The organism is Kribbella sp. NPDC056345 (genome assembly GCF_042262745.1).
In the GTDB taxonomy this organism is placed as follows: Bacteria; Actinomycetota; Actinomycetes; order Propionibacteriales; family Kribbellaceae; genus Kribbella.
Window position 1 is genome coordinate 57,672 of record NZ_JBHJQQ010000021.1, and the last position, 52,625, is coordinate 110,296.

The 52,625-nt window shown below is 67.6% G+C and carries 44 protein-coding genes (1 of these 44 only partly in view); 21 read left to right on the forward strand and 23 right to left on the reverse strand.

Going from position 1 to position 52,625, the window contains the following annotated elements; all coding sequences use genetic code 11:
- On the forward strand, nucleotides 1–433 hold the 3' portion of the coding sequence (gene rsmI / locus ACFCV3_RS40015; RefSeq protein WP_376039988.1) for a 16S rRNA (cytidine(1402)-2'-O)-methyltransferase. The gene continues 422 nt to the left of window position 1, outside the view; the window shows 433 of its 855 coding nt (coding positions 423–855); its start codon lies off the left edge, out of view; the stop codon is at nucleotides 431–433.
- 28 nt (nucleotides 434–461) lie between these two features.
- Nucleotides 462–2,027, forward strand: a complete 1,566-nt coding sequence (metG, locus tag ACFCV3_RS40020) for a methionine--tRNA ligase (protein ID WP_376039990.1) — start codon at nucleotides 462–464, stop codon at nucleotides 2,025–2,027.
- Here the strand turns inward: metG (ACFCV3_RS40020) and ACFCV3_RS40025 are convergent.
- From ACFCV3_RS40025 to ACFCV3_RS40035, 3 genes are all read right to left on the reverse strand, one after another.
- Nucleotides 2,024–3,217, reverse strand: a complete 1,194-nt coding sequence (locus tag ACFCV3_RS40025) for an NAD(P)/FAD-dependent oxidoreductase (RefSeq protein ID WP_376039992.1) — start codon at nucleotides 3,215–3,217, stop codon at nucleotides 2,024–2,026. The two genes, metG (ACFCV3_RS40020) and ACFCV3_RS40025, sit on opposite strands and share 4 nt — an antisense overlap.
- 92 nt (nucleotides 3,218–3,309) lie before the next feature.
- Nucleotides 3,310–4,254: an RNA polymerase sigma-70 factor gene (locus ACFCV3_RS40030; protein WP_376039994.1), complete on the reverse strand. Its 945-nt coding sequence runs from the start codon at nucleotides 4,252–4,254 to the stop codon at nucleotides 3,310–3,312.
- 22 nt (nucleotides 4,255–4,276) lie between these two features.
- Nucleotides 4,277–5,518: a LuxR C-terminal-related transcriptional regulator gene (locus ACFCV3_RS40035; protein ID WP_376039997.1), complete on the reverse strand. Its 1,242-nt coding sequence runs from the start codon at nucleotides 5,516–5,518 to the stop codon at nucleotides 4,277–4,279.
- A gap of 144 nt (nucleotides 5,519–5,662) precedes the next feature.
- On the opposite strand from ACFCV3_RS40035, the gene ACFCV3_RS40040 reads away from it, so the two are divergent.
- The 9 genes from ACFCV3_RS40040 to ACFCV3_RS40080 all read left to right on the forward strand — a co-directional run bounded on the left by ACFCV3_RS40040 (nucleotide 5,663) and on the right by ACFCV3_RS40080 (nucleotide 15,822).
- A complete protein-coding gene (locus ACFCV3_RS40040; RefSeq protein ID WP_376039999.1) occupies nucleotides 5,663–6,574 on the forward strand; it encodes an NADP-dependent oxidoreductase in 912 nt (303 codons plus the stop codon).
- A 42-nt stretch (nucleotides 6,575–6,616) separates the two neighbouring features.
- On the forward strand, nucleotides 6,617–8,371 hold the full coding sequence (gene metG, locus ACFCV3_RS40045; protein ID WP_376040001.1) for a methionine--tRNA ligase: 1,755 nt from the start codon (nucleotides 6,617–6,619) through the stop codon (nucleotides 8,369–8,371).
- Between the two features lie 24 nt (nucleotides 8,372–8,395).
- Nucleotides 8,396–8,827, forward strand: coding sequence for an SRPBCC domain-containing protein (locus ACFCV3_RS40050; protein WP_376040003.1), 432 nt, complete (start codon nucleotides 8,396–8,398; stop codon nucleotides 8,825–8,827).
- A gap of 116 nt (nucleotides 8,828–8,943) precedes the next feature.
- Nucleotides 8,944–9,858: a TatD family hydrolase gene (locus ACFCV3_RS40055; RefSeq protein WP_376040005.1), complete on the forward strand. Its 915-nt coding sequence runs from the start codon at nucleotides 8,944–8,946 to the stop codon at nucleotides 9,856–9,858.
- On the forward strand, nucleotides 9,859–10,473 hold the full coding sequence (locus ACFCV3_RS40060; RefSeq protein WP_376040007.1) for a nitroreductase family protein: 615 nt from the start codon (nucleotides 9,859–9,861) through the stop codon (nucleotides 10,471–10,473).
- A gap of 216 nt (nucleotides 10,474–10,689) precedes the next feature.
- Nucleotides 10,690–11,799: a ubiquitin-like domain-containing protein gene (locus ACFCV3_RS40065; RefSeq protein WP_376040009.1), complete on the forward strand. Its 1,110-nt coding sequence runs from the start codon at nucleotides 10,690–10,692 to the stop codon at nucleotides 11,797–11,799.
- An 80-nt stretch (nucleotides 11,800–11,879) separates the two neighbouring features.
- A complete protein-coding gene (gene rsmA, locus ACFCV3_RS40070) occupies nucleotides 11,880–12,713 on the forward strand; it encodes a 16S rRNA (adenine(1518)-N(6)/adenine(1519)-N(6))-dimethyltransferase RsmA (protein ID WP_376040010.1) in 834 nt (277 codons plus the stop codon).
- An 11-nt stretch (nucleotides 12,714–12,724) separates the two neighbouring features.
- Complete coding sequence (locus ACFCV3_RS40075) at nucleotides 12,725–13,663, forward strand: 4-(cytidine 5'-diphospho)-2-C-methyl-D-erythritol kinase (RefSeq protein ID WP_376040013.1); 939 nt, start codon at nucleotides 12,725–12,727, stop codon at nucleotides 13,661–13,663.
- Between the two features lie 368 nt (nucleotides 13,664–14,031).
- Nucleotides 14,032–15,822, forward strand: a complete 1,791-nt coding sequence (locus ACFCV3_RS40080) for an ABC-F family ATP-binding cassette domain-containing protein (protein ID WP_376040015.1) — start codon at nucleotides 14,032–14,034, stop codon at nucleotides 15,820–15,822.
- Between the two features lie 372 nt (nucleotides 15,823–16,194).
- Here ACFCV3_RS40080 and ACFCV3_RS40085 read toward each other — a convergent pair whose 3' ends face one another.
- Entirely contained in the window at nucleotides 16,195–16,692 is a 498-nt protein-coding gene (locus ACFCV3_RS40085) for a MarR family winged helix-turn-helix transcriptional regulator (RefSeq protein ID WP_376040017.1), read from the reverse strand.
- Nucleotides 16,693–16,789: 97 nt separating this feature from the next.
- Here ACFCV3_RS40085 and ACFCV3_RS40090 point away from each other — a divergent pair, with 97 nt between their 5' ends.
- Nucleotides 16,790–17,572 (forward strand): methyltransferase domain-containing protein, encoded by a 783-nt coding sequence (locus tag ACFCV3_RS40090; RefSeq protein WP_376040019.1) that lies wholly within the window; start codon nucleotides 16,790–16,792, stop codon nucleotides 17,570–17,572.
- On the forward strand, nucleotides 17,569–17,916 hold the full coding sequence (locus tag ACFCV3_RS40095; RefSeq protein ID WP_376040022.1) for a VOC family protein: 348 nt from the start codon (nucleotides 17,569–17,571) through the stop codon (nucleotides 17,914–17,916). The genes ACFCV3_RS40090 and ACFCV3_RS40095 overlap by 4 nt, the downstream gene beginning before the upstream one ends.
- 46 nt (nucleotides 17,917–17,962) lie before the next feature.
- Here ACFCV3_RS40095 and ACFCV3_RS40100 read toward each other — a convergent pair whose 3' ends face one another.
- From ACFCV3_RS40100 to ACFCV3_RS40140, 9 genes are all read right to left on the reverse strand, one after another.
- Nucleotides 17,963–20,386, reverse strand: coding sequence for an ABC transporter permease (locus ACFCV3_RS40100; protein WP_376040025.1), 2,424 nt, complete (start codon nucleotides 20,384–20,386; stop codon nucleotides 17,963–17,965).
- Nucleotides 20,387–20,423: 37 nt separating this feature from the next.
- Nucleotides 20,424–21,152, reverse strand: a complete 729-nt coding sequence (locus tag ACFCV3_RS40105; RefSeq protein ID WP_376040094.1) for an ABC transporter ATP-binding protein — start codon at nucleotides 21,150–21,152, stop codon at nucleotides 20,424–20,426.
- Nucleotides 21,153–21,313: 161 nt separating this feature from the next.
- Nucleotides 21,314–21,985, reverse strand: a complete 672-nt coding sequence (locus tag ACFCV3_RS40110) for a response regulator transcription factor (RefSeq protein WP_376040027.1) — start codon at nucleotides 21,983–21,985, stop codon at nucleotides 21,314–21,316.
- Nucleotides 21,982–23,166 (reverse strand): sensor histidine kinase, encoded by a 1,185-nt coding sequence (locus ACFCV3_RS40115; RefSeq protein ID WP_376040029.1) that lies wholly within the window; start codon nucleotides 23,164–23,166, stop codon nucleotides 21,982–21,984. The genes ACFCV3_RS40110 and ACFCV3_RS40115 overlap by 4 nt, the downstream gene beginning before the upstream one ends.
- Nucleotides 23,167–23,337: 171 nt before the next feature.
- Nucleotides 23,338–23,979: a TetR/AcrR family transcriptional regulator gene (locus ACFCV3_RS40120; protein ID WP_376040032.1), complete on the reverse strand. Its 642-nt coding sequence runs from the start codon at nucleotides 23,977–23,979 to the stop codon at nucleotides 23,338–23,340.
- A 58-nt stretch (nucleotides 23,980–24,037) separates the two neighbouring features.
- Entirely contained in the window at nucleotides 24,038–25,039 is a 1,002-nt protein-coding gene (locus tag ACFCV3_RS40125) for an acyl-CoA desaturase (protein ID WP_376040035.1), read from the reverse strand.
- A gap of 206 nt (nucleotides 25,040–25,245) precedes the next feature.
- Nucleotides 25,246–25,584 carry a VOC family protein gene (locus ACFCV3_RS40130; RefSeq protein ID WP_376040038.1) on the reverse strand — a complete coding sequence of 113 codons (339 nt, stop codon included), beginning with the start codon at nucleotides 25,582–25,584 and terminating at the stop codon, nucleotides 25,246–25,248.
- Between the two features lie 23 nt (nucleotides 25,585–25,607).
- The gene (locus ACFCV3_RS40135) at nucleotides 25,608–26,078 is read right to left on the reverse strand and encodes an HIT family protein (protein WP_376040040.1); all 471 of its coding nucleotides are present in this window, start codon (nucleotides 26,076–26,078) and stop codon (nucleotides 25,608–25,610) included.
- Complete coding sequence (locus ACFCV3_RS40140) at nucleotides 26,065–26,595, reverse strand: GNAT family N-acetyltransferase (protein WP_376040043.1); 531 nt, start codon at nucleotides 26,593–26,595, stop codon at nucleotides 26,065–26,067. Before ACFCV3_RS40140 ends, ACFCV3_RS40135 begins: the two co-directional genes overlap by 14 nt.
- A gap of 211 nt (nucleotides 26,596–26,806) precedes the next feature.
- Between ACFCV3_RS40140 and ACFCV3_RS40145 the strand changes: the two genes are divergently transcribed.
- Together ACFCV3_RS40145 and ACFCV3_RS40150 are read left to right on the forward strand one after the other, a co-directional pair.
- Nucleotides 26,807–27,463 carry a class I SAM-dependent methyltransferase gene (locus ACFCV3_RS40145; RefSeq protein ID WP_376040046.1) on the forward strand — a complete coding sequence of 219 codons (657 nt, stop codon included), beginning with the start codon at nucleotides 26,807–26,809 and terminating at the stop codon, nucleotides 27,461–27,463.
- A gap of 19 nt (nucleotides 27,464–27,482) precedes the next feature.
- A complete protein-coding gene (locus tag ACFCV3_RS40150; protein ID WP_376040049.1) occupies nucleotides 27,483–28,904 on the forward strand; it encodes a serine hydrolase domain-containing protein in 1,422 nt (473 codons plus the stop codon).
- 9 nt (nucleotides 28,905–28,913) lie between these two features.
- Here the strand turns inward: ACFCV3_RS40150 and ACFCV3_RS40155 are convergent, their stop codons facing one another.
- From ACFCV3_RS40155 to ACFCV3_RS40170, 4 genes are all read right to left on the reverse strand, one after another.
- The gene (locus ACFCV3_RS40155) at nucleotides 28,914–29,147 is read right to left on the reverse strand and encodes a hypothetical protein (RefSeq protein ID WP_376040051.1); all 234 of its coding nucleotides are present in this window, start codon (nucleotides 29,145–29,147) and stop codon (nucleotides 28,914–28,916) included.
- Nucleotides 29,148–29,159: 12 nt separating this feature from the next.
- Nucleotides 29,160–29,549 (reverse strand): VOC family protein, encoded by a 390-nt coding sequence (locus tag ACFCV3_RS40160; RefSeq protein ID WP_376040053.1) that lies wholly within the window; start codon nucleotides 29,547–29,549, stop codon nucleotides 29,160–29,162.
- A gap of 116 nt (nucleotides 29,550–29,665) precedes the next feature.
- Nucleotides 29,666–30,460 carry an alpha/beta fold hydrolase gene (locus tag ACFCV3_RS40165; RefSeq protein WP_376040056.1) on the reverse strand — a complete coding sequence of 265 codons (795 nt, stop codon included), beginning with the start codon at nucleotides 30,458–30,460 and terminating at the stop codon, nucleotides 29,666–29,668.
- Between the two features lie 207 nt (nucleotides 30,461–30,667).
- Nucleotides 30,668–31,003, reverse strand: a complete 336-nt coding sequence (locus ACFCV3_RS40170) for a VOC family protein (protein WP_376040059.1) — start codon at nucleotides 31,001–31,003, stop codon at nucleotides 30,668–30,670.
- Between the two features lie 222 nt (nucleotides 31,004–31,225).
- Between ACFCV3_RS40170 and ACFCV3_RS40175 the strand changes: the two genes are divergently transcribed.
- The 5 genes from ACFCV3_RS40175 (at nucleotide 31,226) to ACFCV3_RS40195 (ending at nucleotide 47,428) form a co-directional block, all read left to right on the forward strand.
- On the forward strand, nucleotides 31,226–37,951 hold the full coding sequence (locus tag ACFCV3_RS40175; RefSeq protein ID WP_376040062.1) for a LamG domain-containing protein: 6,726 nt from the start codon (nucleotides 31,226–31,228) through the stop codon (nucleotides 37,949–37,951).
- A 20-nt stretch (nucleotides 37,952–37,971) separates the two neighbouring features.
- Complete coding sequence (locus tag ACFCV3_RS40180) at nucleotides 37,972–43,593, forward strand: phospholipase A2 (protein WP_376040065.1); 5,622 nt, start codon at nucleotides 37,972–37,974, stop codon at nucleotides 43,591–43,593.
- Between the two features lie 56 nt (nucleotides 43,594–43,649).
- Nucleotides 43,650–44,867: a hypothetical protein gene (locus ACFCV3_RS40185; protein ID WP_376040068.1), complete on the forward strand. Its 1,218-nt coding sequence runs from the start codon at nucleotides 43,650–43,652 to the stop codon at nucleotides 44,865–44,867.
- Nucleotides 44,868–44,982: 115 nt separating this feature from the next.
- Nucleotides 44,983–46,434 carry a bifunctional UDP-N-acetylglucosamine diphosphorylase/glucosamine-1-phosphate N-acetyltransferase GlmU gene (gene glmU, locus ACFCV3_RS40190; protein WP_376040071.1) on the forward strand — a complete coding sequence of 484 codons (1,452 nt, stop codon included), beginning with the start codon at nucleotides 44,983–44,985 and terminating at the stop codon, nucleotides 46,432–46,434.
- 13 nt (nucleotides 46,435–46,447) lie between these two features.
- On the forward strand, nucleotides 46,448–47,428 hold the full coding sequence (locus tag ACFCV3_RS40195; RefSeq protein WP_376040073.1) for a ribose-phosphate diphosphokinase: 981 nt from the start codon (nucleotides 46,448–46,450) through the stop codon (nucleotides 47,426–47,428).
- A 9-nt stretch (nucleotides 47,429–47,437) separates the two neighbouring features.
- On the opposite strand, the gene ACFCV3_RS40200 is transcribed toward ACFCV3_RS40195, so the two are convergent.
- A complete protein-coding gene (locus ACFCV3_RS40200) occupies nucleotides 47,438–48,457 on the reverse strand; it encodes a type IV toxin-antitoxin system AbiEi family antitoxin domain-containing protein (protein ID WP_376040076.1) in 1,020 nt (339 codons plus the stop codon).
- 355 nt (nucleotides 48,458–48,812) lie between these two features.
- Between ACFCV3_RS40200 and ACFCV3_RS40205 the strand changes: the two genes are divergently transcribed.
- A complete protein-coding gene (locus tag ACFCV3_RS40205; RefSeq protein ID WP_376040079.1) occupies nucleotides 48,813–49,364 on the forward strand; it encodes a DUF1932 domain-containing protein in 552 nt (183 codons plus the stop codon).
- On the opposite strand, the gene ACFCV3_RS40210 is transcribed toward ACFCV3_RS40205, so the two are convergent.
- Genes ACFCV3_RS40210 through ACFCV3_RS40230 form a run of 5 tightly spaced genes read right to left on the reverse strand, consistent with a single transcriptional unit; the run spans nucleotide 49,361 to nucleotide 52,516 of the window.
- Complete coding sequence (locus ACFCV3_RS40210; protein WP_376040082.1) at nucleotides 49,361–49,840, reverse strand: CAP domain-containing protein; 480 nt, start codon at nucleotides 49,838–49,840, stop codon at nucleotides 49,361–49,363. The two genes, ACFCV3_RS40205 and ACFCV3_RS40210, sit on opposite strands and share 4 nt — an antisense overlap.
- 53 nt (nucleotides 49,841–49,893) lie before the next feature.
- A complete protein-coding gene (locus tag ACFCV3_RS40215; RefSeq protein ID WP_376040085.1) occupies nucleotides 49,894–50,502 on the reverse strand; it encodes a hypothetical protein in 609 nt (202 codons plus the stop codon).
- Complete coding sequence (locus ACFCV3_RS40220; RefSeq protein ID WP_376040087.1) at nucleotides 50,499–51,095, reverse strand: DUF3137 domain-containing protein; 597 nt, start codon at nucleotides 51,093–51,095, stop codon at nucleotides 50,499–50,501. Before ACFCV3_RS40220 ends, ACFCV3_RS40215 begins: the two co-directional genes overlap by 4 nt.
- Nucleotides 51,096–51,133: 38 nt before the next feature.
- Entirely contained in the window at nucleotides 51,134–51,793 is a 660-nt protein-coding gene (locus ACFCV3_RS40225) for a hypothetical protein (protein ID WP_376040090.1), read from the reverse strand.
- A 9-nt stretch (nucleotides 51,794–51,802) separates the two neighbouring features.
- Complete coding sequence (locus ACFCV3_RS40230) at nucleotides 51,803–52,516, reverse strand: hypothetical protein (RefSeq protein ID WP_376040092.1); 714 nt, start codon at nucleotides 52,514–52,516, stop codon at nucleotides 51,803–51,805.
- Nucleotides 52,517–52,625 lie beyond the last annotated feature (109 nt).

Consider the following 52,625-nt stretch of genomic DNA (forward strand, 5'->3'; position numbering starts at 1 on the left):
CCTGCCGCGGAAGCCGGGGGAGCGGTTGCGGCGGCTGACCGAGCTGGCCGACGAGCCCCGGACGATGGTGTTCTTCGAGGCACCGCACCGGCTGACCCAGTCGCTGGAGGCGATGGCCGAGGCGTTCGGCGACGATCGCCGTACGGCGGTCTGCCGCGAGCTCACGAAGACGTACGAAGAGGTCAAGCGCGGCCCGGTCGCGGATCTGGTCGCCTGGTCGAAGGACGGTGTCCGGGGTGAGATCACCGTCGTCGTCTCCGGCGCCGACCCGAACAAAGTCCTGACCCCGGAGGACCTGGCCCGCGAGGTCGCCGTGGACGAAGAGGCCGGCACCCCCCGCAAACAAGCCATCTCCGACGTCGCCAAACGCTTCAACGTCCCCAAACGGACGGTGTACGACGCCGTACTGGCTGCGCGAGGCCCCGGTAAATAGCACTGGCTCGCGGCACTACCCTTGAGGCATGTCCGACAAGGCCTATTACGTCACGACCCCGATCTACTACGTCACGGCGCCGCCGCACATCGGTAGTGCCTACACGACCGTGGCCGGGGATGTTCTGACTCGCTGGCACGCGCAGCGTGGTGAGCGGAAGTGGTACCTGACGGGTACCGACGAGCACGGCGAGAAGGTGATGCGCAGCGCTGAGGCGCAGGGCATGTCGCCGCAGGCGTGGACGGACAAGCTGGTCGAGGAGGCCTGGAAGCCCGCGTGGGTGGACGTCGACATCGCGTACGACGACTTCATCCGGACGACCGAGCAGCGGCACACCGAGCGGGTCCGCGAGTTCTGGCAGAAGCTGTACGACAAGGGTGACGTCTACAAGGGTGAGTACGAGGGCCTGTACTGCGTCGGCTGCGAGGAGTTCAAGCTGCCGACCGACATCCGCACCGACGAGGACGGTACCCAGCGGTGCATGATCCACGGCACCGAGCTGGAGACGGTTTCGGAGACGAACTACTTCTTCCGGCTCTCGGCGTACGGCGACAAGCTGCTCGAGCTGTACGAATCGCAGCCTGACTTCGTGGCGCCGGCGAGTGCGCGCAACGAGGTGATCGCGTTCGTCAAGCAGGGGCTGCAGGACCTGTCGATCACCCGGTCGACCTTCGACTGGGGCATCCCGGTCCCGTGGGACGAGGACCACGTCCTCTATGTCTGGATCGACGCGCTGCTGAACTACGTGACGGCCGCGGGCTACGGCACCGACCCGGAGCGGTTCGAGGAGCTGTGGCCGGCGAGCGTGCACCTGGTCGGCAAGGACATCCTCCGGTTCCACGCGGTGATCTGGCCGGCCATGTTGATGGCTGCCGAGGTCGCGACCCCGAAGCAGGTGTTCGCGCACGGCTGGCTGCTGGTCGGCGGCGAGAAGATGAGTAAGTCGAAGCTGACCGCGATCGCCCCGCACGAGATCACCGACCACTTCGGTTCGGACGCCTTCCGCTACTACTTCCTGCGGACGATCCAGTTCGGCTCGGACGGCTCGTTCTCCTGGGAGCATCTGAGCGCGGTCTACACCTCGGAGCTCGCCAACGGCCTGGGCAACCTGGCCAGCCGGATCGCGGCCATGGTCGGCAAGTACTTCGACGGTGCGCTCCCCGAGGCCACTGAGCACGGACCGGCCGAGCAGGCGCTGGCCGACAAGCTCGCTCAGACGGTCGCCACGGCCGAGCAGGCGATCGAGTCCCTCGCCTTCCACGACGCCCTGGCTGCCATCAACGACCTGGTTGGTGCCGTCAACGGCTACGTCTCCGAGCAGGAGCCGTGGAAGGTGGCCAAGGACGAGTCCCAGCGGGACCGCCTGGCCACCATCCTTTACACGTCCGCCGAGGTGCTGCGGGCGGTCGCCGTACTGCACAACCCGACCATGCCGAAGACGTCCGAGAAGCTGTGGACCCTCCTCGGCGCCGAGGCCAAGCTGGGCCCGCTCGGGGACCAGCGCGTCCAGGACGCCGGCACTTGGGGTCAGCTCCCCGCGGGCTCGGTCCTGACGAAGGGCGACCCGCTCTTCCCCCGGCTGGAAGAGGCCTAAGCAACCGTCCGCAGCTGGCCGCGTCCCGCCGACGCGGCCGGCTGCTGGGCGATCCGCCGACGGCGGATCGGCATTCCGAGGGTCGGGTTGGCGACGGCGACGTACGCGCCCCAGCAGATGATCTCCTTGTAGAGAGCGGCTCCCCGGCCGCGCAGCGCGGACTTCTTGGTCCGGTCGTCCGCGGTGACGAACTGGATGAGCCCCTCCTTACGCCCCAGGCTGATGCACTGCTGGAAGTAGCGGATCGTCGTGTTCGGGAGCTTCCCGCCGGTCAGCCGTGCGGCGATCGCATCGGCCGCCTGGTACGCCGTGAAGGTTCCCGACGCGCACGACATCCGCAGCGGCTGCCCGCTGGAACCGTTGGCCTGGGCCGCGTCGCCGACCGCGTACACGTCCGGGTGCGAGACCGAGGCCATCATGTCGTCCACGACGATCTGGCCGTTCGCGAGCGTCTCGAGAGTCGTGGCCGCTGCGATCGGGTGGACCGCGAAGCCGGTGGTCCAGACCGTGACCGCCGACGGAATCGCCGTACCGTCAGCGGTGACGACGGCGTCGGCCTCGACCCGGGCGACCTTGGTGTGTTCGTGGACAGTGATGCCGAGATCGGCGAAGACCTTCCGCAGGTGGGCCTGTCCCTTCGCCGAGACCCAGTCGCCCAGACCACCGGCCGCGACCAGCGCGACGTTCAGGTCCGGACGCGCCTCGGCGATCTCGGTGACACCCTCGATCCCGGTCAGCCCACCGCCGACCACCGTGACGGTCTGCCCGGCTGCCAGACCGGCCAGCCGCTCCCGCAGCTTCAGCGCACCCGGCCGGCTGGCGATCTGCTCGGCGTACTCGCCGACGCCCGGTACGCCGTGGTCGTTCACGCGGCTGCCGAGGGCGTAGACGAGCGTGTCGTAGGCCAGTACGTCGGCGCTGTCGAGCGTGACGGTCTTGTCGTCGACGTCCACGGCGGTCACCTTGGCGAGCCGCAGGTCGATGCCGGTGCCCTTGAACACCTCGGCGAGCGGACGCGGCTTGAGGTTCCGGCCGGCGGCCAGCTCGTGCATCCGGACCCGCTCGACGAAGTCGGGCTCGGCGTTGACGACGGTGATCCGGACGTCGTCGGCGTGCAGCCGCTTGGCCAGCCGGCCGGCGGCGACGGCTCCGGTGTAGCCGGCGCCGAGAACAACGATGCGGTGCGTCATATCCGTGCTCCTGTCTGCGTGGTTATGCCTCCTGAACCGGATGGCCCACGGATTCCTGACAGGAACCGGATGTGAAGCAGGTCACACGCCTGTCACCAGGCGCGGATCAGCGGCTCCCCGTGCTCGGTGGCGTTCCACCGGGCGGTCGCTCGTTCGAGTTTGTCGGGGTTGACGGCGGAGCGGATGGCGGTGATGCCTTCGGGGGTGAGTTCGAGGTGGATGATGCCGACCACCCGGTTGTCGACGACGATCACGATCGAGGGCTCGCCGTTCGCGACATCGGCGTACACGTCGGGGCTGCCGCCGATGTAGGACCGCTTGATCTCGGCGGGTTTGAACAGGCCGCGCAGGAACGTCGCCACGGCCTTGGCGCCGACGAAGGCGCTGGCGCGGGCCGGGACCTTGCCGCCACCGTCGCCGAGGGCGATCGCGTCGCTGGTCAGGAGCTTGACCAGGGGCTCGGTGTGGCCGCTGGTGGCCGCGGCGAGGAACTCCTCGACGATCCGGCGGGCGGTGGCCTGGTCGACCTCGGTGCGGGACTTGCCGTCGGCGACGTGCTGTTTGGCCCGGTGGAAGATCTGCTGACAGGCGGTCTCGGTCATGTCGAGGATCGCGGCGATCTCGCGATGCGAATAGCTGAACGCTTCCCGCAGTACATAGACCGCGCGCTCGTTCGGCGTCAGGCGCTCCATCAGGACCAGCACCGCGATCGAGACGGAGTCACGCTGTTCGGCGGTTTCGAGTGGGCCGAGCATCGGGTCGCCGGCTAGCAACGGTTCCGGGAGCCATTGGCCGACGTACGTCTCGCGTCGAGCTCGGGCGGAGGTGAGCTGGTTGAGGCAGAGGTTGGTGAGCGCCTTGGTCAGCCAGGCCTCGGGGACCTCGATGCGGTCCCGGTCGGCGGCCTGCCAGCGCAGGAACACCTCTTGTACGGCGTCCTCCGCCTCGGTGGCCGAGCCGAGCATGCGGTAGGCGATGGCACCCAGGCGCGACCTGGAGGCCTCGAAGCGGTCGACATCGCTGACTGTCAGGGACACCTGCACAAGACTATGCGCTGAGTCAGGCACCCGTCGTCGCGTGATAGAGCGCGGCCGCTTGGGTTCGGCTGGTGACGTCGAGTTTGGTCAGGATGTTGGCGACGTGGAACTTCACGGTGGACTCGCTGATATGAAGTTCGTCGGCGATGGACCGGTTGCGAGAGCCCTCGGCGATCCGTTCGAGGACCTCCAGTTCGCGGGTGCCCAAGGCGGCCAGCGGGTCCTCGACGGGGTGCGGTGTCGCGCCGGGTTTGAGCGTGATCCGGGCGGTCAGGCCCCAGCCGGGGACTGCTTCCAGGTCCAGTTGACCCTCGCCGAGGCGGAGCCGTTCGGACAGCTGCCCAAGAACCAGTACGCCGTTCAGCTCGCCAGGACCGTCGTCGCGGACAGTGGCGTGCAGATCGGTGCCGTCCCACTGCCAGCCGACGCGGATCCGGCGTACGGCGTCTTGCGTGAGCATCGCCAGGACTACCGAGCGGACTGCCACCCGCGCGGAGTGCGCGAGGTCGCCGGGGACGAGCTTGTCGTTTCCAGGAGGGTCGAGTTCGAGGTCGACGGTGGTGTGGCGGAGTAGGCCCCGGAGTGAATCCGCGAGCCGATCGAACGCCCTGCCGGCCGATTCCTCACCGTGGTACCGCTGATCCTGCCGAATGTCCGTCCGCAGCTCAGCCAACGCATTCAGCGCGAGCTCAACCGCGTTCGTCCGAGCGGTCGCGTCGTCGACCCGCTGGTTCCGCAGTACGCCGAGGAGGGTGGCGAGCGTGGCTGCGTGCGCCTCCCCCAGCTCCGCGGCCACCTCGAACCGCGCTCCGGCGACCGCTCGGGACTGCGCTGTCGCGCTTGACTCGCCCCTCTGCGTCAGCCGGTACATGTGGGTCGTGACGAGGTCCCACAACGGCTGGATGAACGCGTCCACCTCGGCCGGCGCGGCGTCGTACTGGAGGAAGAGCAGGAGGGATCCGCGGGGTGCACGGTCGCTGGCCACCGCCAGGGCGTGGTGCTCCGAACCGTTGATGGTCAGTACGCCGCGCCACGGGCGACCCGCGGTCACGGTTCCTAGGAGGCCGGCCAGCTCGGCTCCCGTGACTGCCCGGGCCAGCGACGGTTCGCCGTACGTGTAGACCGGTGTGGCCGCACACTGACTGGCCAGTTGGGCGACCGCCCGGTGCGGAATCACGTCGGCGAGCGCGGCCGACAGCTTGTGCAGCAGCTCCTCCGGCGGCCCGTCGAGGATCTGCGCCGCGGCCGTGAGTACCTCGTGCATGTCCTTCAGCGTACGTCGGTTGATGTGTCCACCCGACCCCGTCCTTCGACCAGTGCACAACTGTCCGTTCGGCCAGTCGGGAATAGCCGGCACTGGTAGAGCATTCAATTGAAGCATCAAGCAAATCTTCTGGAGGCATGAATCATGCAAGCGGTGGTGTTCGAGGAGTTCGGCGGTCCCGAGGTACTGACGGTGCGCGACGTACCGGAGCCGCACGCAGGCGCCGGCCAGGTTCGGGTCAAGGTCCGGGCGGCCGGGGTGAACCCGATGGACTACAAGATCCGCCGGGGTTACATGCAGGGGATGTTCGACGTGACCTTCCCGGCGACGCCGGGTGTGGAGGTCGCGGGTGTGGTCGACGAGGCCGGCGAGGGCGCTGCCTTCGCGGTCGGCGACGAGGTGACCGGGTGGTCCGCCTCCGGTGCTTACGCCGAATATGCGCTCGTGGGCAACGCGGCGCGGAAGCCCGAGGGTGTGAGCTGGGAGCAGGCTGTCAGCCTGCCGGTGGCAGGCGAGACCGCGCAGCGCGTGCTCGACCTGCTCGGCGTGAAGTCCGGCGAGACCATCCTGATCCACGGCGCGGCGGGGGCTGTCGGCTCGATCGCCGTACAGCTTGCCGTTGCTGCCGGTCTGACGGTGGTCGGCACGGCCTCGCCGCGCAACCATGACTTCCTGCGGGAGCTCGGCGCGACGCCGGTCGAGTACGGCGACGGTCTGGTCGACCGTGTTCGTGCCGCGGCACCGCAGGGTGTCGACGCAGCCTTCGACACGGCCGGGAAGGGTGGCCTGCCGGAGTCGATCGAGCTCACCGGAGGGACCGAGCGCGTCATCACCATCGCCGACTTCAGCGCCGGCGAGCTCGGTGTCCAGGCCTCTGCCGGCGGCACGGGGACCCCGGAGGAGGTGCGTGCCGGTCTCGACGCGCAGCTCGCGGCGGCCGCGGCCGGCAAGCTCACGGTGCGCGTCGCGGAGACCTTCGGGCTCGCGGACGCGGCGAAGGCCCAGGAGATCAGCGAGGGCGGCCACGCCCAGGGCAAGCTTGTCGTCCTGCCGTAATTCTGTGGTCCCGCGGCTGACTGTGTCCCTACAGTCAGCCGCATGACCAATGTTCTGTCTGCTGTTGCCTGGCCGTATGCCAACGGCCCCCGGCATATCGGCCATGTCTCCGGGTTCGGTGTGCCCTCCGACGTGTTCAGCCGGTACTCGCGGATGGCCGGTCACGACGTGCTGATGGTGTCCGGAACCGACGAGCACGGTACGCCGATCCTGGTGCAGGCCGAACAGGAAGGCGTGAGCCCGCGGTCCCTTGCGGATCGCTACAACCGAGTGATCGTCGAGGACCTGCAGGGGCTGGGTTTGTCGTACGACCTGTTCACCCGGACGACCACCCGGAACCATTACGCCGTCGCCCAGGAACTCTTCAAAGTCGTTCACCGTAACGGATATCTCGTCCCGCGGACCACGCAGGGCGCCATCTCGCCGTCCACCGGACGCACCCTGCCGGACCGTTATATCGAGGGCACCTGCCCGATCTGTGGGTACGCCGGTGCCCGGGGCGATCAGTGCGACAACTGCGGTAACCAGCTGGACGCGATCGACCTCCGCAATCCGCGCAGCCGGATCAACGGTGAGACTCCGCTGTTCGTCGAGACCGAGCACCTCTTCCTCGACCTGCCCGCACTCGCCGACCAGCTCGGCGGCTGGCTGCAGACCCGGGCCGGCTGGCGGCCGAACGTGCTCAAGTTCGCCGTCAATCTGCTGGACGACGTGAAGCCGCGCGCGATGACCCGCGACATCGACTGGGGTATCCCGGTGCCGCTACCGGGCTGGGACGGCAAGCGTCTGTACGTCTGGTTCGACGCGGTCATCGGGTATCTGTCGGCCAGCATCGAGTGGGCCCGCCGTACCGGCGACCCGGACGCGTGGCGGCGCTGGTGGTGCGATCCTTCCGCCGAGTCGTACTACTTCATGGGCAAGGACAACATCACCTTCCACGCCCAGATCTGGCCGGCCGAGCTGCTCGCGCACAACGCGGCCCCGGGCCCGTACGGCGTACTGAACCTGCCGACCGAGGTGGTCAGCAGCGAGTTCCTCACGCAGGAGGGGCGGAAGTTCTCGTCGTCGCGGTCGGTGGTGATCTACGTCCGCGACGTGCTGGCGCGGTACGGACCGGACCCGCTGCGCTACTTCCTGTCGGTCGCCGGGCCCGAGACGCAGGACACCGACTTCACCTGGTCCGAGTTCGTCCGCCGCAACAACGACGAGCTGGTCGGGACCTGGGGAAACCTGGTGAACCGGACGGCCTCGATGATCAACCGCACCTTCGGCGCGATCCCGGTCGCGGGTTCGTTGACGGTCGCCGACCAGGATTTGCTTGCCAAGAGCAACCAAGCGTTCGGTGCGGTTGGTGAGCTGCTCCGGCAGCATCGCGTGAAGCAGGCACTGGGCACGGCGATGGGTAACGCCGCCGACGCGAATCAATACCTCTCCCAGCAGGCGCCCTGGAAGGAATCGGACCTGGATCGCCGCGGCACGATCCTGCACGTCGCGGCACAGGTGGTGGCCGATACGAACCGCCTTCTCGCGCCCTTCCTTCCGCACTCGACCCAGCAGGTCCACTCTGCACTCGGGGGTACCGGCACCTTCGCACCCAGCCCCGAGATCCGGGAGGTCGACGACCTCGACGGCGGACCGGCGTACCCGATCATCACCGGCGACTACACCGACCAGCCCCGCTGGGCCTCGGTACCGATCACCCCCGGTACGCCGGTCGCCAAGCCGGCCCCGATCTTCACCAAACTCGGTCCGGAGGTCGTCGAGGAGGAATTGTCGCGTTTGTCCAAGCGCGACTGACGGATTCAGTCGTACGGTCGAGGTATGACTGACTATCTGGCACGAGCTGAGATCGACATCGAAGCGACTCCGGAGCAGGTCTGGGCAGTCCTGACCGATCCGGAGCAGCTGAAGGAGCTGTGGTTCGGGGCGGAGGTCGAGACGGACTGGGTGGTCGGCAGCCCGATCACCTGGACCGGCGAGTGGGAAGGGAAGCCGTTCCAGGACAAGGGACAGGTGCTCGAGGTCGACCCCGGCCGGCTGCTGCGGTTCACCCACTTCAGCCCACTGACCGGACAGGACGACGTACCGGAGAACTACCACACGCTGACCTGGGAGCTGAGTGCGGCGACGCATCTCGTGCTGACCCAGGACAACAACGCGAGTGCCGAGGAAGCCGAGCACGCGACCGGCATGTGGAACCAGCTCCTGGCCAAGGCCAAGGACGCGGCCGAACGTGTCGGGAAGGACACGTAGTAGTGGGCGGCGCGCGCAGCTCCCAGGCGTGAGCCAGGCCCGCCCGGGCGCCCGAGGTCGACTAGTACGTGTCCTAACCGACATCAGCATCCGCGGCGCTCAGTAATCTAGGCCGCATGGGTGCAGATGGTGTGGAGGTCGAACGGCCGACGCGGGAGCGCGCGGCGGTCAGTGAGGACGGGCGATCGCGGGACCGGACCAGGCCGGCGGTGCCGGATCCGCTGCCGATGAGCGTGGTCGACGCGCACTGCCATCTGGATATCGCCGATGGTGAGGACGGGGCCTGGCTGAGCCCGGCCGAGGCGATCAAGCTCGCGGCGTCGGTGGGGGTCACGCGGATCGTGCAGGTCGGTTGCGACCTGCCGGGCTCGGCATGGGCGGTCGAGGCGGCGACGCAGTACCCGAGTCTGATCGCCGGTGTCTCGCTGCATCCGAACGAGGCGCCGAAGCTGAAGGCGGCCGGTGAGCTCGACAGCGCGCTCGCCGAGATCGAACGGCTCGCCCAGAGCTCGCCGAAGGTCCGGGTGATCGGTGAGACCGGTCTCGACTACTTCCGGACCGGCGAGGACGGTCGCGCCGCGCAGCACGAATCGTTTGCCGCGCACATCGACATGGCCAAGCGTCTCGACAAGACCTTGATGATCCACGACCGCGACGCGCACGACGACATCCTGAAGATCCTGGATCGCGAAGGTGTCCCGGATCGCCTTGTCATGCACTGTTTTTCGGGTGATACCGAGTTCGCACGCGAGTGTGTCAACCGCGGTGCGTTCCTGAGTTTCGCCGGGGTCGTCACCTTCAAGAACGCCAACTCGCTGCGCAACGCGCTCGCCGTGACGCCGCTCGACCGCGTGCTGGTCGAGACCGACGCGCCGTACCTGACGCCGTCTCCGCACCGCGGGCAGCCGAACGCGTCGTACCTGATCCCGCACACCGTCCGGAAGATGGCCGGCACCCTGAACATCTCGGTCGCCGAGTTGTGCGACGCACTCAGCAAGAACGCCGATCGGGCGTTCGGAGGGACCTGGTAGATGGAGTTCAGTGAGGTGGTCCGGCGGCGCCGGATGATACGGAACTACGACGCCGACCGGCCGGTCCCGGACGAGATCCGCGAGCGGATTCTGGAAAACGGTCTTCGGGCCCCTTCCGGCGGGTTCACGCAGGGCTGGGCGTTCCTGACTTTGGAGGGCGCGGACCGCGATCGGTACTGGAACATCACGGCCAAGGACCCGGATCCGAAGTATGTGGAATGGATCACAGGCCTGCGCCGGGCGCCGCTGCTGATTCTGGCCTTCGCGCACAAGGATGCGTACCTCGATCGGTACACCGAATCCGACAAGGGCTGGACCGACCGCGACGAGGCCCGCTGGACGGCGCCGTACTGGTACGTCGACACCGGGATGGCGTCGCTGCTGATGCTGCAGACAGTGGTCGACGAAGGCTTGGGAGCATGCTTTTTCGGGCCTCCGGCCGAGACGGTGCCGGCGTTGCTGGCCGAGTTCGGGGTGCCTGCCGGGTTCGACCTGATCGGCCTGATGTCGGTGGGATACCGGGCCCCGGACAAACGTTCGCCATCGCTCAAGAGAGGACGCCGCACGACGGCCGAAGTGGTGCATCGGGGGCAGTGGGGGAATCACGCGGTGTAATGGCGCCATTACACCTATTCGCGACTCGCCGACCAGAGGATTGGCTTTGTCGCGACATCTTCGTTATGGTCCCGTGATGTTGGCCGGGATCGGGGAAGATGCCGGACAGCACGCCCCTCGGCGTCGACCGTGGTAGCCGGACCTCCAGTCCGGACATCGCTGCCGGTGCCTGTGCTGTCCCACCTCGTGCCCGGGTAGCCCTACCTGGGAGCTTTAGTGCGTAAGTCCATCATCGCGGCAGTCGGCGCGACAGCAGCGTTCGCCGTTATCGGTGGCTCTGTCGCCTACGCCGCGAAGAGCAAGACGGTCACTCTCTCCATCGACGGTCAGGTGCAGAAGGTCCACACCTTCGGCTCCACCGTTTCCGACGCCCTGAAGGCCGAGAAAGTTCAGGTCGGTGACCACGACGTGGTTGCCCCGGCCCTGGATGCGAAGCTGCAGGACGGCCAGGAGATCGCGGTGCAGTACGGCCGCCAGCTGACCGTGAACGCCGACGGCGTCAAGAAGTCCTTCTGGACCACGGCCGACACCGTGACCGAGGCACTCGCCGATCTGGGTCTGCGGTACGACAGCTCGGCGTTCTTCTCCACCAGCCGCAGCGCGCCGATCGGGCGCGAGGGGCTGGACCTGGTCGTCAAGACCCCGAAGACCGTGTCGATCGTCCGGCAGGGCAAGGCAGCGACCTCGAAGCTGATGGCAACGACTGTCGGTGAGGCCCTGACCGCCGCGAAGATCGCGTGGGACAAGGACGACAAGATCACCCCCGCACCGGCCACGGTGCTCAAGTCGGGTGTGAACACGATCGGTTTCGTGAAGGTCGACCTCAAGCAGGTCACCAAGAACGAGAAGATCGCCTATGGCACGGACAAGACCGAGTCCGCCACGCTGACCGAAGGCACCAAGAAGGTCACCGCGCCGGGCAAGAGCGGTTCGAAGACCGTCACCTACCTGTACACGTACCTGGACGGCAAGCTCAGCGCCACCAAGGTCGTGACCAGCAAGGTGCTCACCGAGGCCGTCGACGAGCAGGTCACGGTCGGTACCAAGCCGAAGCCCGAGGCTCCGGAGCCGCCGGCCAGCGGTAACACCGGCGTCTGGGACCGGATCGCGGAGTGCGAGTCCGGTGGTAACTGGGCGTCGAACACCGGTAACGGGTACTACGGTGGTCTGCAGTTCAGCAGCGGCACCTGGGCCGCCTACGGTGGCCGGACGTACGCGCCCAACGCCCACCTGGCGAGCAAGACCCAGCAGATCGCCATCGCCGAGAAGGTTCGCGCGGCGCGCGGTAGCTACGCCGACTGGCCGGTCTGCGGCAAGAAGGCCTGACAACCTTCTGCGAGACTGACGAGGTGACCTCGTCTGATTCATCCACTTCCGCCGGACCGAGACTCCTCGGTCCGGCGGAAGTGCGTTCACTGGCCGCCGCGCTCGGCGTCCGCCCGACCAAGCAGCGCGGCCAGAACTTCGTCATCGACCCGAACACCGTCCGCCGGATCGTTCGGGCCGCAGAGCTGTCCGCCGACGGCGAGACCGTGCTGGAGGTCGGGCCGGGGCTCGGCTCGCTGACGCTGGCGTTACTTGCCGAGGGCCACCGGGTGACGGCGGTCGAGATCGACCCGGTGCTGGCAACCGCGTTGCCGTCGACCATCGCGACGTACGCGCCCGATCAAGCCGCTGCGTTCACCGTGGTCGAGGCGGACGCGATGACGGTCACCCCGGCCGAGATCGGTTCGCCGACGGCGTGCGTGGCCAACCTTCCGTACAACGTCGCCGTACCGGTCCTGCTGCATCTGCTGCGGGTTTCGCCGTCGCTGCGGCACGGGCTGGTGATGGTTCAGTCCGAGGTCGCCGACCGGCTCGCGGCCGGGCCCGGTTCGCGGACGTACGGCGTACCGTCCGCGAAGGCTGCCTGGTACGCCGAGGTGCGGCGTGCCGGTCCGGTCGGGCGGAACGTGTTCTGGCCGGCCCCGAACGTCGATTCCGGACTGGTTGCCTTCGAGCGCCGTGAGCCCCCATCGACGACCGCCTCGCGGGAGGAGGTGTTCGCGGTGATCGAGGGAGCCTTCTCGCAGCGCCGCAAGACGGTCCGCTCGGCGCTGGCCCGGTGGATGCCTGACCGCGCCCAGCTCGACGAGGTGTTCCGCATCACAGGCATCGACCCGGGACTGCGCGGCGAGATGCTCGGAATCGCCGAGTTCGCCGCACTGGCCGGCGCACGTCACTCCGTCTCTGCATCGTGATGCCCTAGCCTGTGCCCGTGCCACCTTCTGCTGAGGTCACGGTGCGAGCGCCGGCCAAGATCAACCTGGGTCTGTCGGTCGGTCCGCCGTTGCCGGACGGCTTCCACCCGGTGGCCACGGTCTACCAGGCTGTGGCGCTGTACGACGACGTGACCGCCGTACTGCGGGACGACGATCCGGCGATCTCGGTCGAGATCAGCGGTGACTTCGCGGACGAGGTACCGACCGACGACACCAACCTCGCGGTCCGGGCGGCCCGCCTGCTGCAGGCGGAGTACGACGTCGAAGAAGGCGTCGAACTGACCATCCGCAAGACCATCCCGGTCGCGGGCGGCATGGCCGGCGGCTCGACCGACGCCGCCGCGACCCTGGTGGCCTGCAACCGCCTGTGGGGCCTGCAGTTGTCGCAGACCGAGCTGCAGGGCCTCGCGGCCGAGCTGGGCAGCGACGTACCGTTCTGCCTCGTCGGCCACACCGCCCTCGGCCGCGGCCGCGGCGAACAGGTCACCGAAGTGATGTCCCGCGGCGTCTTCCACTGGGTCTTCGCGATCGCGGACGGCGGCCTGTCCACCCCCGCGGTCTACACCGAGCTCGACCGCCTCCGCCCGATCCGCCGCGTCGAACCACCCCACGTCCGCCCCGAACTCATGTCCGCCCTCCTCTCCGGCCGCCCCGAAGCCCTCGCCATTGCCCTCAGCAACGACCTCCAGGCTGCAGCCCTGTCACTACGCCCCGAACTCGGCGACACCCTCCAGTTCGGCCTCGACCAAGGCGCCCTGGCCGCCATGATCTCCGGCTCCGGCCCCACCTGCCTCTTCCTCGCCGCCGACTCCCGCTCCGCCGTGGACCTAGCCGTAGAACTCGCCGAATCCGGCCTCTGCCGCATGGTCCGCCAAGCCGAAGCCCCCGTCCCCGGCGCCCGAATCCTCCCCGCCTCGGTCACCCGCTAGCCGTTCTCCCGCCTCGAACCGATCCCCTTCCCAGCGGCTGGACCGAGGACCCGCCGTACCACGTCTTCACCGACTCGGCTTTCGTCCTTCGCCTGACCCTGAACCCGGCCGAGCCGCTGGACCAGGTCTGCACGAGCGGACTCCCAGGCCATCACAAATGACCAAGGCCGGGCTTCGTGAGCGTGAGCCGGCCGGTTGGGCCCCACATGTGATGGCCTGGAGGTCCGCGTCCCGGTAGTCGTGCCGTCTTGGTGATCGCGAGGTACTGCTGGTTGGTGACGAGGCCGGCGACGACTAGTACCCGTTCTTCTGTGCGGGGTGGGCGGTTGTGCGGGCGGGGTGGGGGCGTCGGATAGGGTGGGGCGGTTATGGCTGCCGCTAATTTGGTCAACCTGGAAGCTGTGTCCAAGGGCTTCGGGACTCGTGTGTTGCTGGATGCCGTGAGTCTGGGGGTGGGGCGGGGGGACCGGGTTGGTGTCGTGGGGCGCAACGGGGACGGGAAGTCGACGTTGTTGTCGGTGCTGGCGCGGCGTGAGGAGCCGGACAGTGGGCGGATCACGCATATGCGGGATCTGCGGCTGGGGTACCTGGGGCAGACCGATGAGCTGAACCCGGACGAGACCGTGCTGCATGCGGTGCTGGGGGATGTGGAGACCTATACGTGGGCCGCGGATCCGCGGGCACGGTCGGTGATGGAGCACTTGCTGGGTGAGGTCGACCTTGAGGCGAAGGTGGGCACGCTGAGTGGTGGGGAGCGGCGGCGGGCCTCGTTGGCCAGGTTGCTGATGACCGAGGTCGACCTGCTGGTGCTGGACGAGCCGACGAACCACCTGGACATCGAGGCGGTCAACTGGCTGGCGCAGCATGTGGTTGATCGGGCCGGGGCGTTGATCGTGGTGACCCACGACCGGTGGTTCCTGGACGCGGTGTGCACCAACACGTGGGAGGTGCAGGGCGGCAACATCTCGTCGTACGACGGTGGGTACGCCGCTTATGTCCTGGCGAAGGCCGAGCGCTCGAGGAGCGCACAGGTCAGTGAGGTCAAGCGGCAGAACCTGCTGAAGAAGGAGCTGGCCTGGCTGCGGCGGGGTGCGCCGGCCCGGACGAGTAAGCCGAAGTTCCGGATCGATGCGGCGAACGCCCTGATCGAGAACGAGCCGGAGCCGCGGGACAAGCTGGCACTGTCGAAGCTCGCGACGGCGCGGCTGGGCAAGGACGTGTTCGACGCCGAGGACGTGAGCCTGAAGTTCGGTGATCGGGTGATGCTCGATCACGTGACGTTCCGGCTCGGGCCGGCGGACCGGATCGGACTGCTCGGGCCGAACGGGGCCGGCAAGACGACGTTCCTGAAGGTGCTGACCGGCTTGCTGCCGCCGGACCACGGCAAGGTCAAGCAGGGCAAGACGGTTCGCGTCGCCAACCTGTCGCAGCACCTCGAGGAGGTCGACGGGACGGTGACCGTCCTCGACCACATCACCGCCATCAAGCGTACGGCGGCGCTCGCCGGCCACGGTGGTGAGATGACGAGCTCCCAGTTGCTGGAGCGGTTCGGGTTCACCGGGGATCGGCTGACGACGCGGATCTCGGATCTGTCGGGTGGTGAGCGGCGGCGGTTGCAGTTGCTGCGGATCCTGCTGGACGAGCCGAACGTGCTGATCCTCGACGAGCCGACCAACGATCTGGATGTCGAGACGCTGACCGTGCTGGAGGACTTCCTCGACAGCTGGCAGGGTGTCGTCGTCACCGTCACGCACGACCGGTACTTCCTGGAGCGGGTCAGCGACATGGTCTACGCGATCATGGGCGACGGCCGGGTCCGGCATCTGCCGCGGGGCGTCGACCAGTACATCGAGGACCTCGATGCCGGGGTCACCCGCCGTACCGACGCCAAGCCGGTCGAGACCGCGGAAGCCCCGCAAGCCGAACAGCAGCAGCCGGTCGACGCGGCCGCGGCGCGGGCGGCGAAGAAGGAGCTGAACCGGATCGAGCGGCAGATCGCGAAGATCACCGAGTCCGAGGCGAAGCTGCACGACCAGATCGCGGCGAACGCGAGCAACTACGAGCGCCTCGCCGAGCTGGACACCGAGCTCCGCAAGCTCGGGGACGAGCGCTCCGAACTCGAAACACTCTGGTTCGAAGCCGCCGAACGCGCCGAATAGAACACCCCCGGATCAAAGGCCGGAAATGAGGTGTCGCGCCCTCCGATCCCCTGTGATTCGGAGGGCGCGACACCTTGGGTGAGCGGGCCCCGTGCCGGTCGCCGTTGTCCGGGCCCCGAGCCCCGGACACCACACGACCGCTTTCGGCGAACCACCTCTAGCCGCCGAAGTCACCGTTTGTACTAACGTTTTGTAGTCGAATAACCACCGACAGTAAGGACCCTAGTGGCCTCGGTCACTCACTGTCGATAGACCTCCGCTACAGCAGTCTCTCGATCTCGTTGCAACTAGCAACGATTCGGGAGATGCGAAGTGACGGGGCGTGGTTGTGCAGAATGGCGACGCACTGTGGCGGACCGTGTATACAAAAAGTCAGTGCTTTTCCAGATCGAACGGCCGCACGAGTTCGCGCAGTATCTGAGCGATCCGGGTCTGGTCCCGCGCGCTGATCGAACCGAGCAGTGTCCGCTCGTGCGCGAGCAAATCGGCCATGGCCGCATCTACCGCATCCCGCCCGGCATCGGTCAGCTGAACCAGTACGCCGCGCCGGTCGGCCGGATCCGGAAGCCGCTCGACCAGACCGCGTGCGGTGAGCCGGTCGACGCGGTTCGTCATCGTCCCCGACGTCACCAGGGTCTCCTTCAGGAGCTTCCCGGGAGACAGCTGGTACGGCGATCCCGCCCGCCGGAGCGCCGCGAGTACGTCGAACTCCCACGACTCCAGCCCGTGCGTCTCGAAGGCCTGGCTGCGTGCCCGGTCCAGGTGCCGCGCGAGCCGGCTGACCCGCGACAGAACCTCCATCGGGGACACGTCGAGGTCCGGCCGCTCCCGGCGCCAGGCCTCGAGCAGCCGGTCGACCTCGTCTTCCATAGCTGCGAGCGTACGCCATCAAGACTCTTGACATCAAGAGACCTCGGATGCTTAACATATCTCGACATCAAGATAAATCAGCTGGAAGAGGTGCAACATGCGCACGTCACCCGTGTGGAGCCCCGAGCAGTACGGCACGTACGCCGACGAGCGCGGCCGCCCGTTCGCCGACCTGGTCCGCCGGATCCGTGCCGACGACGTCCGCACCGTGGTCGACCTCGGCTGCGGTCCCGGTGGGCTGACCGCGACCCTGCGCGAATCCTGGCCGGAGGCAACGATCGTCGGCGTCGACAGTTCGCCGCAGATGATCGAGGCCGCGCAGGAGTTCGCCGACGACCGGCTGAGCTTCCAGCTCGGCGACGTCCACGACTGGTCGGCCCCCGAAGGCAGTATCGACGTCATCGTCACGAACGCAACCCTGCAGTGGATCCCCGATCAGCTCGACCTGCTGCCCGGCTTCGTCAAGGCACTCCGCCCCGGCGGCTGGCTCGCGATCCAGATCCCCGGCAACGGCAACGCGCCCTCGCACGCGATCCTTCGTGAACTCGCCGCCAAGGACCCGTACGCCGAGTTCGCGCGCGACCGGTCGTTGCGCCCCGACGTCCCCGGCCCGGGCGACTATGTCGACGTACTGAGTGCCGAGGGTTGTGTGGTCGATGCGTGGGAGACGACGTACTTCCACCTTCTCCGAGGCGACAACGCCGTACTCGAGTGGGTGAAGGGGACCGGCGCGCGGCCGGTGCTGCAGTCCCTGCCGGATGAGCTGCGTCAGGAATTCGAGGCCGAGTACGGCGCTCGCCTGGCGGAGGCCTATCCGCAACGCGACTACGGCACACTCCTCCCGTTCCGCCGGATCTTCGCCGTAGCGCAGAAGCGATGAAGCTCGACCACGTGCAGGTCTCCTGCCCGCCCGGCGGCGAGGATGTCGCCCGCGCGTTCTACCGCGACGCACTCGGGATGACCGAGATCGAGAAGCCCGAACTGCTCAAACCCCGCGGCGGTTGCTGGTTCCGCGCCGGCGACGCCGAGATCCACATCGGCGTCGAACAAGACTTCCGCCCGGCTCGCAAGGCCCATCCAGCACTCAAGGTCGACGACCTCGACACGCTCGCGGCCAAACTCGAAGCCAGCAGCTACTCAGTTGCCTGGGACAACGAAACGATCCCGGGCCGAAGGCGTTTTCACACCGCCGACGGCCACGGGAACCGGGTCGAGTTCGTGTAGTACAGCGGCTCGCCCAGCCCCCTCAAGCCGGGCGAGCCGCTAGCTCTTACTCCGTGGCCAGCGCACCGGCCGGGGCGACCTTGGCGGCCCGGCGAGCGGGCAGCACCGAGGCGAGCAGACCGGCCACCGCGGCGATCGTCGCGATCGCGACCAGCAGTCCGACCGGTACGGCGTACTCGACGTTGCCGTCGATGGTCTGACCACCCATCAGTGCACTGGTCCCGGTCCAGCCGTAGACCAGCCCGAGCGCGATCCCGAGGCCGGCGGCAACCAGTGCCATCAGCAACGATTCGATCGCGAGCATGCTGCGCAGCTGGCGCCGGGTCAGACCCATTGCCCGCAGCAACGCATTCTCCCGGGTCCGCTCCAGGACCGACAGGCTGAGCGTGTTACCCACACCGACCAGGGCGATCAGGACCGAGACCCCGAGCAGACCGATGCCGACAGCCAGCAGCACGTCGAAGATCTGTGTGTACGCCGATCGCTTGGCCAGTCCGCCGCTGACCTCGAGCTCCTTGAGCGACGGCAGGGACTGGTTCACGTCTTCGATGACCTTCGAGCCGTCTGCCTTCGGATCCGAGGCCAGCCAGTACCCGCTGATCGGAGCGGTCGGCGCCAGCTTGGCGAGATCCGTCGACGTCAGGTTGAACGGATCCAGACCGAGTCCGAGCTGCAGTGTCACCGTGAGCTTGTTCTTCCCGGAGACGATGGTGACCTTCGAACCAGCCTTCAGCCCGAGCCGTTCGAGCGTGCTGTAGTCGACCAACGCCGTACCAGGCTTCAGCTTCTCGACCAGCGCGGGGCTGTGGATGACCGACCCGGCCGTGGCCTGGTCGATACCCGTGACCGAGTACTCCTCACCCTTGGACTTCACCCTGACCTTGTGGATCGGAGAGACCTGGGTGATCCCCTTGATGGCCTTCAGCTGCTGGTCGGCACCGGCCGGCATCTTCTCGTTGTAGGTCATCACCATCAGGTCGACCGGGTACTGCCCGTCCATCGACACGTCGAACGTCTTGCGGACCGAGGCGATCCCGACACAGGTCAGGCTGATCAGCGTCACGCCGATCAGGAGCGCCGCGGTGGTGGCCGCCGTACGCTTCGGGTTCCGGACTGCGTTCGCAACCGCGATGCGGGACGGGACGCCGGTCCGCGCCGGCAGGGCGCCGAGGACCCGGATCAGCGCCGGTACCAGGAGCGTGCCGACCGCCAGGACCCCGAGGAACGAGATCACGCCACCGGCGACGCCGATGAGCACGTTGTGATCGGTTGCCGCGAGTCCCAGCAGCGCGCCGCCACCGGCGAGCAGCAGGAAGCCGAGGGTCAGCCGGAACACGCCACGCTTCGAAGCGGCCGCCGGTGCGACGTCCGGCCGGAGCGCGGCCAGCGGCGCAACCTTGGTGGCCCGACGGGCCGGTACGACGGCTGCCGCGATCGTGGCGATCGTGCCGAGCAGCAGCGGTACGAAGATCGACAGCAGGTCGAGGTGCAGCGAGACCGGCGGGATCCCCCAGTCGAACTCGCGGGACAGCGCCAGCGCCAGTGCGGACAGTGCGACCCCGAAGACCACACCGATCGCGGAGGCGATCACACCGACCACGGTCGCCTCGGCGAGTACCGAGGAGAACACCTGCCGCTTCGATGCGCCGACACAGCGCAGCAGCGCCATCTCGCGGGTCCGCTGGGCGATCACGATGGTGAAGGTGTTGCTGATCACCAGGCAGGCCACGAACAGCGCGATCACGGCGAACATGCCGAACACGCCACCCAGGACGTCGATCCCGTTGGTGTAGTTCTTCACCTCGTGCTCGATCCAGGCCTTGCCTGTGAAGGCCTGCACGCCGCTTGGCAGCACCGTCTGCACGGCATCGGCCAGCACCTGCGGATCGGTGCCGGGCTTGCCGGCAATCTTGATCCCCTGGATGTAACCGTCCGGCTCGAACGCCTTCACCGCGGCCTGCGTGGCGACGGCGGCCCCTTGGCCGAACGCGCTCTTGTCGTCGATCAGCCCGACGACCTTGACGGTCCAGGACTTCTTCTCGTACGACGTGATCCGCAGCGACTGGCCCAGCGTCACGTTGTGCTTGGCCGCGAGCTTGTTCGGCAGCGCGATCTCGTTGGTTGCGGTCGGCAACTTACCGGCCGTCGTACCGGGGGAGGCGATCTGGGTGCTGGGTTGCAGCGCGTCGATCGGCAGCGACACCGAGCGGACCAGGCCCGGGAAACTGGTCTCCATGTAGGCGGTCGCCGACGGGACCACCTCCGCGACCTGCGGCAGCGCCTTCACCTTGGTGACCATGGCCGGCGTGATCGACTCGCGGTCGGGGTACACGTACGCGTCGACACCCTTGTACTGCGCGCCGATCGTCGCGTCGATGCCGTGTGATGCGGAGCTGTGCGCAGTCAGTGCCAGGGAGCCGAAGCCGACCCCCAGCACGATCGCCAGACAGGCGGCGACCAGGCGTCCCATGTGGGCACGCAACGAAGAAAGGAGCGAACGTCGCACGTCAGGCCCCCAGCTGGCGCAGCGCGTCGAGAACGGTCTCCGGCTTCGGGTCGTACAGCTCGCCGGCCAGCTTGCCGTCGGCGAGCATCACCACGCGGTCGGCGTACGACGCCGCCAGCGGGTCGTGGGTCACCATCACCACTGTCTGCCCGAACTCGCGCACGGATCGCCGCAGAAAGCCGAGGACCTCCGCGCCGGAGCGCGAGTCCAGGTTGCCGGTCGGCTCGTCGGCGAAGACGACCTCGGGCCGCCCGACCAGCGCCCGCGCGACGGCGACCCGCTGCTGCTGACCACCGGACAGCTCCGAGGGACGGTGCGTGAGGCGGTCCGCCAGCCCCAGCACGTCGACCAGTGTGGCCAGCCACTGCTGGTCGGGCTTGCGGCTGCCGAGCTCGAGTGGGAGCAGGATGTTGTCCTTGGCGGACAGCATCGGCAGCAGGTTGAAGGACTGGAAGACGAAGCCGATCCGGTCCCGCCGGATCTTGGTCAGCTCCGAGTCCGGGAGCTGGGTCAGCTCGGTCTCGCCGAGCAGGACCTGACCGCCGGTCGGTGTGTCCAGGCCGGCCAGGCAGTGCATCAGCGTCGACTTGCCGGAGCCGGACGGACCCATGATCGCGGTGAAGTTGCCGACCGCGAAGTCGACCGAGACACCGTCCAGCGCGGCCACGGCAGTGTCACCCTGTCCGTACACCTTGCGCAGCTCGTGCGCGCGGATCGCCGTACGCGGCATCCCGTCCTGCGGCAGCCGCCCTGCCGCAAGCTCACCGGTCTGCAAACTCATGTCACTCCCTGGTTCCATCGACAGGCCCGCCCTGCCATGGTTTTCAAGGTAGTGAAACCGGCCGCCCGGTACGTCGGACCAGGGAACGTCTTCCGTGTAGTACCTGGGTATTACTTGGTCGGCCGGACCAGCCCGGTCTCGTACCCGAGGACGACGAGCGCGACCCGGTCCCGCAGGCCGGTCTTGGCCAGGATGCGGCCGATATGCGTCTTCACGGTTGCCTCGGACAACGTGAACAGCTTGGCGATCTCGGTGTTCGACAGGCCGCGGGCCACCTCGACCAGCACCTCGCGTTCACGGGCGGTCAGGTCGGCCAGATCGGGTCGCTCGACCCCCGAATCAGGGAGAGCCCCGGCGAAATGCTCGAGCAGGCGCTTCGTCGTACTGGGGGAGACGACGGCGTCGCCGGAGTGCACCTGGCGGATCGCGGACAGCAGATCGGCCGGCGGCGTGTTCTTGAGCAGGAAGCCGGCCGCGCCGGCCTTGATCGCGGCGAAGGCGTACTCGTCCAGGTCGAAGGTGGTCAGCACGATCACCTTCGGTGCCTTCGGCAACGACTGGAGCCGGTTGGTGGCCTCCACACCGTCCAGCCGTGGCATCCGGACATCCATCAGTACGACGTCGCACGCGGTCACCGAGATCTTCTCGACCGCCTCACCGCCGTCGCCGGCCTGCCCGACCACGCGCATGTCCGGCTGGGAGTCCACGAGCATCGTGAAGCCGGCCCGGACCAGCTCCTGGTCGTCCACCAGGAAAACCCGGATTACGTCTTCGTCGCTCACTGCGTTCCTCCTCCTGGCAGGTGGTACGGCAGCTTGGCGATCACCTCGTAACCGCCGCCCGCCTTCGGTCCGGCGTTCACCGTACCGCCCGAGACCGAGGCGCGCTGATGCATCCCCACCAGGCCGTGACCTGGTTCGGTACTCGGGGCGACGCCACCGCCGCGGCCGTCGTCGGTGACCACCACGGTCAGCATCTCGCGCCCGAAGTCCAAGGTGACGGACGTGCGCGCTCCCGGCCCGGCGTGTTTGAGCGTGTTCGTCAGACCTTCCTGCACGATCCGGTACGCCGTCAGCCCGAGCAGCGCGGGGAGATCGCGCGGGGTCCCGGTGACCTGGTAGTCGACCGAGAGGCCGGCGTCGCGGACGTTCTCGATCAGCTCGGGGAGGCTGGAGACGCCAGGCTGGGGGCGCGGCTGGTTCGGATCGAGCACATTCTGCTCGTCGGCCTTCAGCAGGCCGAGCATCTTGCGCATCTCGGTCAGGCTCGCGCGGCCGGTGTCGCCGATCGTGGCCAGCGCCTTCTTGGCCGCCTCGGGGGACTGGTCGGCGGCGTACAGACCGCCGTCGGCCTGGACGATCATGATCGACAGGCCGTGCGCGACGACGTCGTGGATCTCGCGGGCGATCCGGGTCCGCTCGGCGGAGACGGCGAGTTTGGACTCACGGTCGCGGGTGCGCTCCGCCTGGACGGCCCGTTCCTCGAGCTGAGCGACGTACAGGCCTCTGGTCCGGCGGCGTTCGCCGAACGCCCAGACGCCGAAGACGAGCGCGCCGAGGGCGACCATCATGGTCACCTGCTGGCGCCAGTCCGAGCTCGACCAGTAGCGGGAGACCGCCATCAGCACGCCGAGACAGCCGACACCGAGCGCGATCCGGCTGAACCGGATGTCGCCGTACACGGAGATCGCGTAGAGGGCGACGATCAGCCCGATGTTGCCGGGCTGCAGTTCGACAGCGGCCAGCCACTGCAGGACGGCCACCGCCGAGACACCGAAGAAGACCAGTTCGGGGTGGGTGCGCCGCCAGATCAGCGGGCCGAGCATCGCGAGCCCGACCACGCCGCCCCACCTCGCCTGCGCGAGGCCGAGGAAGCCGGCCGTCACGCCCAGGGCGCCCGCGAACAGCAGGTCGAACGCCTTGCTGCGCGCAGGCAGCGGCCGCGCGGTCAGTAACCCCGTCATCCGGCCAGCGTACGGCGCAGACCCCGGGCCGGGAGTCATGCCACGGTCGGATGTCGGCGTCCTACCCCGGTTGCCAACGACACGTAGTAGTCGTCTACGTATACCGTCCCGCCCTCCTGCAGGAGGTCACACCGGTCGTCGGTAGGCCACCACTACGTGTTCTTACCGACGCTACTTATGCGGTCGCGTCGACAGCACCGGTTTGGGCTCCAGCCCCGAAAGGCCGTTCCAGGCGAGGTTGACCAGGTGGGCGGCGACGTCCTGCTTGCGCGGGCGGCGGGCGTCGAGCCACCACTGGCCGGTGAGCGCGACCATGCCGACCAGCATCTGGGCGTACATCGGGGCGTTCTTCGGGTCCAGGCCGCGGCGCTTGAAGTTCTCCGCCAGGATGTGCTCGACCCGGGTGGCGACATCGCTCAGGATCGAGATGAACGACCCGGTCGAGGAGCCGACCGGCGAGTCCCGGACCAGGATCCGGAAACCGTCGGAGTTGTGCTCGATGTAGTCCAGTAGCGCGAGGGCCGCCTGCTCGACCAGTTCGTGCGCCCGGCCCGCGGTCAGCGATCGGGTGACACCGTCGAGCAGGGCGCGAACCTCGCGGTCCACGATCACGGCGTACAGGCCTTCCTTGCCGCCGAAGTGTTCGTACACGACCGGCTTGGAGACCTCGGACCGGGCCGCGATCTCCTCCACCGAGGTGGCGTCGTACCCACGCTGGGCGAACAGGCCGCGGGCGACCGTGATGAGTTGTTCGCGACGCTCGGCGCTGGTCATCCGGATCCGCCCGGAGCGGCGCGGTTTGGGTTCCGTCACGTCGAGATCACGTCAGCATCATGCCGTATTTCGGGTGTCGCCGGTGGGAGTTTTACGGTCAGGCCGCTTTCAGAGTACGGCGTGCGTCGTCCACGCGGCGGGCTTCCAGCCGTTCCTTGACCGGCCAGCGGACGTCGCTCACCCAGCCCAGCTTCTCGAAGAACCAGATGGTCCGGGCGGAGGTGTCGAGCTGCCCCTTCAGCACCCCGTGCCGCGCGCAGGTCGGGTCCGAGTGGTGCAGGTTGTGCCACGACTCGCCCTGGCTCAGGATCGCCAGCCACCACACGTTGCCCGACTTGTCCCGGCTCTTGAACGGCCGGTCACCGATCGTGTGACAGATCGAGTTGATCGACCACGTCACGTGGTGCAGCAGCGCGATCCGGACCAGGCTGGCCCAGAAGAACGCGGTGAACGCGCCCTCCCACGACCACGACCACAGCCCGCCGATCACGGCCGGCAGCAGCAGCGAAACCGTCACCAGCAGCGGGAACATCCGCGACACCCGGACGATGTCCTTGTCCTTCAGCAGATCCGGCGCGTACTGCCGCTGCGGAGTCTGCTCGGTGTCGAACAACCAGCCCACGTGCGCGTGGAAGAAACCCTTGGTCAGCGCACCCAGCGTGTTCCCGTACTTCCACGGGCTGTGTGGGTCGCCGTCGCGGTCGGAGAACTTGTGGTGCTTGCGGTGATCGGCCACCCACCGCACCACCGGCCCCTCGATCGCCAGCGAACCGGCGATCGCCAGCGCGTACTTCATCGGCCGGTTCGGCTTGAACGACTTGTGCGTGAACAACCGGTGGAAACCGATCGAGATCCCGTGCCCCGACACCGTGTAGAACACCACCGCGATCACGATGTCGCGCCACCCCAGGAACCCGCCCCAGGCGATCGGCACCGCCGCCAGCACAGCCAGGAACGGAATCCCGATGAACAACGCCAGCGCGACCTGCTCCCAGACGTGCTTCTGCTCACCCCCGAGCGTCCCGGTGTCGACGTCGAGTACGTCGTCCTGCGCAGCGCGGGCAGGCGCCTCCGGCGCGGCCACGGCGGGTGGAGTCATCGCTTTCTTCCCTCGGTCAGGGGACGGCTTACCTACGCAACCGTAACCTACGGAGCCGTAGGTAAGGAACCCCTCAGCAGCCCGGCTGCCCCCACTCATGGCACACTGTCTCGGCAACCACGATCCCCCGTGGGGTAATCGGCAGCCCGCGAGACTTTGAATCTCGAAGACCTGGATCGAAACCAGGCGGGGGAGCAAACGCAGGATCAGGCGTCCGGGGAGCCTGAAAACACCCGGAGCACATGCCCGTCCGGGTCGGCAACCCGAAACTCCCCGTCGCCCCCCGCCAACGCCATCAAGACCTCGGCCCCGCCGGCAACCAGCCGCTCGTACAACGCAGCAGGCTCACTCACGAACAGCGCCAGCCATGTGCCGCGCTGTCCCTGCCCGTTCACACAGAGATAGATCTCGTGCTCGTCCCACCGGATGATCCCGAAGTCCGCCGGCTCCCCGAACGTGCCAAGCAGCTCGAAGCCCAGCACCTCCGTGTAGAACCTGATACTGGCCCGCAGATCCGAGACATTCAGAATCGGATTGACATGCACAAGAGCACCACCTGCTGAGCCCATCATTTTCCTTGGTGTTCGAAGTGGGTGCGGAGTTTGTGGGCGTAGGGGGCTCGGTCGGGGCGGGTGGCGGGGGTTGGTAGGGGGCGGGTGTTGTAGAGGTTGTCGTTGGGGTAGCGGGGGAAGACGTGGACGTGGTGGTGCCAGGCGTCCTGGTAGCCGGCCGGCTCGTTGTGCTGGCGGGTGGAGATGCCTGCGCAGCCGTAGGTGGAGCGGATGCCGATGGCGACCGCTCGGACGGCGTCATGCACTGCGTGACCGTCGGGCGCGGGGAGGTCGTACAGGTTCTCGTGGTGGGCATTCGGTACGACGAGGACGTGGCCCGGGTTGTTCGGCCACCATCGGGAGGCGACGAAAGCCGTCGCTCGGTCGGTTCGCAGTACGACGTCCTGCTGGCTGGTCAGCTCGTCTTCCGCACCGGACGCGACCAGGCAGAGCGGGCATTCGTACCCCGCAGGCTCATGGTTGAACACGGCCACTCCAGCTGGCTAGGCATTGCTCGGCACCGAAGGCGTGGTAGCGGGCTACCTCGATGAAGCCCAGCTTGGCGGCCAGGCGCAGCGAGCGCTCGTTGGCCGTTTGGGTGCTGAGGACTACCGCCTCGCCGGGGCAGGCGCTGGCGAACCAGTCGAGCGCCGCGGCGCAGGCCTCGGCTGCGTAGCCGCGGCCCCAGGTGCCGGGCAGGAACAGGTAACCGAGTTCGGTGCCTCCGGCCTCCGGGTGGAGGCTCTCCGCGTTGCGCCCACTGAGCGTGACCGTGCCGATCGCCGCGCCGTCGAGGTCAACCACGAAGAAGCCCGCCCGCTGCCCAGGCACCTCAGGCAGCATCCGCTCCAGCTCATCCCGGTCCTGCGCACCACCGACGTACGTCCCAACCTCCGGCGAAGCCAGCAACTCGATGATGGTCGCCCGATCGCGTCCCTCGGACTGACGCAGTACCAACCGCTCAGTCCGGATCGGCGCCGGCGGCCACGCAACAGATCCAAGCATCTTGCGAACCTACCAACCACAACCGCTCAGCGGTCGAGGAGGAACCAGTAGTTGACGGTGGGACCCTGCTCGGCGAGGGCGTCGTACAGGGAGCGGCGGGGTGGTTCTCGTCGACTGCCAGTTGGTGGTCGGGTGGATCTGGATCCCCATCAGATGCTGGGCTTCTGCATATTCGGAAGCTTGCCACAGGATCTCCGCCTACCGTGGAGGGATGCGTTATTACGAGGTGGAGCCGCGGGTGGTTTATGGGCGGGTGGTGCGGGAGGGGCTGACGCAGTGGAACGAGGTTTTTGAGGGTGGGGACCGGTTTGCGGACTTTCCCAATCGAGGGTTTCTCGAGGGGGTGGTTCCAGGGCTGCCGGTAGGTGGGGCGGTTCTGGAGTATGGGTGTGGGACTGGGCCGGCGGCTTGTTTTCTGGCCGGGCTGGGGTTTCGGGTTGATGCGGTTGATGTGAGCCCGGTGGCGATTGCCCTGGCGAAGGGGTTCGCGGAGGAGCGTGGGGTGCGGGTCAACTTCGGCGTACAGGATGTTTGCCGGTGGCCGGAGGTTGAGACGCGCTACGACGTGGTGCTCGACAGCTACTGCTTGCAGAACATCGTGCTGGACGAGGATCGCGCCGCGGTGTTCCGCGGGGTGCGGGATCGGTTGCTGCCGGATGGGCGTTACCTGATCTCGACCGCCTTGTACGACGTGGATCGCGTGTACGGCGAGGAGCTCCGGTACGACGCGGTCACGGGGATCTGCTATCGGGGCGAGCTGCCCTATCGCCGGCACCTGACGCCGTCGGCGCTCCGGGCTGAGCTGGAAGGCGCGGGGTTCGCGGTGCTGTCGTTCAGTGGGACTAATTTGGTGTGCGCGCGGGCCTAGCGACGGATACGGTGCACGGATGCCCGCACTCTTGCCACGGTCGACGCCCGCTGCTGCGGGGATGTCGTCCCGTTCGATCATCGCGCTGCTGGATCGGATCGCCGCGGAGTCCATCGAGCTCCACTCGATCATGGTCGTACGGCGGGGGCACGTCGTAGCGGAAGGCTGGTGGGCGCCGTACTCGGCGGATCGTCCGCATCTCCTGTACTCGTTGACGAAATCGTTCACCTCGATCGCCGTGGGGCTGGTGATCGCAGACGGCTTGCTCTCGCTGGACGATCGCCTGGTGGACGTGCTGCCTGACCATGTTCCGAGCGATGTCTCGGAGCAGGGGCGCCGGATCACTGTGCATCACCTGCTGTCGATGACGGCCGGGCACCCGATCGACAGCCTCGGCGAGGCGTGGGAGCTGGAGCCGGACGATCTGGTGAAGGGCTTCCTGCGTGTACCGTTCACCGAGGCCGAGGGGACGCGGCACACCTACGACAACGCGACCACGTTCATCCTGGCGCGGATGGTGGAGCGCGTGAGCGGCCGCGGTCTCCCGGAGTTTCTGGACGAGCGGCTGTTCAAGCCGATGGGGATCGAGCACGCCGAATGGGACCGGGTGGCGAGCGGGCTCGCGTTCGGATTCCACGGGCTGTATCTCCCGACCGAGGCGGTCGCTGCGTTCGGGGAGCTGCTGCTGCGCGGCGGGCGGTGGGGTGACCGTCAGCTCGTACCGCGCGAGTGGGTGGAGCTCGCGACGAGTCGGCACATCGAGACCCTGCCGGTCGAGGACGAATGGGCCACTGAGGACTTCCTCTGTGGGTACGGCTATCAGTTCTGGCGGTCGCGACACGGCTACTTCGGGAACGGCGCCTTCGGTCAGCAGTGCGTGGTCGTCCCGGAGCATGAGCTCGTCATCGCCGTGACGTCGTCGCTGGATGAGCGCCAGCCGATCCCCGGGATCTTCTGGGACTTCCTGCTACCCGGTCTCGACGAGCCGGACAGCCCCGAGGACGACGAGATCCTCGCCGAGCGTTTGCGGCAGCTGTCCCTCACGCCTGTGCGGGGTTCGGTTGCCCCGGAGCGTTCCGCCAAGGCGACAATCGACGCCTCCGTCGAGAACTCAGCACTCCCGGACGGTACGACGGTCGTCGTCGATCCCGTGGACGGCGGCTGGCTGCTGCGGTTCGGTTCCTGGCCAAGCGTCGCAGCCGGCCACGGCGATTGGCGGGAGAGCACACCACTCGGTCGCCCGATCGTCGCAACCGCAGCCTGGCACGACAACACGTTCATCGCCGACCTCCAGCTCATCACCACCCCCCACCGAGTCCGCCTGCAACTCGACCCCACCACAGCAACCGCAACCACCACCTGGAACGGCGTACCCCTCACCGGCCCCACCCTCGAACGCCTCCTGACCACCCCCTTGATGACCCGCCCCGACGTCGCCTAGGCAACGCGCTCACTCCGTGCGGCGGCTCTCCGGGTCGGCGAACACGACGGTGAAGGAGCCGCGCGTGATGGCGTCCGAGCCGATCTCGGTCCCGAAGCTGATCGTGATCAGGTCGTCCATGCTGATGGAGTCGTGTTCGCCCAGCGTTTGCGTGACGTGCTGGAGCAGGGCTGTCAGGGACTGGTCTTCAGCGGCGGTTGGCAGTCCGATCGAGAAGTGCTTGCACGGGTATCCGGTGCTCATGAACCGATGGTGTCACTCGGTCGGTGCGGGGAGCCAGCAGAGGCAGAAGGGGTGGCCGGCGGGGTCGGAGTAGACGTTGGTGCCTCGGGGGGCGGTGGGGTCGCCTGTTTTGAGGAGGCGGGCGCCTAGGGAGAGGGCTTTGGTGTGGGCCTCGGTGTGGGCGGGTTGGCCTTCGAAGTAGAGGTCCAGGTGGATCTGCTGGGGCTGGGCGTCGTCGGGCCAGGTGGGTGGGCGGTGGTTGGGGGAGTGTTGTACGCCGAGGGCCCAGCCGCCGTCGACCCAGATGGCGTGCCAGTGGTCGCCCCACTTCTCGACGGTGCCGTCGAGGAAGGTGGCCCAGAAGGTGCTTTCGGCGTCCAGGTCCGCGGCGTCGAAGACGATCATGCGGTGCTTGATGTTCATGTGGAGAGTCTTCCGTGACGACGGACCGCCACGCCATCACAATTGCGGTCGGACGTCCGGTCGGAGCGGGGGACGACTTGGTGACGGCCAGTTGTGATGGGCCTGGGGTCCGGCCATCACGCCAGGAACTCACGTAGGTGCTGGGCCCAGACGTTCGGCTGCTCGAAGTGGCACATGTGGGCGGCGTCGGGGATGACGGCGAGTTGGCTGTTCGGTACGGCGGTGTGCAGGCGTTCGGCGAGCTGGACGGGGAAGCCCATGTCCTTCTCGCCGTGCAGGATCAGGATCGGCCGGCCGAAATCGCGCAGGATCGTCTCGGGATCGCCGGGACACCAGGGGTGCTGCAGGCCGGCCATCGCGCGCTCGTAACTCCAGTCGCCGTTGTCGAGACCGTTGAGGAGATCCAGGTACGCCGGTGCCTTGGCGAGGTCCCAGACGAAGATGGTCGAGTTGCGTTCCTCGGGCTTCGCCAGACGCTCGCGCCGCTGGTACTCCTCCCAGCCGGCCAAATATTCCTGAGACGCACGAGCGTCGTACGCCGAAGTCGACGCCAGCACCAACCGCCGTACCAGCGCGGGGTGCTTGTCCACGAACTGCATCGCCGCCCGCCCGCCGGTCGAGAACCCCAGCAGGTCGACCTGCCCGAGCTCAAGCGCCGAGATCAACCGCCGCGTGTCCTCCACGACGTACTCCGGTTGCAACCGCTCGTCAGGCAGCCCACGCGTGCTCCGCCCGCATCCCCGGAAGTCGAACAGCACCACATGCCGCTGCACCTCCGCGAACCCCGGCACCAGATACCCATGCCCCACATCCGGCCCGCCGTGCATCACGACCAGTGAAGGCTCGTCCCCTCGCTGCCCCAACTCCCGAACGAACAGCTCCACCTCACCGACATCCACCACACGCTCCATCCCCGCACCCTGCCATCCACCACCGACAACTCTGCCTAGGCGGTGATCGGGATGCCGACGTCCTGGGCTTCGCGGATTTCGCAGGGGGAGGGGAGGAGGTCGGCGAGGGTGCGGGTGGTGGTGTGGTCGGGAAGGTCTACGAGGTAGGCGCCGTGAAGGTCCGTGGGTGGAGTGGTGGGGAGCAGGACGGCGGAAATCGACAGTGGGTCAGGGGTGAATGATGCAGAAGACGGTGCCGTCGGGGGCTTGCAGGACCGTGAAGTCCGCTCCCTCCGGGTACGTCCAGTCCTCGACGAGGCGGGCGCCGAGGGCTTCCAGCCGGCTGATCTCGGCGTCGACGGTGGTGTCAGGGCTGACCCAGAGGTCGAGGTGGGTGCGGTCGGTGGAGTCGAGGTGCAGGCGGGTGGCGGCGGCGCGGTCGGGTGGGGCCAGGAAGTCGGGGTTCGAGGGATCCGGGGTGTAGTTGAGGGCTTGGCTCCAGAAGGCGGAGGCCTGGGCAGTGCCGGGGACATTGAGGATGATGGCGCCGAGGGTGAGACCCATGATTTCTCCCGGAGGGGGTTGAGGTTTTCGCCTGGACGCAATGGTCTCGCACGGCACCGACAGAACGAAGAGGTCCACTCCGCAGAGTGGTTGCCGGGAGCAAGCACCAGCCCCGCCTAGACCAATCGAAGGCCTGGCAGGTCGCTGACAGGGTTGTGTCATAACCCCCGTGTGATGGTGCGCGTGGCGCCATCTCGGCGCCGTTGGGGAAGGGGTGGCGCGATGCGCTCGCGGTGGATTACTGGGGTGGCCGGGCTGGCGCTGATGGCGACGATGCTGTCGGCGCAACCGGTGCAGGCGAAGGCCGAGGCGGCGGTGACGAAGCCGAAGCCGACGCCGGTCAAGGAGGCAGCCGATCTGCGCTCCGCGACGAAGGCTGCGGCGGCGCAAGGCTCTCGCGTCGAGGTCGCGAACCTGAAGGAAGAGGACCGGGTCGTGTACGCCGAACCGAACGGTACGGCGGTGGCCGAGCTGACTGCCGGTCCGGTGCGGGTGAAGAGCGGGTCCGGCTGGACTGCGATCGACAACACGCTGGTGAAGCGGGCGGACGGGACTGTCGGTCCGAAGGCGGCGTCCGCCGGGATCGCGTTCTCGGGCGGCGGTACGGCATCGATGGTGCAGATTGCCAAGGGCGACAAGCGCATCACGTTCACCTGGCCGGGCTCCCTTCCCGAACCGAAGCTGACCGGTGACACCGCGACGTACGCCGAGGTGCGGCCGGGCGTGGACCTGGTCCTGAAGGCCGAGAACACCGGCTACACCCAGCACCTGGTCGTCAAGAACGCCGCTGCGGCACGTGCGCTGACCAGTATCCGGTTCGGCATGACCAGCGAAGGCGTGACCGTGCAGGCCGACAAGGCCGGTGCCCTGACTGCGCGAGACGCCAAGGGAGCCGTGGTCTTCGGTGCACCGCCGTCGGCGATGTGGGACGCGGGCAAGCTGCGTTCCGTCGCCAAGGTCGCGACGACATCGAACGCCCTCACCCTGACGCCGGACCAGAAGCTGATGCGGGACCCGAAGGCGAAGTTCCCGATCACCGTGGACCCGAACTGGAACACGTGGGACAAGTCCTACTGGACCTCGGTGTCGGAAAACAGACCCGACTCCATCTACAACAACACCAGCCCGGGCGGCTCGAACGTCGCCCAGGTCGGCCAGTGCTACAACCGCAACAACGAGTGCGGGACTGTCCGCCTGATGCGTTCGTACTTCCAGTTCGACACCCACGCCGGCGGCATCCTGGTCAACAAGGAGATCCTCGGTGTCTGGCTGGACACCGCGGTGGTGCACAGCCCCGACTGCGGGGTCTACCGGCACAGCCTCTGGGGGACCGGCCCGCTGGTGTGGGACAGCACTTGGCGCAACGCGCCGAAGCTGAACGGTTCCCGGATCTCCTTCGTGGATGCTCCGGCCTCAGCCGGAGGTTGTGCGGGCTGGAAGGCGGTCTCGTTCGGCCTGCCCACGGACCACATCAACAAGACGAGCACGTCGACGTACGCGATCGCGGCCGAGAACGAGGGTCTCGATCTGGCCTGGCGCAAGTACGACCCGGCGGCGACCAAGCTGCGCGTCCGGTTCAACGGTCCGCCGAACACTCCGTTCGACGTCCGCAGCGACCCGGTTGTCCCGGCTGCGTGCAAGTGGTGCGCCGGTACGCCGTACCTGAGCGCCGGCAGTATCCGCCTGATCGCGGGCCTGTCGGACCCGGACAACAACGCGGTTCTGCCCGAGTGGAAGTTCAACGTGAACGACAGCGAGCAGTCCCGCTTCGGATCGTTGCAGGCGAGCGGCGCCACCCACGACACCACGTTCTCGCCGCTGGCTGACGGCCAGCGGATCAACTGGAACGTCCGAGGGTGGGATACCGACGACTGGAACAACAACAACCGGCTGCATGCCAGTGCCGAGGTCCGGGGTCCCAACGCACCCTTCATCGTCGACCGGACCGCACCGTCGTCCGAACCGAAGGTCACCGGCCTCCTCTACAAGAACGAGAACCGCTGGCGTGGTGGTGCCGGTGTGCCGGGCACCTTCCGGATCGAGCGCACCAAGAAGGCGCTTCCGGACAAGGGCACCGAAGACATCAACCACTATCTCTGGGGTACGACGTTCCCGCCGCAGACCAAGGTGGAGGCGACCGGCGCCCTGGGTGGGCCGGCCAGCTTCACCTGGACGCCCGAGAAGGACGGTCCACAGGACATCTTCGTGCAGAGCGTGGACCGGGCAGGCAACGTCAGCCCGACCGAGACCTACCACGTCTACGTGCGGCCGGGGAACGGTCCGGTGGCGCAGTGGTCGCTCGACGGCAACGTGAAGGACACCGCCTACCTGGGCGACCGCCACGGCGAGCTGAACGGCGGAGCGACGTACGTGCCCGGTGCTGTCGGCAACGCTGTCCGGCTGGACGGCGAGCACGCCACCTCGGTGACTGCGCCGAGTGGAACGCCGATGGATGCCAGCTACACGGTGTCTGCCTGGGTGAACCTCGACCGGGCACCCTCGGCGGCACCGAACACCTACACCGCGTTGTCGCAGGACGGCAAGACGGTCAGTGGCTTCTACCTGGGGTACCGACGCCTCGAGACCGGTGACCGCTGGGAGTTCTTCACCACGGCACGTGATGCGACGGACCACGGCGGTGCCATCGTGCGCTCCACAGTGCCCGCTCGGGTGAAGACCTGGACCCATCTGACGGCAGTGCACGATGCACAGGCCGACCAGATCCGGATCTATGTGAACGGCGTCAAGGCTGGTACGGCGCCCTTCGTGTCGGAGCAGCCCTTCGACGGCCAGCTGCGGATCGGGAGCAGCATCTGGATGAATTACGTCGGTGCGAACCCGTGGCCGGGCATGGTCGACGAGGTCAAGCAGTACGACCGGGTGCTGTCGGACAGCGAGGTCCGGTCCCTGGTCGGCCAGGACAACGTGCACGCCGGACGCTGGTCGTTCGACGAGACCGAGGGAGAGACCGCGGCCAACCAGGTCGAGGGCGGTGAGAGCATGGTCCTGCAGAACGGTGCCACCTTCGCTACTGGCGTCGTGAACAACGGTGTGAAGCTGGACGGCGCCAAGGCCTTTGCCGCCACGACCACTCCGGCGATGGCGACCGACCAGAGCTTCACCGTCGCCGCCTGGGTGAACGCAACGGCCAAGCCGACCCAGGCCGACTTCCAGTCGGCCATATCGGCCGACGGCAACGTCAACAGTGCCTTCAACCTCGGCTATCGCGATCTGCCGACCGGTGCGAAGTGGGATCTCGTGGTGCCGTCGGCGGATGCGATCAGTCGTCCACCGGACGCGATGATCCGCTCCAACGTCAACGCGGCCCTCAACACTCCCACCCACCTCGCGGCCGTGTACGACCAACCGGCCGGTCAGATCAGGCTCTACGTCAACGGCCAGCTGGCCGGGACCGCGCCAAGAGCGAACGGTTTCGACGCAACCGGACCGCTGACCGTCGGTCGGGGTAAGTGGCAGGGCGCCATCGTGGACCAGTGGACCGGTGTGGTGGACGAGGTCCGTGCCTACAGCCGGGAGTTGTCCGAGTCCGAGATCCAGGGCATCGTTGCCCGCAGCAACGTCACGGCCGGCACCTGGAAGTTCGACGGGGACGCGAAGGACTCGTCGGGGAACAACCGGCACGGCACGATCCAGGACGGCACCTGGGCGGCCGGTCAGGTCAACGTGCCGGACCAGGCCGACCGTGCGCTCCGGCTGAACGGCAGCACCACGAACGTGGCGATCCCGAAGCCGTTCAACCCGAACCAGAGTTTCTCCGCCACCGCCTGGGTCAAGGTGAGCAACGCCAACCCCGGGCAGTCCGTGCTGGCGCTCGACTCGATCGACAACAAGCTCAGCGCGGTGAACGTGCACCTGTCGTTCGACGGCAAGTGGGTGTTCGCCATGCGCAACTGTGACGCGAGCTGGGCGTGCACCGAGACCCGTACCGTCGGACCGGCACCACAGCCCGGTGCGTGGACACATCTGGCAGCTGTGTACGACGCGGCGGCCGGACGCATCACGTTGTTCGTCAACGGCGTTCCGTCGGCATCCGCGCCGTACAAGCACAATTCACCGCACACCGGCGGCAAGCTGCAGATCGGCCGGGCGACCGGGTGGAACAACGGCGACACTGTCGACCCGTTCGGTGGAGCGATCGACGACGTCAACGTCTACACCCGGGTGCTGTTCGCCGACGAGGTACGGACCCTGTCCGGTCGTGATCTGACTCTGATCCACAACTGGACGCTCGACGAGCCCACCGGTGGTGTGGCGGCCGATGCGGTCGGTGCGCGCGGTGGCACGATCACCGGCGCCCGGCACGTCCCTGGCCGGCTTGGCAATGCGCTGGACTTCGACGGCACCGACGACTCGGTCTCGACCGGTGGTGCCGACGTCGATACCACGAAGAGCTTCACCGTCTCGGCCTTCGTCAACCTGCGCACCAAGTGTGACCGTGGCACCGAGCAGTTCTGTCTGCAGACCGCAGTGAGCATGGACGGTGGGCAGCCGAGCAAGTTCCGGCTCGGGCACCTCGTCGACGACGGGAACAACATGTTCGGCGCCTGGATCTTCGAAATGCCTGAAGCCGACGGCAACGTCATCAAGGCATCCGTGTCCGCGATCGAGTCGGACATCAACCGCTGGGTGCACCTGGTCGGCGTGTACGACCCCAAGGCCAAGATGCTGTGGCTGTACGTCAACGGCAACCGTCAGGACGAGGGCAGCCTCGACGACGCGTGGTCCGGGACCGGTGGCCTGCAGATCGGCCGCGGCCGCGTGGCCGGTCAGGCGGCCCAGTACTGGCCGGGCCTGGTCGACGACGTGCGCGTGTACTCCGGTGCGCTCGACAAGTCCCGCATTTTCAACCTGTTCGACGGCTACCCGCCACTGCGCGTCCCGGCGAAGCTGCCGACGGCTGCGGCCGGCCGGTGGAAGTTCGATGAAGGCAGCGGTACGGCGGTCGCCGACGCCAGCGGCCGTGGTCTGACAGCGACTCTGAAGAACGGTCCGGCGTGGGGCGGTGGCAGAGCGCTGGGTGGGCCCCGGTTCGACGGTGTCGACGACTTCGCCGAGACCGCTGGCCCGGTAGTGAACACGAGCGACAGCTTCTCGGTCAGTGCGTGGGTCTACCTGACCGGCACCACCACACTGCACCGCACGATCCTCGGACAGGACGGCACCTCACTCAGCTCGTTCCTGCTGCAGTACCAGGACGAGAACAAGAAGTGGGCCGTCCTGGTCCCAGGTAATCCACACACGATCCTCAACTCGACAGAGCTCGCGGCTCGTGACGAGTGGACCCATCTGACCGTGGTGTACGAGGCAGGCACGCAACAGCTGCGCCTCTACGTCCAGGGTGTGCTGTCTGCCGCCATGACCGGCGTATCGATACCTGCGGCTGCTGGGCCGTTCAGTATCGGCCGTGCGAAGTGGACCACGGGCAATGCGGACTTCTTCAGCGGCAGCATCGACGAGGTCCGCGCCTTCGACAAGGCGCTGAACGACGACGAGGTCCGCAAGGTGCACATGGACATGCCGACCACGAAGTTGTCCATGTACAAGTTCGACAACGCCAGTGGCCAGGACTACTCGTGGCGCAACGCACCCGGTACGGCGACCGGCGGCGCGTCGTACGGTCCGGGTGTTTTCTGGGCGGGTAACCAGGGACTCCACCTGGACGGTAAGGACGGCGCGATGAAGACGTCGATCCGGACGGTCGTGATGGCCGACGACTTCACCGTCTCGGCGTGGGCGAAGCTGTCCCACAAGAACCAGATCGCGACGGTGCTCGCTCAGGACGGTGACGGTGCCACGGGTCGCAGTGGGTTCGTGCTGCAGTACCGGCCGTCGTACGGGACTTGGGTGTTCGGTGGACCGGTGCAGGGCACGGTGTCGGCAGAATCCCAGTACGCCGTCGCTGCCAAGCCGGCTCAGGTTGGCCAGTGGACGCATCTGGTCGGTGTGTACGACCACGGCGAGGAGCAGTTCCGCCTCTATGTGAACGGCGAACTGGCCGGCTACCGGGATCACGTCACGCTCCCGAACGCCAACCAGGGCCTGACGATCGGCCGGGCGCAGTACGACGGCAAGCCGACCGGCTTCTTCCCCGGCGTGATCGACGAGGTGCTGACCGAGCAGGGCATCGCAACAGCGGCTGACATCGAGGTCCGTGGCAGTTGGCCGGCACCGCCTGCTGACCAGCAGATCGGCCGGTACGTCAACGGTCTTGGTGAGCACTACACCGGCAACACGGCCGATCCGGTGCGGTCCGGCTACCACTTCGAAGGCATCCTCGGCCGGTTCGTCGCGGAAGGGCCGAACACCAAGCTGCTCTACGACTGTGTCAGCGGAACGGACTACTTCACCTCTGACCAGGCCGACTGCGAGGGCAAGGAGGTCCTCGGGCAGCTGGGCAGGGTCTACACGACCAAGCCGAACAACGTGCCGAGTGAAGCAATCGCGCGGTGCACGACCGGCACCGAGCGCTACGACTCACGAGTCGCCGACTGTGAGGGACAGCCGACAGAGCGCGCGCTCGGCTACACCCTCGCCTACGGCGCACTCGGTCGCTACAACAGCCACGACAACGTCGACTGGTGGACCACAGTGCACGGAACACCGCCGTCGTACACGCTGAGCAGTCAACTCGGATGGCTGCCGCAGACCCCGCAGTCCGGCAGCACTCCGCTGATGAGCTGCCTGGACGGCACCGACGAGTTCACCGCGGCCGACACCGCCTGCGAAGGCAAGACCGTGGTCACCCGGCTCGGCTTCATCTACACCACGCCGCCTGCGGACATCACCACCGCGCCGCTCTACCGGTGCAATGCCAATGGCGGCAAGTTCACCACTCGTGCCTCGAACTGTGACGGCGGCTGGACGATGGAGAAACTCCTCGGCCACATCCCCGTCGCACCGCCGGCCACTACGCCCACGTTCCCGTAACCGTCCACCGGGGAGTTCCCATGCGAAAACCACACCACAGGCGTGTGCTCGCAGCGCTCGTCTCAGCCACTCTGATCGCCACCCTCACCCAAGTGATCGCCGTACAGCCGGCGGCCGCCGCCTCTGGCCCGTCAGTTCCGCTGCCGAACACGCCGTCGGTGCCGGTGACCGGACAGCCGATGGCCCCCCGGCCGCAGGATGCGGCGAGTTCGGATGCGATCAGCGGCGACCATGCTGATACTCCGACCAAGCCAGGAGCCAGTACGCCGACAGCGACGCCGTTGTCGCCGTCGTCGATCTGGAACGTGTCGGAGCAGACAGGTGACTTCACCTGGTCGTACCCGCTCCGAGTGCCGCCGGCACCGGGCAGTCTGCAGCCGGACCTTGCGTTCTCGTACACGTCGGCAGCTATCGACGGCCGGACCAGTGCCACCAACAACCAGCCCTCCTGGGTGGGCGACGGGTGGGACCTGAATCCCGGTTTCGTCGAGCGCACCTACGGTGGCTGTGCGGCCGACAAGGAAGGCAGTAACAAGGGCGAGCAGGTCGGTGACCTGTGCTGGCGCAGTGAGAACGCGACTGCGTCGTACCCGGGTGGTGGCGGCCGGCTGGTGCTGGGCGCGGACGGCTGGAAGCAGGAGCAGGACAACGGCGCCAGGATCGAGAAGCTGAACGGCGCCTCCAACGGTGCGAACGAAGGCGAGCACTGGAAGATCACCACGGTCGACGGGAAGCAGTACTTCTTCGGCTCCCGCGCCGACTCCGCTGCTGCCTGGACCGTGCCGGTGTACGGCGACGACACGGGTGAGCCGTGCAACAAGCCCACCTTCGCCGCCTCAGCGTGTACCCAGGCGTGGCGGTGGATGCTGGACAAGGTGGTCGACACCCACGGCAACACCATCCACTACAACTACGTGACCGAGCTGAACAAGTACGGCCAGAACTTCAAGGACACCGGCGTCAGCTACGTCCGCAACGGCTACCTGAGCCGGATCGAGTACGGCCTGAACCAGGCGGTCACCGGCCAGGCACCGGCCCGCGTGGAGTTCGGTACTGCCGAACGCTGCCTGCCCGGCAGCAACTGTGTCTGGACCGAGCGAGGCAACTTCCCGGACACTCCACTGGACCAGCTCTGCGACACCGCCACCTGCAAGGACAGGTACTCGCCGAGCTTCTGGACCACCAAGCGCCTGAACACCGTGACCACTCAGGTGCTCAAGAACGGTGCCTACGCAGACGTCGAGCGGTGGGAGCTCAATCAACAGTTCCCAGCCCCTGGCAGCGGTGAGAAGCCCGCTCTCTGGTTGAAGGCGATCAACCACGTCGGTCTGGCGTCCGGTACGCCGATCACCCTGCCACCGGTGACGTTCGAGGGCGCCAAGATGGCCAACCGCGTCAGCGCCGGCGACAACTTCTCCCCGATCCTGCGCTACCGCCTGACCGGCATCGTGTCCGAGTACGGCGGTGTCACCTCGATCAACTACCAGGCCGCCGACTGCACGACGAAACCCACCAACCCGGAGTCGAACACCAGGCTGTGTTTCCCGGCGACCTGGGCCGACAAGAACTACGCCGAGCGGACCGACTACTTCCACAAGTACGTCGTGGAGTCCGTGATCGAGTCCGATCGGATCAGCGCCAACCCGCAGAAGGAGACGCACTACCAGTACGTCGACGGTGCGGCCTGGCACTACGACACGTCCGAGTTCACGCCACCGGACAAGAAGGACTGGACGGAGTTCCGCGGCTTCGCCAAGGTGCTGATCCGGCAGGGTGCACAGAACGACCCCGCCGGACCGGTCACCCTGACCGAGAAGCGCTTCTTCCGTGGCATGCACGGCGACCGGCTGAACAAGCTGGGCGGCACCAAGAACGTCCAGGCCGAGGACTCCGAGTCCGTCAAGCGCAATGACGACGACTGGCTGGCCGGCTCGGAGCTGGAGTCGATCACGTACGACGGCTCGGCCGTTGTCAGCAAGAAGATCACGCAGCAGGCAGTGCACGGCCCCACCGCTACCAAGGGCGCTCTGAACGCCTACCAGGTCAACCCCGGCATCGAACGCACCTACACCACACTGCCGGTCGGACGCCGGATCACCGAGAGCGAGACGAAGTACGACGACTACGGCCTGGCCAAGACGGTGGACGACCAGGGCGACACAGCCACCGCCGAAGACGACAGGTGCACGACGACGACGTACGCACGGAACACCGCGAAGCACCTGATCGCCTTCACCGCTCGCGAGGAGACAGTGGCCACGCGCTGCGGTACGCCGCCTTCCTTCCCGACGGATGCGATCACCGACGTCCGTACCGGCTACGACTCCCAGGCGCCGGGCGAGGCGCCGGTGGCCGGGAACATCACCAGTGATCAGCGGCTCGAGCAGCGTCCCGCCTCGGGACCGGTCTACACGACGGTCGAGAACACCAAGTACGACGTGTACGGCCGGGCGACCGAGTCCACTGATGCGGAGGGCAAGGTCACCACGACCGCCTACACACCGGCGACCGGTGGACCGCTCACTCAGGTCACCGTCACGAACCCACTGGGCCACGTCAACACCACAGTCATGGACCCTGCCTACGGCGGTGCCACGAAGGTGATCGACCCCAACGGCAGAGTGACCGAGACGTCGTACGACGCCCTCGGTCGTAGGTCCGAGGTCTGGCTGCCGAACCGGGCCCGCGGTGGCACCTCACCGCAGACTGCGAACTTCAAGTTCAGCTACGACATCCACAACGACGCACCGACGGTCGTGACCACAACGAAGCTCGGCCCGACCGGACGCTACGTCACCAGCAACCAGTTGTACGACGGCCTGCTGCGCCCGCGGCAGACCCAGACGCCCGCGCTGGGTGGTGGCCGGCTGCTCACAGATGTCCGCTATGACTCGCAGAACCGGGTCGCCAAGAGCACACAGGCCTTCTTCAACAGCAGTCCGGTCGACAAGACGCTCTCGGTCGCCAGCGACAACCAGGTGCCCGGTCTGACGGTCAGCACGTACGACGGTGCCGGCCGACCGTCCGCATCGATCTTCCAGGGTGCTGGAGCCGAGAAGTGGCGAACAACCACCACGTACGGCGGCGACCGGGTCAGCGTGGACCCGCCGGCCGGAGGGACTGCCACCACAACGCTGCTGGACGCGCAGGGGCGGACCACGGCGCTGCGGCAGTACCACGGTGACTCGCCGACCGGTGGCTACGACCAGACGACGTACAAGTACACGACGGCCGGACAGCTCGCCCAGATGACCGATGCCCCCGGCAACAAGTGGGAGTACCGGTACGACCTGCGCGGCCGGAAGACGCAGACCAAGGACCCTGACCTGGGGACCACCAATCTGACGTACACCGCGGTCGACGACGTCAAGACCCGGACCGACGCGCGCAATCAGACCCTGGTCTACTCCTACGACGACCTGGGTCGCCGGACGGCCGGATACCTCGGCTCGCTCGGCGGACCGAAGCGGATCGCATGGACGTACGACAAGCTTCCGAACGGTCAGGAGGTCAAGGGCCAGCAGGCCACCGCGACGACGTACGACGCGAACGGCAAGAGCTTCACGACCACAGTGCAGGGCTACAACGCGCTCTATCAGCCGCTGCAGACCGCGCTGACGGTTCCGGAGGACGGTGTCGCCGGAGACGACCGGTTGGCCGCGACATACACGACGACGTACAAGTACAACGTCGATGGCAGCCTGGCCAGCGAGACGCTGCCCGCAGCGGGTGGTCTTCCGAAGGAGTCGGTCTTCCACACCTATGATGACTACGGGCGTGCGCTGAAGACGTACGGCGGTATGGATGGTCTGGGAACCGTCGAATACGTGCAGCAGACCGACTACACCAGCTATGGCGAGGCTCAGCGCCTCCACCTCGGTGAGAACGGGAAGCGTGCGTGGCTGTCGTACTACTACGACGACAACACCCGCCAACTCAGCCGCACGATCGTTGACGCCGAACTGCCGAAGCCGATGCAGTCCGATGTGAACTACGACTACGACCCGGCCGGCAACATCACCTCGGTCGCAGACACCACGCTGGACCGGCAGCCGGATGTGCAGTGCTTCAAGTACGACTATCTGAAGCGCCTCACCGATGCGTGGACGCCGAGTGGTGGGTGCGAGTCCGAGCCGTCGAAGGCAGCTCTGACCGGCCCAGCGCCGTACTGGCAGGGGTGGACGTACAACAGCATCGGCAACCGGCTGTCCGAGCAGGACCACCTCACTGACGTGACCCGCAGCTACACCTACCCGGCTGCCGGTCAGCCCCGGCCGCACGCAGCGACCGCGGTCACCACGCAGGCAGCCGGTGCCAAGGCCGTGCAGGTCGCGAACACCTTCGAGTACGACGCTGCCGGCAACACCACGACCCGTGATGACCAGCAGTTGGCTTGGGACGCGGAGAACCGGTTGACGTCGTCGACCAAGGCAGGAGAGAGCACCCAGTTCCAGTACGGCTCCGACGGAGATCGGCTGGTCCGCAGCGACAGTGCGACGGCGACGGTGTATCTGCCGGGCCAGGAGCTGCAGATCGACCGTTCGAGTGGAGACGTGAGCGCCACCCGCTACTACAAGCACGCAGGAACCACCATCGGCATCCGCACCGGCGAGGTCAGTGGTGGCGCGCGTGGTGTGGCCACCGCCTCGTCCAGCCTGCACTGGCTGGCCGTCGACCGGCAGGACACACCGACCACGGCGATCAATGCGGAGACGCAGTCCGTGGTGCAGCGGCGGCAGCTGCCGTTCGGTGAGACCCGTGGCGCCGCACCGGCGTTCCCCGGCGAGAAGGGCTTCGTCGGCGGGACAGTGGACGAGAGCACCGGCCTCACGCACCTCGGGGCCCGTGAGTACGACGCTGCGCAAGGGCGGTTCATCTCGGTCGACCCTGTCCTCGATGCGGCCGATCCCCAGCAGGTGCAGGGCTACAGCTATGCCGGCAACAACCCCATCACCCTCTCCGACCCCGATGGCAAGTGCGCCGGACCGGACGGCATCGGCTGCCGCAGCAAGTGGAGCAAAGAGGGTTACGACATGAAGACCCAGCAGGGCCGCGACAAGTACGAGGCGTCCCGGAACAAGTGGGTGAAGAACTACAACGATCGCAAGGAGGCCGTGGCCACCCGGAAGAAGAGCAAGGCCGAGACACGCAAGCGGATCGTCGGGTTCGACTGCGAGGCCAGCCCGGAGTGCAAGCGAAGGACCTACCTGGCTTTCACCGCGAAGGGTGCGCAGGGCCGCGACATGTACGCCGCCGCGCTGCTGAACCAGGACGCTTGGGAAGACTTCGACTTCGACTTCGTCAGTGACGGGTGCAGTCGGCCGGCTCCCGATGTCGTCGGCGGTCTCAACGCCGTACCAGCCTGCGCGCGGCACGACTACGGCTACCGCAACCGGGCCAAGGCGCCCGGGCTGGACAACGAGGACAACCGGGCGCGCGTCGACAGCAGTCTGCGGGACGACCTGTACAACGCTCCGGACAACTGCAAGCACTGCGGGGGACGCGGCACGCTGCGCGATGCCGACCGGGCGATCGTTGCCGAGACGTACTACTTCGTGGTCCGCCAAGCCAGTTGCTGGTCCCAGTCCTGCAAGGACTGGGAGTCGGCCATGCGCGACATCGCCGAAGTAGGCGGTTTCTGACTCGACGACCCACCCACCCGGATGACCTATCGGGTGGGTGGGTCGTTGGGGTGTGCATGAGGCGGGTCGGGTGGTTGGTCGTCGGTGGGCTGCTGGGTGCTGGGCTGGTGGTGGCGCCTGGTGGTTCGCAGGTGGGGGTGCTGCCTGTTGCCGCTGAGGTGGGGTTGCCGTCGGCGGGTGATGGCCGGGTGGACCCGGTGGTGGGGCAGGCGGTGGATGCCGGGCTGGCGCGGCAGGCGGTCGCGTTCCGGCGGGGGGATGCGGCGGGGTTCTTGGCTGAGGTGGCGCCGGGGGCTGCGGGGCGGCAGGCGCGGGTGTTCCGGGGGCTGCGGGCGCTTGAGGCTGAGGTGGGCTTCCGGCGGCGCGAGGTTTGGGTGGATCCGGGAGCAGTACGCCGGTACGGCGCGGGCGCGGTGACGTTGCGAGTGAGCATGCGGTACGCCGTGACGGGGTTGAAGCCGGCCGTGGCGGATCTCGGGTACACATACGTGGTTCGGGGTGGGGTGGCGCGGCTGGTGGACGTGACCCGGCTGGACGCCGTACTGAAGAGCAACCGGCAGCCGTGGGACGTGGCGGAGCTGGACGTTGTACGGCGGGACGGTGTCGTCGTACTCGTGGATCGGGGCCAGCGCACCCGTGGCGAGCGCATCGCCACGGTCACCGCGGAGGCGGCCAAGGTGGTGAACAGGCTGTGGCCGGGACCGCTTCAGAAGATTCCGTTGGTGGTCGCGTTGCGAGACCCGCAGGTCCTGACCGACCTGCCGGCCACGCTCCCAGGGCAGGAGCCGATCCGAATCCAGCCGATGCACAGCGCCCGCCCCGATGGTCGCCCGGTTGGTGGGTGGGTAGTGGTCGCGCCGGCCGAGGCGCCAGGGATCTCCGACATGGTGCATGGGCTTACGCATTTGGCGGCGGTGAAGATGGGGGACGAGGCGCCTCGGTGGTTGGCGGAGGGGCTGGCGGCGTACGCGGCGAACCTGGTGCGGCCGGGACCGGAGGTGGCTCGGGAGCGGGCTGAGGGGCTGGCTGCGGTGCGGGGGCGGGTCGAGCGGTTGCCTCGGGATGACGAGTTCGGGGTGACGGAGAGTTACCGGGTGAGTTGGCTGGCGGTGGACCTGATGGTGCGGGCGGTGGGTGTGGGATCGGTCACGCGGTTCTACCTGCAGGTCGCCAGGCGGGGCTACAGCGAGTACGCGCGGGCGCGGATGATGCAGGAGTACGCGGGGATCACGGCCGGCGACCTGGTGGTGAACCTCCGGGGACCGGCTGCCTGAGCAGGTGGATGCGAGATCCGCGGGAAAGAGCAAGTAGGCTTGCGCGGGCACCGAATCGAGTGCCTGTGCAGATACTTGTTCCAGAAACTCGCAGGGAACTCGAGGAGAAGACCGCGTGACTTCCCATCGCCCCGCGGCGGTCGTGATCATGGCCGCCGGGCTCGGAACCCGGATGAAATCGTCGACCCCGAAGGTGCTGCACGAGATCGGCGGGCGCAGCCTGGTCGGTCACGCCGTGGTGACGGCGCGTGCACTGAGCCCCGAGCACCTCGTGGTCGTGGTCGGCAACGGCCGGGAGCTGGTCGAGGCTCATCTGACCGCGCTGGACCCGGACGTGAAGACCGCCGTCCAGGAGCAGCAGCTCGGGACCGGCGACGCCGTGCGCTCCGGACTGACCGCCGTACCGGCTGCCTTCGAGGGCTCGGTCGTGGTCACTTCGGGTGACGTGCCGCTGCTGCAGTCCGAGACGCTGCACGAGCTGGTCGCCGAGCACGACAAGCAGGGCAACGCCGTTACCGTGCTGACCGCGCGGGTCGCCGACCCGACCGGGTACGGGCGGATCGTCCCGGGCGCCGACGGCACGGTCGCCGCGATCGTCGAGCACAAGGACGCGACCCCCGAGCAGCGCCAGATCGACGAGATCAACGCCGGTATCTACGTGTTCGACGCGGCCACGCTGCGCGACGGGCTGAGCCGGCTGACCACGGACAACGCGCAGGGCGAGCTGTACCTGACCGACGTGCTGTCGATCGCCCGCACCGACGGCAAGCGCGTCGGGGCGTACGTCACCGAGGACGCGATGCAGACCGAGGGCGTGAACGACCGCGTCCAGCTGGCCACGCTCCGCGCCGAGCTGAACCGCCGCACCCTCGAAAAGCTGATGCGTGGCGGCGTCACGATCGTCGACCCGAACACCACCTGGGTGGACAGCACCGTCGAGCTCGCCCAGGACGTCACCCTGCTGCCGAACACGCAGCTGCACGGCGCCACCACAGCCGGCAGCGGTACGACGATCGGTCCGGACACGACCCTGACCGACGTACAGATCGGCGCCGGCGCGACGATCATCCGCACCCACGGGTCGAGCTCGGTGCTCGGCGACGGTGCGAGTGTCGGCCCGTTCGCCTACCTGCGCCCCGGCACCACGGTCGGCGTCAAGGGCAAGATCGGCACCTTCGTCGAGACCAAGAACACCAGCATCGGGGACGGCGCCAAGGTGCCGCACCTGACGTATGCCGGGGACGCGACGATCGGCGAGGGCGCGAACATCGGCGCCGGCACCATCTTCGCGAACTACGACGGCCAGAAGAAGTACCCGACGTTCATCGGCAAGCACTCGTTCATCGGGAGCAACTCGGTGATCGTCGCCCCGCGGACGGTTGCGGACGGCGCCTACCTGGCCGCCGGTACCGCCCTGACCGAGGACGTCGGTCCGGGTGAGATCGCGGTGGCCCGGGGCCGGCAGCGCAACATCAAGGGCTGGGTCGCGCGCAAGCGCGCCGGAACGAAGACGGCGCAAGCTGCTGCGGAAGCAGAAGCCACCGCCGATACTGGCGACAAGAAGTAACGGGAGGCCGGCCATGAGCGGGATGAAGCGAGCTACCGAGAAGAACCTGATGGTGTTCTCCGGCCGGGCCCATCCCGGTCTGGCCACCGAGGTCGCCGAGCAGCTGGGGTCCGGCCTGGTGCCCACCTCGGCGTACGACTTCGCGAACGGTGAGATCTACGTCCGGTTCGAGGAGTCGGTGCGCGGCAGCGACGCCTTCGTGATCCAGAGCCACACCTCGCCGATCAACGAGTGGATCATGGAGCAGCTGATCATGGTCGACGCGCTCAAGCGCGCCTCGGCCAAGCGGATCACCGTCGTGCTCCCGTTCTACGGCTACGCCCGGCAGGACAAGAAGCACCGCGGCCGGGAGCCGATCTCGGCCCGGCTGATGGCCGACCTGTTCAAGACCGCCGGCGCGAACCGGCTGATCTGCGTCGACCTGCACACCTCGCAGATCCAGGGCTTCTTCGACGGACCCGTCGACCACCTGATGGCGCTGCCGATCCTGAGCGACTACGTCCGGGACAAGTACGGCGCCGAGCAGCTGGCCGTGGTCTCGCCGGACGCCGGCCGGATCAAGGTGGCCGAGCAGTGGTCCGCGCGGCTGAACAACGCCCCGCTGGCCTTCATCCACAAGACCCGCGACATCGAGCGCCCGAACGAGACGGTCGCGAACCGCGTCGTCGGTGAGGTCAAGAACCGGGTCTGCATCCTGGTCGACGACATGATCGACACCGGCGGCACCATCACCAAGGCCGCCGACGCCCTGATGGCCGAAGGCGCCGCCGGAGTGGTCATCGCCGCCACCCACGCCATCCTCTCCGGCCCCGCCGTCGACCACCTGAAGAACTGCCAGGCCAGCGAAGTGATCGTCACCAACACCCTCCCGATCGCCGAAGACCGCCGCTTCGACAAACTCACCGAACTCTCGATCGCCCCCCTGATCAGCCGAGCCATCCGCGAAGTCTTCGAAGACGGCTCAGTAACCAGCCTCTTCGACGGCCGCGCCTAACCAGCGCGCCTAACCAGTACGGCGCTGGGGAGCGCTACCCGTCGTTTTCGGGTGGTAGGACTCCCCAGCTCCAGGTCGGACCGTGCAGTTGGGACCGCAGCGGGTTGGGGTGCCGAGCCAGCCGCGAAGGGTGAGGACCGCGGCGACCTGAACTGCCGCGCCGCAGGGATCGCCGGCCAGTTGGTGTCCGAAGCGCAGCGTCACCTTGGCGTCGACTGCCGCAGCGTTGTCTCTCGCCATGTCCCGCCACTGCGAGGTGACATCCGCGTGCCCGGCCCGGCCATCGAGCTCGACGATCACGCCGTACGGGTCGTACCGGCAGTCCCGCCGGATCGTTGCACCGCTGAAGCTCGCAGTGGCTTGGCGGGTAGCTGCCGGAAGCCCGTGAGCACGCTCCACTCTCTCGAGGTAGAAGAGTTCCAGCCACGACTCGACCCCTGCATCGGCATCGCGTAGCACTTGGATGATGCCCTTGCGGCGCGGGAGATTCTGCAGTCGGTCCAGTTCGTCGAGGAGACGCCGCGGGGTGGTCCGGCGCTCACGGCAGGCATCCAGAATCGTCGCCAACGCGGCGTCACTGTTCGGCCGCCGACTCGCGACGGTCAGCAGCGCCACCTCCAGGCGAACGATCGGTGGCTCGCGACTCCCCAGTAATCGGTCACCAAGATCGCGGCAGCGGCGAATCACGATGCCGGACTGCCGACGTACTCGCCGATGGTGTGGAAGGTCCAACCAGATCGGCTCGGCGGCCCAGTCACCATCGAGCCCGTATCGGCGCAGCGCAGTCTCACCACCCAGCGCTGCATCAGGTCCGTAGGCCAACCACGCAGCCCAGACTCGCGTTTCCCACGGAACCGGTCCGGTGAAATTGACGTACGCACCGCGATAGACCCGCTGGATCTGCCCGGACCGCAGCCGCGCCGCGAGCATCTTGTCCGACGCGCCCTGCAGCTGCGCTTGCCGCCAGCTGAAGGCCCCCAGCTGCTTCCGCAACAACTCCGCAAACTGTTCACCCAGAAATCCCTTCACACCAGAGAAGATGCACCCAACTACCCCACCCCTCCCGACCCAACTTGTCCCTGTGGATAACGAGGTGGGGAGCGCTACCCGTCGTTTTCGGGTGGTAGGACTCCCCAGCGTTGAGGGGGAACGGGGGAGGTGATGTGCTGGGGGTATGCGGATTTCGGTGTTTCACCCAGGGGCGATGGGATCGCGGCTCGCGGGGGAGCTGGTAAGTGCCGGTCACACGGTGAGTTGGGTGCCGGACGGGCGTAGTCAGGACAGCGTTGAGCGGGCTGAGGCTGCTGGGCTGGTGGGGCTGCCGTTTGGGGAGGCGGTCGCTGGCGCCGAGGTTGTGTTGTGTTCTTGTGCTCCTCAGGGGGCGGTGGACATTGCTCGGCAGGTTGGGCGGGCTGGGTTCGCCGGGCTGTACGTCGAGGCGAATCCGCTCTCGCCGGTGTCGCTGCGGGAGGCGCAGTCCGCCGTACCGGAGGCGACGTTTGTGGACGCTGGTGTGGTGGGACCGCCACCGAGTGGTGGGCCGAGTCCGACACATCTGATGCTGTCCGGGGCTGCAGCGGCCGACGCTGCTGCCTTATGGGCTGGTACGGCGGTGACTCCGCGCGTGGTTGGGGCGGAACCGGGTGCGGCTAGCGCGGCGAAATCGGCGTACGCGCTGTACAACAAGGGCAAGGCGGCCCTTGCAGTGCTGGCATTCCAGCTGGCCGAAAAGCACGGGGTAACCGACGCACTGGTCGCGCAGCAGGTGCGCGCGGACGCGGGCTCACTCCGCGACCCGCAACTGCCAGAGCAACTGCGGGCCGTTGCCTGGCGCTGGGGGCCCGAGTTCGACGAGCTGGCCGAGACCCTGGACGACGCCGGCCTCGAAGGCGACGCAGCCCGCGCCCTCCGTCAGGTGTGGACCAAGCTCAGCTAGACGGTGCCGAAGTTCTGCACCCAGTAGTGGTCGTAGGTGGAGCTGCTGTTGTAGCCGTACCCGACACCGATCGAGCGGTAGCTGCAGTTGAGCATGTTGGCGCGGTGCCCGGCCGAGTTCATCCAGGACGACACGACCGCCGCAGGCGTGGTCTGACCCGCCGCGATGTTCTCGGCTCGGCCAGTGTTGGTCGGGTACCCGGCCTGCCGGATCCGGTCCCACGGGGTCCGGCCGTCCAGACTGTTGTGGCTGAAGTAGTTCCGGTTGGCCATGTCGGCAGCGTGGCCCTGGGCGGCGTTGTCGAGCGCGCTGTGCCGGTTGAGCGCCGGACAGCCGGCCTTTGCACGCTCGGCGTTGGTGCGGGACACGACCTCCGAGCGGAAGTCCTGCGGGGTCATAGTGGCTGCTGCGGGACTGGTGGTCAGCGCGGTCAGGAGCCCGGCGAACGCCAGGCCTCCTAGGACACGTGTGAGCATCGTGCACTCCTCGTCGGTATGGGGGCGGTCAAACCAGACGGTGCATTCAGCGACTAGTGTGCCCTGAACTCCTCGAACACGTAAGGGTCGATGCGGGCCAGTACGCCGTCGAACGCGGTGACCGTGTGGCGGACGGTGTCGGCGGTCCAGTAGCCAACGCCCCAAGCGATCAGAACGTTTCCATCGATCCGCCACTGCAGCTTGGGGTAGTGGAGCAACCACTCGAGCACTCGGGGCGTGAGCAGGGCACTGGCGTAGCGGCGGTCTGCGCACTGGACGGAGAACGTCCGGTTGAACCCAGCGCTCTCGAACTCCAGATTGTCCGGCAGCATGGGGTTTCTCGGGAACACGGCAAGTGGTGGCAGTGCGGTCGGCAGACTCATCGCGATCACGTGACACTTGGCAGCGGTCGCCGTACGGGATGCCTGGTACGTGAAGTCGCAAACCCATAGCCGCTGGTCGCGAACCATCCGCTCCGCGTTCCCCGGTACGCCGAACGCGCGGCTGGCCGCATCAGCCAGCCATGGCTCGACAGGGGCCGGTGTGAGCCCCACAGCAGCCACCCTGTCCGCAAAGAACGCCTTCTGCCGCTGCTGCACCTGAAGGTAGAGCGCCCCGAGCCCAGCAGCCAGTACGGCGATCACTACGACCGTGATGATCATGAGACGCCGTAGTCCGTGAGCACGAACGGCGGGATCCGGTCGATCACACCGGCCATCGCCTCCAGCCGGGCCAGGATGTCGGTCGGCGCGACCTCGCCGTACCCCCAGGAAACGAGTGCATTCCCGGCGAGGTGCCACCGCAGGTCGGGGTTCTGCAGCATCCACTCCATCAGCCGCGGCTGCAGTACGGCGGATGCGAACCGCTGGTCGTCCGCCTGGACCCGGAACTGCTCGTTGAACGACTGGCTCTCCAGCTCGAAGTCACGACCAGGTAGTGCCGAGTCCTTCGACACCGTCAGTTGGGGCAGCGCGACTGGCAGCGTGAGTGCGATGAGGTGCACCGGCGCCGGCCCTCGCCGCGCAGTGAACTCATAGTCGAGCACCCGCAGCTCCCGCCCGCGGAAGTCACCGGTGAACATCTGCGTGGCCCGGCCCCTGATCGTCAGCCGCCCAGCAAGCGCCACCAGCGACGGCTCAGCTGGAGCCAGTGCCCACCCATGCGAGCCCATCACCGCAGCCCGCCGCCGGATAGCAGCACGCCGCCTCCGCCGCCGTACGACGATGATCGCGACCCCGCCCACGAGAATCAGCACCGCCAACGACCCCGTCCCCACGGGAATCCACCACACGTTCACACAGGTGCGCCGTAGTCGCGGAGGACGAAGGAGGGGATGCGGTCGATGACGCCGGTCATGGCTTCGAGGCGGGCGGCTACGTCGGGGACGGTGAAGCTGCCGGGGGCGAAGGAGACGAGGGCGTTGCCGGCCAGTTGCCATTGCAGGCCGGGGTTGTGGAGCATCCACTCCATCATTCGCGGGTGCAGGACGGCGGATGCGTAGCGCTCGTCCTGGCAGGTGATGCGGAACTGGTCGTTGAAGAGCCGGCTCTCCAGCTCGAGGTCGGGTCCGGCGAGCATGCGCGTGACAGCGGACTCCGCGCTCAGAGTCAGTGGGGGCAGGGCAACGGGCAGGTTGAGTGCGACCAGGTGCACGGTGTGGGTCGTGGTGGTCTTGCCGTTGCTGGTTGTGTACATGTACTCCAGCACGCACATGCCGCGGCCGCGGTAGTCACCGGCGAACATCTCGTGGGGGCGCCCGCGTGCCCACAGCCGAGCCGCCACCTCGACCAGCCAGGGGTTGGGTGGTGCCGGATGCCAGCCGTACTGCGCCATGGCATGCCGACGCTGCCACAGGGCCGCATGGCGCCTTTTGGTGAGAGTGATAGTCACCAGGACCAGTACGACGACCCCGAGTGTGGCGCCCACCAGCAGCAGGATCATCAATGCGGTCACGCTGCCAACCTAGTCGAAACCGGGGATCAGGCCCCGCGGATCGTCGGCAGGCGGCGCCGTCGTCGGCCGGCCGTAGTCGCGAAGAACGGACGCAGGGATCCGGTCGGCGATACCGGCCAGGGCCTGCAGCCGCCGGCTCACCTTGGCGGGTACGAACTCCCCGTCGGCCCAGGTGACCAGCGAGTTGCCCGCCACCTGCCATTGCATGCTCCGGAACCGCACCGCCCAGTCCAGGACCGGCGGACGGAGCAGGGCCCTGGCGTACTGCTCGTCGGAAGCCTGGACGTGGAAGGCGTCGTCGAAGGCCTTGTGGCCGAGGTGCAGGTCGTTGCTCTTGACGAACTGTTTCAGGCGCGAGTCCTTGGTGACCGTCAGCGGTGGCAGCGCGGCCGGCAGGGTGACCGACACCAAGTGCACGATCGGCGGTCCGGCGGCCCGGCCGTTCCGCTGCTGCCGGTCGGGCAGGAGGTACTCCAGCACGCACGCCGTCATTCGGTTCTGGAACTGGAAGCCCCACATCTGACGCGGCTCACCAGGCTCGTAGAGCTGAGCGGCCACCTGGCAGAGCCACTCGTTCGGCGGCCTCTGGTGGAAGCCCAGGTGCCACATCGGTACCTGGCGCACGTCCGGCTGGTGGCTGTTGAGCTTGGCGATGATCTTGTCGCGGAGCAGGACGAAGGCTGCCATCACCCCGCCGGGGCGCGGGCCGTTGGGGTCGTCCATGAAGGCACTGTAAGTCGTGCAGGGGTGCGGCGCCGGGCCCCCGCACCACGGTGGGGGTTAGGGTGGGCGGGGTAGGGGTTTGTGTTGTGTGGGGGGGTGTTGGGAGTGG

Bases quoted from the DNA above. Each gene is read 5' to 3' on its own strand.
- ACFCV3_RS40095 (WP_376040022.1), top strand. From the start codon at position 17,569: ATGAAGCTCGACCACGTGCAGGTCTCCTGCCCGCCCGGCGGCGAGGAT.
- ACFCV3_RS40215 (WP_376040085.1), bottom strand. From the start codon at position 50,502: ATGATCATCACGGTCGTAGTGATCGCCGTACTGGCTGCTGGGCTCGGG.
- ACFCV3_RS40155 (WP_376040051.1), bottom strand. From the start codon at position 29,147: ATGAGCACCGGATACCCGTGCAAGCACTTCTCGATCGGACTGCCAACC.
- ACFCV3_RS40105 (WP_376040094.1), bottom strand. From the start codon at position 21,152: ATGCCGCGTACGGCGATCCGCGCGCACGAGCTGCGCAAGGTGTACGGA.
- ACFCV3_RS40145 (WP_376040046.1), top strand. From the start codon at position 26,807: ATGCGTTATTACGAGGTGGAGCCGCGGGTGGTTTATGGGCGGGTGGTG.
- ACFCV3_RS40160 (WP_376040053.1), bottom strand. From the start codon at position 29,549: ATGAACATCAAGCACCGCATGATCGTCTTCGACGCCGCGGACCTGGAC.
- ACFCV3_RS40125 (WP_376040035.1), bottom strand. From the start codon at position 25,039: ATGACTCCACCCGCCGTGGCCGCGCCGGAGGCGCCTGCCCGCGCTGCG.
- ACFCV3_RS40175 (WP_376040062.1), top strand. From the start codon at position 31,226: ATGCGCTCGCGGTGGATTACTGGGGTGGCCGGGCTGGCGCTGATGGCG.
- ACFCV3_RS40080 (WP_376040015.1), top strand. From the start codon at position 14,032: ATGGCTGCCGCTAATTTGGTCAACCTGGAAGCTGTGTCCAAGGGCTTC.
- ACFCV3_RS40085 (WP_376040017.1), bottom strand. From the start codon at position 16,692: ATGGAAGACGAGGTCGACCGGCTGCTCGAGGCCTGGCGCCGGGAGCGG.
- ACFCV3_RS40060 (WP_376040007.1), top strand. From the start codon at position 9,859: ATGGAGTTCAGTGAGGTGGTCCGGCGGCGCCGGATGATACGGAACTAC.
- ACFCV3_RS40165 (WP_376040056.1), bottom strand. From the start codon at position 30,460: ATGGAGCGTGTGGTGGATGTCGGTGAGGTGGAGCTGTTCGTTCGGGAG.
- ACFCV3_RS40140 (WP_376040043.1), bottom strand. From the start codon at position 26,595: ATGCTTGGATCTGTTGCGTGGCCGCCGGCGCCGATCCGGACTGAGCGG.
- ACFCV3_RS40210 (WP_376040082.1), bottom strand. From the start codon at position 49,840: ATGCTCACACGTGTCCTAGGAGGCCTGGCGTTCGCCGGGCTCCTGACC.
- ACFCV3_RS40090 (WP_376040019.1), top strand. From the start codon at position 16,790: ATGCGCACGTCACCCGTGTGGAGCCCCGAGCAGTACGGCACGTACGCC.
- ACFCV3_RS40150 (WP_376040049.1), top strand. From the start codon at position 27,483: ATGCCCGCACTCTTGCCACGGTCGACGCCCGCTGCTGCGGGGATGTCG.
- ACFCV3_RS40230 (WP_376040092.1), bottom strand. From the start codon at position 52,516: ATGGACGACCCCAACGGCCCGCGCCCCGGCGGGGTGATGGCAGCCTTC.
- ACFCV3_RS40100 (WP_376040025.1), bottom strand. From the start codon at position 20,386: ATGGGACGCCTGGTCGCCGCCTGTCTGGCGATCGTGCTGGGGGTCGGC.
- ACFCV3_RS40035 (WP_376039997.1), bottom strand. From the start codon at position 5,518: ATGCACGAGGTACTCACGGCCGCGGCGCAGATCCTCGACGGGCCGCCG.
- ACFCV3_RS40115 (WP_376040029.1), bottom strand. From the start codon at position 23,166: ATGACGGGGTTACTGACCGCGCGGCCGCTGCCTGCGCGCAGCAAGGCG.
- ACFCV3_RS40195 (WP_376040073.1), top strand. From the start codon at position 46,448: ATGAGCGGGATGAAGCGAGCTACCGAGAAGAACCTGATGGTGTTCTCC.
- ACFCV3_RS40025 (WP_376039992.1), bottom strand. From the start codon at position 3,217: ATGACGCACCGCATCGTTGTTCTCGGCGCCGGCTACACCGGAGCCGTC.
- ACFCV3_RS40040 (WP_376039999.1), top strand. From the start codon at position 5,663: ATGCAAGCGGTGGTGTTCGAGGAGTTCGGCGGTCCCGAGGTACTGACG.
- ACFCV3_RS40050 (WP_376040003.1), top strand. From the start codon at position 8,396: ATGACTGACTATCTGGCACGAGCTGAGATCGACATCGAAGCGACTCCG.
- ACFCV3_RS40055 (WP_376040005.1), top strand. From the start codon at position 8,944: ATGGGTGCAGATGGTGTGGAGGTCGAACGGCCGACGCGGGAGCGCGCG.
- ACFCV3_RS40170 (WP_376040059.1), bottom strand. From the start codon at position 31,003: ATGGGTCTCACCCTCGGCGCCATCATCCTCAATGTCCCCGGCACTGCC.
- ACFCV3_RS40180 (WP_376040065.1), top strand. From the start codon at position 37,972: ATGCGAAAACCACACCACAGGCGTGTGCTCGCAGCGCTCGTCTCAGCC.
- metG (WP_376039990.1), top strand. From the start codon at position 462: ATGTCCGACAAGGCCTATTACGTCACGACCCCGATCTACTACGTCACG.
- ACFCV3_RS40185 (WP_376040068.1), top strand. From the start codon at position 43,650: ATGAGGCGGGTCGGGTGGTTGGTCGTCGGTGGGCTGCTGGGTGCTGGG.
- metG (WP_376040001.1), top strand. From the start codon at position 6,617: ATGACCAATGTTCTGTCTGCTGTTGCCTGGCCGTATGCCAACGGCCCC.